The following is a 45704-nucleotide window of genomic DNA, read 5'->3' on the forward strand; positions in this document are numbered from 1 at the left end:
CGCGCTCCGGCTTCGAGGTCGGCCCGCACGACGGCCGCGACCTCGACGCCACCGTCCGCGCCGACCCCGCCTGCGTCCTCGGCCTTGCCGCCGGCGCGCTCACTCTCAGCGACGCCCACGCCCTCGGACTGGTCGAGATCGACGGCGACGAGTCCGTCGTCCGCACCGTCTTCGCCGCCTGACGGGCCCCGGACGGGCGCGGGTTTTCCTTGCCCCAACCCGGATCTGCCCCGAGTGACCAGCGCGCCCTCGGGAACGTGCCTTGAGCCCACGACATCCTCATCTCGGGCCATGACTGCGGTGCCGGGCCGAACGCGTGCCGGGCGGCCTGGACGGCCAGGGCGGTGACGGTGGCGTTGCCGCCGCCGATCACTGCAGCGGTGCAGATTTCAACGTCTCGAGGCCGGTGGGACCAACGTCCCTACCGGTGCTGTCTCCTCCACCAAGTTCCCCTTACCGCAGCACAAGGCAAACAGCCCACATCGGGACACATCGTGACCAAGCTCGTCGAACTCGCCCCGCCCATGGCACAACACCGACATGTCCTCAGACGTTCTCGTTGGACCTCCGCGTGGAGCGTGGCCTGCTGTGTAGAGCGAAGCCGAACTGCCAGCGCAGCATCGCCTCCGCAAGGTGCTCTCCTCGGTCACCTGGCAGGCCCGAGCCTGGCGAGGTTGAGTCGGAGCCGGGCGGCGTCAGACCCACGCAGCGCGGTGAAGAGCGGCAACGCCTCCTCCCAGACCTCCCGCGCCCGGTCGTGCTGCCCGGTCCGCTCGAAATGCGACCCCAGCTGGTCAAGGGCCCTTGCGTGACCGTAGGTGTTGCCGTGAGCCAGATGCAGCGCGATCGACCTCTCAAAAGCCGCCTCGGCCGCATCGGACAATCCGAGGTCCGAACAGGTCCGGCCGAGCTCGGCACGTGTCCACGCCTCGCCGTCGAGGTCGTCGATGGCGGTACGGATCTCAGCCGCACGCCGCAAGGCCGACAGTGAGTCGTCGAGCAGGCCGTCACGACGTTGCGCCGCACCAAGGTTGGTCAACGCCCAGGCCTCGGCATGACGGTCACCTACCTCCTGGGCGGCCGCCAGGCTTTCCGCGAAGAACTCGTACGCCTTGCCGAACCACCCGATGTAGACGTAAGACATCGCCACATTGCTCAGCACGATTCCCTCGAACCGCCGGTTCTTCAGAGCACGGAAGCCCTCGAGCGCCTCAAGGCCGTCATCGATGGCCTGGCCGTCGTTCTTCCAGAACCGCTGTGCGGCGCTGATCCCGAGGTGCATCAACGCGATTCCCTCCGCGCTACCGCATTCCCTTGCGGCAGTGAGACCGAGCGCGTGCGTCGAGTACTGCGCCGCGACGCGCTTGCTCAGATTGAAGAAGCCCTGCAGCGCGGCCGGCACCTGCCACACGAGATCGTGCATACCCAGCTCGTGCGCGTGCCGGAGGCAGACTTCGACGTTGGCGAGCTCGCGTGCACACCACTTCATAGCGTCTACGGTTGGCCTCGTTGGTGGCGGGGCGGGCTATGGCCCGCCTTGTGGCGCTTGCCGTGCCCTGGATCGTCACCGGGCGTCCTGTTGTTGCCATAGCGGGTCACAGAACGTCGCTCAGGCGGCACGCTGAGGAGCGTGAGCGTCGTCGCCCATCTGCTGCGGATCGCCGGGCCCGATCTGTATGCGCGCAGTCCGTTTCGGATCATGTGGCTGGAGACTCAGGCCGACATCGACCAGGCTGACTGGCGAAGGCTGGGGATACTGGCCGACATCGACCTGGCAGATTGGCCAAGGCTGGGGATATCGGCCGACATGCGCCCTCAGGGCAACGTGGTGGTGGGTTCGGATCTCTGGCTGCCGCCGCCGCGCGTGACGCGGCAACTCCTCGACCGAGCCATGTACGCGCTGAAGTCGTCCGACGAGCGTTTGGCCGAGGAGCTGTTCTGGTACTGGGACGAGGCTCATGGGTGTGGCTGTCCCTTTGTGGTCCACCTGTTGCACAACGAGGCGGTGCGCGCGCACGCCACCGTGCTGTACCTGGAGGGCCTGTGGCTGCTGCGGGGCGAGCGCCGTGAGGAGGTGTGGCGCCGTAAGGCGGCCCGTAAGGCGGCGTGGCGCGAGGCCGCAACGAAGTGGCGGGTGGCGCTTGCGCACGAGGGATTCTGGCACCACGTGCGGCGCCGTGCGGGCGACGCCGTCGATCTGGACGAACTGCGTGCCACCCTTCCGCGGGCGCTGCTCCAACCACAGGCCGAGCTGGCCGCACGGCGGAGGGACGTTGACCTGCTGGCGTTGCTCGACGAGTGGGACGTCGGCGAGGACATCCGGACCGAGGCCATACGGCGTGCGGCGACGCCGCGACTGGAGCGCGCCAGGGTGGCCTTGGCGGAAATCGTCCTGTACCGGGGTGCCGGGCCGTTACCGTCCGGCGACGAGGTCGGCGGCCTGGCGAAAACGCTGTGCTTCGTGGAGAAAGCCCTCCCGGACGAGCGTTCTCAGCGGACTGCGGAGATCCGGAGTCTGGTCAAGGACCTCTGCGCGTTGTGCGGGATCATGGTCGCAGCAACCGCGGACACGCGTGATCTGTGTTGGGCCTTGGAAGATGCCGCCCGATGGTTGAGGGCCGAGGAAGCCCGGCGTGGCGAGGTCTGGCGGGCAGCGCAGCGATCTCGTGTGACGCCGTGGTCGTATCGGCCTGACAGGACCGAGCGACTCGATCGAGTACAGCGGATGATCGCGGCCGGATCGTTCAGGAGTGCGACCCGCGAGCTGGAGGACTGGCGTGCCAACGCCACCACGAGCTCGGAACGCGAGGAGATCCGCAGACTGCTCGACGAAGTCGAGCGACGCAGAGCCCAGACCGAGGTCCAACCAGAGACCGGGCCCGCGCGCAGGCAAGCCTGGGCCGGATGGTGGAAGGCGGTGGCCGCGATCCTCATCGTACTGATGCTCGTGCTCCTGGTCGTGCTGCTGCTCTTACCTCGACGCGGTTCGGCCGGTGGCTACGAGTTGCCGGCGTCCGGGCGCAGGTGCCAGTCCATAATGGACTGGCGGAGCGGTGCGGCCGTCGGGAGTGACGCGCCGGGTGCCATCATGATGAACGGGGATCTGGACGCGTAATGGCTGATCTCGCGCGAAACGCTGCGGTGCTGAAGGCTTGTCAGGTGGACGAGCCTCATATCGGTGTGTCCGTCACGGTCTGTGCTAACTCGTTTCGGCAGCGATCAGCTTTCTGGCCGGCCAGACCTTGTGATGCTCAGCTCGGGCGCACCAGGTCACTGCAGGTCTTCCGGTTTGGACGGTCGACGAGGTGCTCAGCACCCTCGCCGCCACGGTGTCCCCGCTGCAGCTGGAACTCGTGGCACGGGTGGCCGCCCTGCCGGGCCTCCGCCCCGCCCTTGGACTGCGGATCGGCCGGGACACAGGGTCATCCCGTAGTGCCCGCCGACCTCGACGATCTCCGGATCGCACCGCCATCCCTGCGACGTGGTCGACCGACACGGTCTTCTCGTTGTCGATCAGCCCATAGGTCGGGACGCCGCCGATCCACCGCAACGTCGCGTCCAAACAGGACACGATCCTGGCAGAGTCTTGTCCCACACGGGAATCAACACCCGGAGCCGTGATCAGGCCAGCACGGACGAATGGCTCGTGGTTCTCGGCCGCCACAGCACGACGAGCCGGTTGCTCGTTTTCGACTCCGCCGATCTGGCATCGGGCCCGCGCTCCGTCATCCGGCTGCCGGTCAGTGTTCCGGTCGCAGCCCACACGATGTGGCAACCAGCCCCAATTCCTGCCCGCCGCCGGTACCGGCCCGGTTTGTCCACTGAGGACGGCGTGACGATCAAGCGCAGGCTGGAGAAGTCCGAAACGTCGCACTGGCAGCTGCGGTCGCGGCTGTGAGGTCCGCCTGCAAGCAGCTCGGCGAGCGCCATGTGCGGGGCGGTGATGGCCCGCCCGAGGGTGACTGGGAGTGCTCAGGACTGACCAAAGCGGCCTACGCCGCCCCAGGAATCCCCCTCCTGCGAGTCGCACGGTCAGCTCTTGCTGGGCTTGACCAACCCGTGTGAGTCGCTGTGCGGCGACCACAGGAGACGAACGCCATCTTCCAGCACATGGAGAACGAACCCGATCACGGCCACTATCAGGCCGGCTATGCGCCGCTGTGAATGAGTGCTGCCCACAGGTCGGGGCGGTCGGGATATTCGACGCGGAGGTCCTGGGTGACGGCGTGTAAGGCGAAGGCAGCACGGTCGGCTGTGGGCGTGGCTGGTAGCCGGTCGTAGAAGGCGGCTGCGGCGGTGGCGGCGATGTGGTCATTGAGCGGCCACAGGCTGGCGATGACGTGCCGGAACCCGGCAAGTTGGAAGGCGGACGCCAGGTGAAGGGCTTGGTCGGCAAACTGCCGACCGCTGCGCGCGGTGGAGCAGGCCGACAGATAGGCCAGTTCGGCGTGGGGCAATTGGAGACGGCTGATGTCCGGCACGCGCAGCGGGCCGTCGTGCAGGCTCAGTCCACTGTGGGAAGGGGCGGTGAGGTTGGCGCTGGCGTGGCATGCGAAATGAGCCCACGTGGCCTGAGATAACGCTGCGAGGACATGGCCGGTGGTGGCTGCATGGTCTACCAAGGGCGGGGTGTCGGAGTGATGAGCATGAAGAGTCGCGGCCTCGGCCGTGGTACCGGGTAGATCGGGCAGGCCGGGAGTCTGGGCAAGGGCAACGGTGAGCTGGCGGCGGGCGATGGCCGGCGGCTGCGCACGGGTGTGGGCCAGCGCCCGCAAGGTTGGGGTGTAGGAGGACACCACCCGGTCGAGGGCCCCGGGAACCCCAGGGTGACCGGCGGCGTGCAGCGGCAACAGGCCGAGCAGTCCCACGGGCATCCACCACACTCGCGGCAGTGTCTCGCCGGCCCCGGTCGTGGTTGGGAGGACGCCCAGGACGGGTTCGACGACGGCGTCCCACAGCCAGCCGAGGACGTTGGGGACGACGCGCTTGCGGCGCAGAACTCCGGAGATGGGGGAACCGTCATCGATGGCGTCCAGCAGTTCCCGGGTTTGAGAGTGCACGTCGTCGGCGGCGAGGCCGGGCAATCCGATGTGTACAGGCACGGCTTCGCTGGTAATGATGACGGCGTCGCCTCGGCGTGGGCCGGCATTGACGAGCACGACCGCCTCGCCTGCGGCGGGACGCAGGTCGGCGAAGCGCGGTGGCAGCTGAAATCGAGTGAAGGCGGGGTGCCGGCGAATCTGTGCGAGTAGCTCGTCGTGTTCGGCCCACAGCCGCTTGCGGTCGTCGATCTCCTTGATGGTGCCGCCGGTCGTGCTGTTGACGATGTCGGTGGACGCGGTGAGGCCATCGCGGACGCGGCGGAAACTGGTGGCCAGCTCAGGATGGGCTCGGTCGAGGTCGGTGAGGTCTGTTCGGGAGTCCATCTGGGCGGCGAGTGCGACACCACGGGCCAATTCGGCAGCCTCCACCGCAGTGACAGGATTGCCGAGCGCGCAGTGGACTGCTACCGCTTCCCCTGCCAGATCCCCGTGCACGGCGAGCCGGTGTTCCTGGTCCGCCAAGCCACTTTCCCAGGGTGCGACCAGCGGCACCATCGCCACCGCGGCGTCCAAGTGCGCCGCCGCGATGGTGTCCTCGTTCATCGCGTGCGCCAGCCGTCCCAGCGCGCTGGTGGCTTGCACCCGATACTGCGGTGAGGATCTTGTCTCCGCCGCAGTTTGCGCGGCCAGCGTAGCCAACGTCTCTCGGCCCACGCCCTGCCCGGATTGTTCGAACCGCAGGAGATAGGTGCCCACAAGATTGGACAGCCGCATCGCGCGGCGGGGGTGGTGCGTCGGCGTCTCGGTCACGGCCTGCTCGTTGTAGTCGATGGCGCGATCCAGGTCCGCCATCACCTTCGTCTGCGTGAACCGGGTCGTGTAGGCATTACCGAGGTTGGACAGGTATCCCGCGCGATCGAAATGGTCCGCCGGAGCCGCTGCCACGGCCTGTTCGCCGCATTCGATGACGCGGCCCAGGTCCGCCGGCGCACCCGTGCGCTCGAACCGTAAGAGGTAAACGATGCCGAGATTGGACAGTCCCATCGCGCGGTCAGGGTGGTCCGCCGGGGTCGCGTCCACGGCTCGTTCATTGCCGTCGATGGCGTGGTCCAGGTCCGTCAACACGCCCGTGCGCTGGAACCGGCGGAGGTAGGCGACGCTGAGATTGGTCAGGTAGCCCACGTGATTGTGGTGGTCTGCCGTGGCCACGGCCTGTTCGTCGCAGTCGATGGCGCGATCCAGGTCAGCCGAGACACCGGTGTGTTCGAAGCGCAGGAGATAACTGCTGCCGAGGTTCGCGAGCGGCACCGTGCGGTCGGGATGCTCGGTGGACGTGAGAGCCACGGCCTGTTCGCCGTAGTCGATGGCGCGGTCCAGGTCGGCCAACATACCGGTGTGTTCGAACCGGCCACGATATGCAAGGCTGAGGTTGGAAACGCTCATGCCGCGATCGGGATGGTCTGCCGGGGTCGCGGCCACAGCCTGTTCGCCGCGGTCGATCGCACGATCCACATCAGCCACCGCGCCCGCACGCCTGAACCGGGAATGGTAGGCGTAGCTAAGCGCGGACAAGGGAATCGCACGTTCGGGATGGCCGGTTGGGACAAGCTCCACGGCCTGTTCGCCGAGATCGATCCCACGATTAGCATCAGCCAGCGTATCCGTGCGTTCGAACCGCTGATGGTAGATCGTGCCGAGAGTGGTCAGTCGCATCGCGCGGTCGACTGGATCGGCGGCCGCGACGAGCACAGCTCGTTCGCCGTAGTCGATCGCACGAGCCACATCGTCCGCCGCGTCCGCGTGTTGGAAGCGGCGAAAGTAGGCGAGGGCGAGGTTGATCAGATTTCCGCCATGGCCGGGTTGGTCTGCATCGGTCGTCGTCACGGCTTGTTCGCCGTACTCGATTGCACGGTCCAGGTCCGCCTTCTCACTCGTGCGCTCGAACCGGAATCTGTAGGCGATGCAGAATCCGGCCAGTATCGAATGGTGTTCCGGATGGTGTGTGGGGACACGTTTCTCGGCCTGCTCGGCGAGTTCGATGGCACGGTTCAGATCCGCCAGAACGCCCACTCGTTCGAACCGCTGTTGGTAGACGAAACTGAGGGCGATCTGGCGCCCCGCGTGATGGGGATGTGTTGTCGGCGTCTCGGCCACTGCCCGTTCGCCGTAGTCGATGGCCCGGTCCAGGTCGGCGACCGCACCAACACGCTTGAACCGGGATCTGCAGGCGTCGCTGAGATCGGACAGGATCGACGAATGATCGGGGTGGCCCGAGGGAGTGGGTTCGAGAGCCTGCTCGGCGTGTTCGACGGCACGGTTCAGATCCGCCAACACGTTCGTGCGCTGAAACCGTCGTTGGTAGTTGGCGCCGAGCATGGACAGCATTCGGCCCCGGTCGGGGTGATCGGCGGGTATGGCGGAGGCGGCCCGTTCGCCGTAGTCGATGGCAAGGTCCAGGTGTGCCAGCGTCTGGGTGTGCCGATATCGCTCCTCGAAGGAGATGCCAAGGTTGGACAGCGTTCGGGCATGATCGGGATCGCCGACGGGAATGAGGTCCAAGGTTCGTTCGGCAAGATCGATGGCACGGTCCAGATCCGCCAGTACCCCCGTGCGCTGGAACCGTGTGCCATACCAAACGCCGAGCTGCGCCATTCTGCGGATCCAGCCGGGATGGGCTGTGGCCGTGGTGGCCACGACCTGTTCACCGAGGTCGATTACCTGGTCCAGGTCGGCCAGACTCCCGGTGCTTCCATAGCGTTGGTCATGGGCGACGCAAAGGTCCCACAGCACGTCGGCCCGGCCGGGATGAGTCGCGGGGGTGGTGGCCAGGGCGGTGCTCAACAGGATGACGGCAGTGTCGAGCAGCCGCAGATCGGATGTGCTTCTCGCCTCGTCGGCCAGGCCAAGAGCGAGGCCGACCTGCTTGCCGACATCGGCGGTCGGCCCGAGAAGTTGACGCAGCGGTTCGGGAATCGACGCCGGAGTGTTGGCAACGGGCGCGAGGAACACCACCGTATCAATGAAGGCGTGAACATTATCCGGTGTCGGTTGGGCGGTCCAGCGAAGGTGTGACAGCCATCCCAGCGCGTGGCGAGCCATCGCCAGACGCTGATCGTCCTCGGGGGTAGGGCGCTCGGGGTCGGACGGTTGGGCGGCCTGCCACAACCCGATGGCGTCCGTCGCGGCCGAATCCGCCACGATACCGTCAGCCTGGCCCAGACGCTGACAGTCCTCGACGCGTTGCCGTACTCGCCGCAGCAACTCATCGAATGACATGCCGAGTCTCCCCTGTGGTGATCCAGCCAACGGTTCCGCCGGATCTGATAATTACAGCATCGCTGTCAGCACGAGGTGTGTATGGACTTCGAACAGTTGCTACAGCGGGTCTACGGATACGTTGAGCGGTACGACGGCCCTGGTGACGCGGAGATCGTGCAGCTGCCTGACCTCACCTGGATGGACGTGCTCGTCCAGGCCGACGAATTACTCGAAACCCAGCTCGATACCGGTCACATCAGCGGACCGCTATACCGGCAACGGGTGGTCACCGAGATACCGGGCTGGTTGTGGGACACGATCGTCGAACCCGTTCTACGCGCCCTGCCGCCCGGCACGTCCCGTGTGTGGTGGCTGCCGACAGGGGCACAACTTCGGCCAACCCGTGTTGCCGGCCGTAGCCGGCACCTGCGTCCAGATGTTCTTGTCACCAAACGGCCACTGCCAACGTTGCTGGTGCCAGCTCAGTCACTGTCTGGTGCTGTGCGGCACGCGAACGCACGCTCATCACTCTGACGCGACCGGATCTGGCTTGACGTTGGGTCTCGTCCACCGTTGGTGGCGTGGCGGTCGTTTCGGCCGGGGTGTTGGTGGATGTTGGTCGAAGCGGAGGGCCCTGTGGTGGACGACAACGACGCTGCGGCGGTGGCCAGGGTTCGTGGCGTCTTCGAGGACGTCGTGGCCGGCGGTTTCCGTGCTGACATGGTCAAGGGAGCGTCCGACGAGGAGATCGATGCCTGGGCCGCGGCCCAGGGCGTGCGGATGGTTCCCGCCGCAGTACGGGAGATCCTGCGAATCATGGGCAAGCAGGGCGGTGCGTGGCTGCCAGGCACCACGTTCGGCGTCCGCATGGTGGATGCGGAGGTCAGGGAGCATGCCGGGTGGTGTGTGGACGAGGCCGACGAGCGCGGGATCCCGCACGGGATGCGGGACCCAGCAGACATGTTGGTGGTCACCGAGGGCGGCTCGTACGTCTACCTCGTGGTCGACGGCAGTGATCTGGACGAACCGGACCCGCCGATGTGGGTGTTGTACGAGTCGGGGAAGGTGACCAGGAGCAGTGACTCGGTGACCACCTGGTTCGCGAAAGTCGGCGAGCACGTCCTGGAGGCTCGGCACATGCTCGCCGACCGCCGGGCGCGTGGACACCCAGACCCACAGCGCGAGGCCACACATCGATGGTGACCAGCGCGACGCCGACTGCCATCGTGCCCTGACCGTGCGCTCATAGCGCCCGGCTCGTAGTCCGGCCCGGCACGACGTCCAGACGGCGACACACACTCAGGAACGCCTGTTGCGGCGCCGCAACGACCGTGGTGACCGTACCCGCTCACGGAAGCACGGCCTCGATCTGCTCGCACACGCCGCGTGGACCGTGCTGCAGCAGGCAGACGCCGGGCACGCGGTCGAGATGGCGCGCAACGCAACCAAGGTCGCGGACGAGCTGGTTTCCTGGTGTCTCGCCGACGACGCGATGGACGACCTCGTTCGGGTGGTGGACGCACGCAGGGGGTTGGTGCTCAAGGCAGCAGGCACCGGCCGCGCCATCACCCGCCACCTCGTCGACGCCGGGCACCACGACCTCGCGCGGAAGTGGGCGGAGGCGGGTGGCCAGGACGCCTCGCTCATCCCCGGCTCCGACGCGGCGGAGGACAGCTGGGGGCGGACTGCGGCGCGAGGTGGTACGGGTCCTGGACGAGGAACCACTCGCCCTCATCACCTCGCCATCGCTTGCGGAGATCAGGAAAGCGTTGCGGCAGCACGGTTCCGACGCATTGGTGTACCTGCTGCCGGGCAACGCGCGGTACGACGGTACGGTCGTGGTGGTGCCAGCAGACGCGGAACCGTACGCGATCCCGATGCGCCGGCTCGAGGTCGGCGAGGACTCCCTGGTCGCGCGGTACCAGAAGGCCTACGAGGCCTGGCACGAGGCGGAGTCGCGGACCGGGCCGGAGTTCCTGCGCTGGCGGGAGGAACTGCGAGAGATCTGCGCGTGGGCCTGGGAAGCCGCAGGCACGGAGCTGAAGGCCATCGCGGAGAAGATCGTGCTGGTACCGGTCGGAGCACTGGGCATGATCCCGTGGCATGCGGCCGGGCAGGACGGCAGTCACCTGGTCCAGGACGTCACGATCTCGTACACACCATCCGCGCGGATGTTCTGCGATGTGGTCGCACGCGACGAAGTCACCGCCGGCACGGCGGTGATCGTCGGCAATCCGGCCCGGGACCTGCTCGCCGGTGCCACCGAGGCTCTCGGCATCCGTGCCTCGTTCTACCCTGGCGGTCTCTTCCTCGGCAGTCACACGGCGATGCCGCGGAGGTGGCAGCCGGCGCAGGACGGTGCGGGCACGGCCGACGACGTGGTTCGGCTGCTCGCGGAACCGCTGCCGCTGCTGCACCTCGCCGGCCACGCCGTGGCGGACATGCGGGAACCGTTGCGGTCACAGGTGAACCTGGCCTCAGGGCCGCTGTCGGCGCGCACGCTGCTCGACATCAGCCCGATCGACGTCCTGCCGCTGGGACTGGTGAACCTCGCCTGTTGCACCACGAACGTGTCCGGTGTCGACTACGACGAGGCGCTCAGCCTCGCGACGACATTCCTCGCGATCGGCGCGCGGACTGTCGTCGGTGCGCTGTGGTGGGTGCTGTCCGGGCGCGCCACCGCGCACCTGATGTACATGTTCTACCACCGCCTCAACGAGGGGTTGCCGGCCGCGGAAGCGTTGCGCCAGACCCAGTTGTGGATGCTCGACCTCGGCCGCGTTCTCCCGGACACCATGCCGGAGGAGCTCAGGAGGATGGTTCCGGCGGACGGGTTCAGCGAGGAGCAGATCGAGTGCTGGGCCGGGTTCACGCCGCTGGTCCGATGAGCACCGTCCTCATCGGACAATCAGACGGTCGGTCCCGCCGAGGACACCAGGATGTAGACGACCTGCTGCATCTGCGTCCAGTCGGTGGCGTTCGAGGCGCCGTAGACGATGTAGTCCAGACCTGCTCGGCGCCAGTAACGCGCGAACGCGTGCCGTTGCACACCTTCTGCCGTGTACAGGAACTCCCACTCCACCACCTCGGCGCTGGACGACACGGTGGCCAGCTTGATCCGCTGGTACCCGGTCTTCACCCCGGACTCGTTGGCCGCGACGGCCTCGTAGAGCGGCCGAGCCTCGGAAGTGCTTGCGCCGTAGCGCACGACACTGCCCGGCGTAGCGGGATCGTCGGCCTGATGGTTGGTCGGCTGACTGCCCGCGGCGACCGTCCACGTCTGCGGGATCGAGACGAAAACCCCGTTCGGACCGGTCACCTTGCGGTAGCCCACCGGAGTGAAGGGAGAACTGGACACCGAAGTGGACGGACGAGTGGTCGTGTATCTCATCGGTGGCGTCGCGGTCGTGGTGAGGTGGTCATATCTATTCGACGTCGCAGGGACTGGCGCCCCGGCGACGTCCGGCTCGGCAGTGGATCGACTCTCGCCGCGCACGTAGCTCACGACCACCACGGCGGCGACGACCACGAACGACACGACCGCGGCCGCGACGATCGCCTTGCCCTCCATGGGTCTCCGCGCGACCTTCGGCGTCACGGACCCGCCGGTGAACTGCGTGGGCGCGTCCCCCGAGGGCTGTTCAGGCGGGGCCTCGTACATCCGTGCCGCCGGCGAACTGGGCGGTGCCGGTGTATCGGGCCCTGGCGCCGGTCCCCACAGCGGAACTCGCGACAGGCTCGCGTTCTCCCTTGTCACACCGGTGTTCTCGGCGTCGTCCATGCCGGTCCATCCTTCCCGAAGCCACATCCACCAGAAACAATCGCCACCACCTCGCGCGATGTTTCTCGCATGACGAGGAGAGCACGATGACCGGCGACCGTCCCGCAGCGGGAGATCTGACGGACCAGCGCGTCCCGGGCCGGGTGACGGTCGGCACCATCACCCGGATCGGCGTCGTCCGTCAGGAACCTCCCATGAGACGAAGCACGACTCTCGCCGCCTGGGGGTGCGCCGCGCTCACCGTCGCCGAGGTGGCGTTCAGCCCGGTGGTGGGCGGTGTGTCGTTGCTGGCCAAGGCCATTGTGGTCATCACAGTGGTCACGGCGGTGACGTTCGCTCTGCACCGCTGGGTGCCGAGACCCGGCGTGATCGACGTGCAGCCCTTCTGGGTCAAGGACGTGACCGGTACCGAACATCCATGTCGCGTCAGCGGTTCGTTGCCGCACGGCCTGCCTGCGGAGGGCACCGGTGTCGAGGTGTACGGCCGTGCGGACAAATCCGGATCGGTGCTGGTGCGAGAGCTGATCACCGATGACGGGCAAGCGTGCCGCCCCAGGTTGCCGCTACCGCACCGGATAGCGCGCGGTGCGCAGGTGCTCAACGTCGTTCTGTGGGCACTGGCCGCGCTGACCGTGGCGTGGCTGATGGTGTTCTCCCGTTGAACGTTGCTCCGGTCGAGTGACTGTTCGGCGGAAATACCCCCTGACGTAATGGTTTTTCAGCTGTGTTCGATGAGACCGGCATCGAACGCGTGACGTCCTCGATGGACATGAGGGAGCTGGTGGCGTGCCGAGGCCACTGATGAACAACAGATCCGACTCCGCCGCGCGGATCGGACGGACAACCGGATCGACCGCCAGAGCGGGGACGAAGGTGCTCGCCGAGCGTCGCTCGGCTCGTTATCTGCGCTCGCTGCAGGGACTCGACGCCTCCGGCAAGGTGGGCACGGTCGACGTCAGCGAGCTCGTCGACGCCGTGCACCGGGAGTTCGCCGACAAGTTCTGTGCGACGCCGCTTGGAATCGTCTCACGCTGCTACCTCGGCGCACCGTACGAAGTCCACACGCTCGCGATGGACGGCTCGATCATCTCGCACTACCGCACCGGGGAACCGCTGCCGCACGGCATGGATCGCGCGCGATCCCTCGCGGAGTCCGACCACTACCTCGCCATCGAGGTCTACCCGGACCGCCTGGTATGCGTCCGGCCCGACGGCTCGACCGTTCTCCTGGAGAATGACCAGTGAACACGACCAACGTATCCGTGACCGACCTCTCCAAGGTGGTCAGCACGCTGAACCAGGTGACACGGAACCAGCAGGCGCTCGGCGACCAGCAGGTCGTCCTGCACGACGCCATGTCGACCGTGCAACGCAACCAGGACAGCACCCAGCAGGAGCTCCTGGGCCTCAAGGCTCAGTTCGTCGAGTACGTCCGGCGGGACGAGCTGCGGCAGAACCTCCAGCTGGCCCAGGTTCAGATCCTGGAGGTGCGCGGGGAGCTCAACGACAAGTTCGGGAAGTTCGCCGAGGTGCGCGAGCTCGCCACCGGCACGTTGCAGGCACTCGACGCCGGCATCGTCTCGCAGGGCGCGATCCGCGACCTGTCCGAGGAGCTGATGCTGCGCACCCCCGGTTACTGGCTCACTCCCGCGCTCATCGCGATCGCCGCCTGGATCAGGGACGAACCGGAGCTCGCGACCAAGGCGATCGGCGAGGCGCTGCGCAGGGACAACGACAAGGCCTCGTTGTTCTTCGCCCTCGTGCTGCGCCGTCACCAGCGCGACCGGGCGACCGCCGCCTGGGTGCGGCAGTACGCGGCACGGCAGGACCCGGCGAAGCTGTCCCGGGAGTTCGTCGTCGTGCTGGACGCCGTGTCGACCGGCACGTTCGGACGCGAGGCGAAACCGATGCTGCTGGAGCAGATGTCCGAGTGGTACGGGCGACTGAGCCAGGAACAGGACACTGTGGACAGACAGGTCGACCGCTGGGCGAAGATGCTCGACACGATGCGCCGCCCGGTCGATCCGCGCTACCAGCTGCTGCCCGTGCTCAGCCCGACCTGGCCACAGCTCAAGGACATGCTCGAAGGCGCGACCGTGCACGGCGCGGCGGAGGAGATGCTGCGCGCCACGTTCGACGGCCCGGTGCCGCAGAGCCAAGATCTCCACGCTCGGGTGGACAACATCCTCGACGGGCTGGTGCGCGACTTCGACGCCGAGGAAGCCCCGTATCGCAAGAAGGAAGCCTGGCTGCAGGCCGTCGTGAACGCGAACGGCGACCACGACGTGGCGAACAAGGTGATGACCGCGGAAGACCCGCTGCACGAACAGACGGTCGACTTCCTCACGCTGCTCAGCAATGCCGCGCTGCACGGCGACCGGGCGGGCGCCTCCCCCGGCACCCAGCGGTTCACGCTGGCGCTGGCGCGCGACTGGCTGGTGCAGGGCGCGGGCAGGCTCGAAGCGGGCAACATCGCATCGATGCCGGCGCGCGTCGAACTGCGTGCCGAGGGCTGGACCGGATGGGTGGACGGCGCCACCGACGAGCAGCAGCTGGTCGGCTCGCTTTCCGAGCACATCGACCGGGAGACCGCGAAGGCCGTCAGCGAGGTGCGGATGAGCGGTGCCGCGCAGGCGGCCTCCGTCTTCGGCGGCCTGGCGCTGCTGGTCGCGTTCTTCTCGGCGGTCGGCGGAGCCGGCGGGTTCGCGTTGTTCCTTCTGTTCGTGGCGGCGGCGCTGGGCATGTGGGCCGCCTTCGACCTGCGAGCTCTCCCCGCTCGCCGGGCGGAGATCCGCCGCAAGGGTGACCAGCGCCGCGTCGCTGCCGTCGTACGGCTGCGCGGGGCCGTCGCCGAACTCGTGGACCTGCGCGGCGAGTGGCAGCGGGAGATCGCGAAGGCGCAGTCGCTGCGCACCTTCGCGGAAGGACTCACCGCGACCGCCTTCGTCGCCACCGCACCCGATCAGCTGCGAGGAGCCTGACCATGCCGGGTCCAGCCCACAGCCAGGACCAGACCACGAACCAGCCGGCGACCACTCCACGCCACGGTGTCGCCGAACGGGACATCGCGCTGGAGCTGCCCGAGTGGGACCTCCTGCCGCCCGCGGAGTTCCTCGACCGCCACCGGAGGCGGTGACCCGATGCGCCCCGCTCCCGGCCCGTACACGGACTGGCGCGCGTGGCTCGACGCGTTCGCCGAGGGAACCGACCTGCCCGCCGAGCACCTCGCGCCGATCGACGAGCAGATGGGCCCACACGTGCAGGAACGGTTGCTGCGGCACGTCTCCGATGCGTTCGCTCGACGGCAGCGCCGCTGGGCGGACGCGTTCCAGCGCGACCTCGGCACGCTCGCCGGAGATCCGGGGCGGGCGGTGCACGCCCTGGCGTCGGCGATGACGAGTGCCCGCACCGGCTCACGCCGTTGCACCGGCTCTGCGCGCTCCCCGCGATGCCGCCGGTGTTGCGCGACGAGCTCGCGTCCGCATTGGACGAGACGGTGCGGTCCTCGCAGCGCAGCCTTGAGGACTCGGTCCGGCACGCGCCGATAGAGCTGCAAGCGGTGGTGCGCGCGAACCGGCTGACGGCCGCGCTGACGCCGTCCCCTCCCCCGGCGCCGGGCAGGCAGAGCCCTGGCCGGCGAGTGATCATCTGAGCATCGGAGAACCACATGCCCAACGGAGCGGAGACCAAGGCCCGCGTCGAGTCGTACCTGCTCGCCCGGATCCCGTTCGTCTCCATCCGCACCGTCGAACGCGCCCGCGTGCTGGACGCACTCGGCGAACTGGCCCGCGAGAAGCAGCTCGACGTCCTCGTGCACACCCTCAGCCAGGGGTTGCGCGACCTGCGCACCAGGACCGTCATCAGCGAAGACAAGTCGTTGCTGGGCGCGCTCGACCTCGCCGGCGAGTGGTTCCAGTCGAGGTCGAACCTCACGATCGTCTTCACCGACGTGCAGCACCTCGCCGACGACAACGACGTGTCGCGGCGGTTCGCCGACCTGGCCACGCTCGCAGAGGAGCACGGCGGCTGCATCGTGATCATCACGTCCGACCCGGTCTGGAACACGCTGCAGCGCATGGGCATGTCGGTGCGGCTCGACCTCCCCGACTTCGACGAGATGCACCACGCGATCAAGGAGTTCCTCCGCCCGTACGCCACCGACATCCGCATCGAGTGGAGTCCGGCCGACTACGAGCAGGCGGCATCGATCCTCGCGGGCGTCACGAAGACCGAGGCGCTGAACATCCTCGCCACGTTCGTGGTGAAGAAGGAGATCACCAAAGCCGACCTGGTGGAGCTCAGCCGGGCCAAGGACTCGATCTTCAGCGAACTCTCCGGCATCGAACGCGTCATGCTGCGCCCAGGTGAGTACGAGGTCGGAGGCCTCACCGGGTTGCGGCAGTGGCTGGACCGCAAGCGCGACCTGCTCACCATGGACCTGCGCGACCGGGGCATCCGCGCTCCGCGCGGAGTGCTGCTGGTCGGCGTGCCGGGCTGCGGGAAGTCCCTGTCCGCCAAGACGATCGCGTCGGACTGGCAACTGCCCCTGTACCGGCTGGACATGGGGTCCGTGCTCGGCGCGTACGTCGCCAGTCGGAGAAACGCCTGCGCGAAGCGCTCGCGACCGCGGACACCGTGGCACCGTGCGTGCTGTGGATCGACGAGATCGAGAAGGGACTTGCCGGTTCCGGTACCGACTCGACCGGGGTGACCACGCGACTGGTCGGCCAGTTCCTCTACTGGCTGCAGGAATCGCGCGCGAGAGTGTTCGTCGTCGCCACGGCGAACGACGTTCGCTCACTGCCACAGGAACTGCTGCGCAGCGGCCGTTTCGACGACATGTTCTTCGTCGACCTGCCCGAGCCCGACGAACGGCGCGAGATCATCTCGATCTACCTGCGCAAGTACCTGCGGACGCCGGTCGAGCCTGACCTGGTTGACGAGTTGGTGAGGATCAGCGACGGGTTCGCCGGCTCCGACATCCAGTCGGCGGTGACCGAGATCTGCCACGAGGCGATCCGGATCGGCGACCACAACGTCAGCGAGGACTACTACCTGAGCTGCTTCCGCAACGTCATCCCACTGCTGCGGTCGGCGCCGGAGAAGGTCGAGGAGATCAGGCAGCTGCGGGACCGTGCCATCCCGGCGTCCGGCCGGAACCGTGCCACGGTCGACCATCCAGCTGCGGCCCGCCGGGTGGTGCTCGGCTGACACACCGTGGGTGCAGCCGTCGGCGCATCGCTCCACGCCCTTCGCACGCCACACCAAATCTGAGCGCGCGGGCCAAGACGTCTGGCACCACGTCCACGCGATCCCTGCTCGTGTTCACGCCTTGACCCGCTCTCACCGGAGTTGTTTGGATGACACCTCGGGGAGAGGAGCCGGCGATGCGGCCCATTCGTTCAGCGTGTCTTGCGATCCTTCTTCTTTCGGCGTCAGTCGCCTGCACGAGTGAGCCGGGAGCAGTGGGCACCACGACCAAGGTCACCTACCTCACGTCGTTCAGCACGTTCGGGCGCGACGCGTACGCCTATGTCGCGCAGGAGAAGGGTTTCTTCACCGGGGCCGGTCTCGACGTGACGATCAACCCCGGCAGCGGCACGGTGGACGTGCTCAAGCTGGTGGCCGCCGGACGGGCGCACTTCGGGGTCGCCGACGCCACCGGCACGATGATCACGCTGGCGAAGGAGAAAATGCCTGTGATCGCGGTCGCCGCGGTCCAGCAGCGCACCGTGGCGGCCATCATCGGGCTCGAAGGCGGCCGGATCGCGACGCCGGCGGACCTCATCGGCAAGAAGGTCGCCGACTCGCCCGGCTCGACGGTCAAGCTGATGTTCCCGTTGTACGCCAAGGCCGCAGGCATCGACCCCGGCAAGGTCGAGTTCGTGCCCTCAGCGCCGCCTGCGCTGCCGCAGTTGCTGGTCTCCGGGCAGGTGGACGCGATCGGCCAGTTCGTCGTCGGCAAGCCGCTGATCGAGGCGGCGGCGTCCGGACGCAAGGCGGTCGTCCTGCCCTACGGCGATCTCCTGCCGGACCTGTACGGCAACATGCTGGTCACGACGAGGGACCTGGCCGACCGGGACCCTGAACTGGTCCGGCGGTTCAGTGACGCGTTGCTCAAGGGGCTGCGGTACTCCATCGAGCATCCTGACGAGGCCGGCCAGATCCTCCGCAAGTACCAGCCCACGCAGAACTCCGACGTGGCTTCCGCCGAGATGCGACTGATGACCGGCTATTCCAGGCCGGACGGGTTCGGCGGCCCGCTCGGCGCGGTCGACGAGGGCCGGATCGGCACGATCATCCAGTTGCTCGAACAGGCACAGGCGATCCCGACAGGATCGCTGCGACCCGCCGATCTTGTGAACTTCGGGCTGGTGCCCAAGTCGTGACGCTCAGTGCGCCCCGGAGTCCTCTCCGGACACCAGCTCCAGGAACTCCCAACGGGCGTTCTGAGCCAGACCGGCCAACCACTTGCCGCAGTTCTGCAGCACCACCGGGCCGGATGTGATGTGCTGAGTGCCCGCGTTGAGATCGCGGTAGTACCGCTGCAGGTCGCCCCGGCGCATCGCGGCGGTGGCGGCCCACTGGTACACGGTCTGGCCGACGGACTGCACGGACCAGGTCGTGTTGTTGAGCATCAGCCGTGTCAGGGTTTCCTGCTCGGTGCTCAGTTTCTCGCCGCGGTCCAGCGTCGCCTCGTTGTCGGCCCAGACCTCCATGGCCCACGCGCGCGCCGCGCGGAACTTCGCCTCGGCCTGCGCGAACGCGGCATGGAAGTAGCCGGTGTCGACCGAGGCGTTGTGCGTACCCGTTTTGGTGGCTGCCAAGGCTTTCATCTCGTCGAGCATCCGCCGTCCGACGCCGAGCGCCCAGCCGGTGTGGCATATCCCGGACAGGTTCACCAAGCCGAGGCGGTAGTACGCGCCACCATGCAGGTTCTCTGTCGTGGTGGCGTCGTAAACGTGCGTCGCCGGAACGAACACGTCCTGGCACACGTAGTCGATGCTATGCGTCGCGCGGAGTCCCAGCACATCCCAGTTGTCGACCAGGGTCGCTTGTTCCTTGGGAAAAGTGAACACCAGCGGCCGGCCCGTCTCGGCGCAGAACGCGGCGGTGTGGATGTGGCTGGCCAGCGGGATTCCGGAGGCGAAGCTCCACTGCCCGCTGATCCGGTAGCCGCCGTCGACGCGCACCGCATCGCCCAGCCTCGTTCCCTGCCCGGCGATGGTGGCGTGCCGACCGGCGGGCACGTCCGGGTAAAGGTCCTCGACGGCCTCCCGGCCGAGGTAGGCGCCAGTGGAGCCGGTGACCATCTGCAGCGCCATGACCGACCAGCCCACGGACGCTTCGTGATACGACAGCCGCTCAATGGTCTGCACCACCTGCGACGGTGAGAACTCGTACCCGCCGAGCTCCTGGGGAATGCTGATCTTCACGACTTCCGTCGCGTCCAGTGCTCGCATCATCTCCTCGGTGGGCTGGCGCAACATCTCGCTCTTGTCCGCCTCACTACGCAGGATGGGCGCGACGTCCTCGATCCGGCGGGCAATGGTGTCGTATTCGGCACTGACATGCAGCTGTCCCATACGAAACCCCCCAAGATGCGACGCGACAACCCAGCATAGGGCGACGCGCAACCCGTTGTGATCGCCTCAGGAATCGCGCACTTTGAGCCAAGGAACCAAGTAGGTGCGTGCGAAGGCTCGCATTTCACGTTCGTTCTCTCGCCCACCGCAAGGTGATCCGTGCTCGCCTCAAGCTCTCGGACGAGCTCGTCCATGCCGTGAAACCAGTCGCGGCGGCAAGAGAGCTGGTCGTCGCCGGGTACCCGCTCTGGGCGACGTACTGGTTCGGCATCCTGACCCGACTGCTCACCACCAGGTTGAGCGCGGAGGATCTGGCCAAGTCGGATCCCGGTTTCGCCGGCGACCTGTTCGCCCTCTCCGACATCGCCTGCTCGGAGCTCGCCGAACCGGCTTGGCGCATGACGATCGAGGCCCTGTCGTCGATGCTGGCGCAGAGCGTGGGAAACCGCACCATCACACCTGATCACGCGCTGTTCCTGGTGTCGTTGCTGAAGGGGCGTGCGCGACGCGACCGCATGCCCGCCACAGCGGCCATGCTGCGCCTGTGGAGGCGATGCGCGGACCAACGGCTTCCCCACCCCGGACGCATCATTTCGGGAAGGGCACCCACGACTCGACCTGCGCGCAGGCGCCGAACCCGAAGTCTTTCGCCGGCGGGCCGACCGCGTCCGCCGCCTCCTTGACGATGGCCAACTGCATGGCCAGCACGAGGTCTTGACCCCGCCGCGCGTTGCGGTAAGAGGTCTCGAACTCCTGCAGCTCTCCGGCGTACTTGTCGAGCCTGCCCAGCCAGTCGTCCAACTTGTCCTTGCCCGACTCGGGCGCGGGCAGGCCTCGGACGTGGGTCGCCAGGTCCTTCACGAGCATGATGCGCTGCCGCAGCTTGTCCTCGTCGTCTTTGCCCACCGACTCGCCGAACGCCAGGTCGCCGGCGAACCGTTCGCCGATGACGCGGCACTTCTCATCCGCGCTCTCGATCAGCTCCTCCTTGGGCGAGGACGAGCACCCGCCGAGGGCGAGGAACGTGACGACGGCCGCGGCGATCATGCCGGTGCGGTGCTGTGCTGCCATGACGACATCGTGTCGCCGCACGGTGAACCGTCGGGGCGCGTGGCACCAACCTGTCATCACACCACCGGATCGTCGACCACGCCCGGCGGCCGCACGGCGGCGAGCAGTCTGCGCGTGTACTCGTGCCGCGGCCCACAGCAACACGAGGCCGGACTGTGCAGACCGCGCGATACTCGCCGCGTTGGTGCGCTGGGCAAGACAGGAACTGTCCGATCGGGGTCAGCGTGCATGCGGATGCGGTCATCGGCTGGGCGTCGGCCGCGCTGGACTGGCGGCTGTTCCTGCCGGAGTCGTGGGATCACGAGAAAGCCGCAGACAAGCGGGCCCAGGTGTTTCATCGAATGCGGTCGAGGATGCCAGCGACTGCCGCCTTGGCAGCCACGGCTGCACACAGAACGCGGAAAGCTCCCAGGGGGCCGGAACCCGAACTCCCCAGGAGCAGTCAGCCCTTCTTACGAGTGGATGGGCGCCACACCGCCAAGTCCTGGCTGCCGTTGCCGTCGTAGTCGGCCAGGACCGGCACGTCGCCCGCCTGTCCCCATTGGACGCTCACGATCACGCCGAACGTGCCGATGTAGTGCCATGTTCCGGTGGACGGGCGCCACACGGCCCGGCACCGGAACGTCGCCTGCCTGGCCCCACTGCTGGGTGAACTGGTTGCGCCACGAACCACTGGCCGGTGGACGGACGCCAGACCGCGACGTCGGTGATCTGGTCGCCGTTGTAGTCGCCGGGCACCGGGATGTCACCCTGCTGGCCCCACTGTGTCGTGCTGACGTTGCGCACGAACCACTGCCCCGTCGACGGGCGCCAGATGGTGGTGTCCGTGCGCTGGTCGTCGTTGTAGTCGCCGTCAGGGCCGCCGAACGTGTAGCGCGAGTTGAGCAACAGGTTCGGTGAACCCGCGCCCGCGTTGACCACGAGATCCTTTTGGACCCCGTGAACACCATCATGAACCAGACGGAGCTCGGCGCGGCGTTCCGGTTGCGTTGCAGGTACAGCGCGGCGACACCGACGGCGTGCGGTGCGGCCATCGACGTACCGCTGAGCACTCTGGTGGAGGTGTCGTTGGCGATCCCGAGCGACGTGATGTCATCGCCTGGGGCGAAGATGTCCAGGCAGCTGCCGAAATTGCTGCCCTGACCGCCCGGCCAGTCCGTCGGCCGCACGTCGTTGCGGTCGGTGGCTCCGACAGTGATCGCGTTCGGAGTCCGGGCAGGCGAGGTCGTGCACAGGCGTCACGGTTCGAGTTGCCTGCGGCGACCGTGTACGTGATGCCCGAGGCGATCGAGGCTTCGACGGCCGCGTCCAGTGACGGGCTGGCCGCGGATGCCGCACAGCACCTTACGGTCGTCCAGCTGCTTGCGTCCCGGATGGTCCGCACGACGTGGCACCACCGGCAACAGCGGCTCGATCCGCGCCCACAACTCGTCGGGCACGATCCAGGGAAGCTGCTCGCCCTCATCGGTCATATGTCGTGGCGTGCCCGGAGAATGCGGATCAGGTGGTCCTGGAGTCTGGCATGGCGGAATTGGTAGACCGCACCAGCCTGGCGCAACACGCCTCGCTGATACGCGTCGTCAAGGAAGGCAACGGCTGCCCAGGGCAGCCGCCCGGTCAGCGGCAACCATATGCGCGCGATTACTACCCACTGGCCCCACGCGGTCAAACTGAGACTGCCTCCGAACCAACCCCGAGTCCGACCACGAGCCCGAACACCAGTCCGTCCACGAATCTGGACCCGAGCCCGACCAGGAGACCGCCGCCTAGCCCTACCACCAAGCCGAACACGAGCAGCTGGACGACCACGGTCGTGCGGTTTGTGTTCAACAGGCCAATAGGGCTGACAGCAGATCTGATGTCGATCGGAGATTCAAGCGCCGCCATCAGCCCGAAACCGAGCCCGACCACGAGACCGAATACGAGCGAGGACACGAGCCCGCCGCCGGCGACCCCGCCCATGAGCTCCAACGCGAGCCCGCCGATGAGCTTGTCCATGAGCTCCAGTGCGAGTCCTCCACCGAGCCCGCCCGCGAGCGCGAGCATGAATCTGGGAACGAACCTCTCACGGATCGTCCCTGGCGCGTAGAGGATCTGCATTCGTACACGCGACGGCTCAAATGTCCGGTCCCCGAACTTGGTTATGCACCCGTGCGCGAGTCCGAAAGCCACCCCGACAACAAGCCCGTTCGCCAGTCCGAGTTTGAGCCCGTTCCCAGGCTCAAACCCGACCACGAGCCCTAACACAAGCCCATCCACAACCCCGAAGGCCAGCCCGGACGAGATCCAGGCCAGGAGTATGCGAGAAGCTCGGCGCGTGGTGTTGCCCAGTTGCCACCATGCGAGGTCGCGGGTGCCTAGTCTGTCCAGGTGTCTGGCGAGGTAGCTCAGCCACTGCTCGGCACGTTCGGGGTCCCAGCGGCGGTGACTTCCGGCGCGCCGACCGCCGGGTTTGTAGTGATAAGCGGCGGGGATGAAGTTGCCCAATAGATGATCTTCGAGGGCTTCGGCAGTGCGGAAACGGTTGGTATCAAGCATTACCGCAGGGTCGTGGTCCGGAGTGTCGCTGTAGACGATGCGGGCAAGGGCAACCATCAGCGGAGTGCTCAACACTGCGGAGAGATTGACACTGGACTCGCTCTGTGGGCGATCGCGAAGCTCGTCGAGGACGGGTTCCCACACTGTCGCGGAGGTGGTGCTGTCGCGGGCTTCCTTGCGGGTCGTGCGGGGCAGGTAGTTGACCAAGTCGGCCAAGGTGAGGTCGATCAACTCGATGCCTGCCGCAGAGGTCAGCACATCGGTCGCTGCCACGGCAGCGGCATACTCCGCAGGGCGGGTGGTCAACACCAGTGGCAGGGTGGTGGCGTTGAGCGCTTTCAGCGCCGCACGATGCAGCCCGTCGGCGATCTCGTCGAACCCGTCGAGTACAGGCAGGATCCGGTCAGCCTCGACCAACTCGGCCGCCAGCGAATGTCCGACAGGGCTGGTCGCGACCAGCCCTGGATAGTCACGCACCAACTGACGCGTCACCCACTCCCGCAGGGAGGTCTTAGTGGGATCCCACGATCCAAGGCTGAAGATCACCGGCACGGCGTCGGCGGGGCCACGAGTGTTCAGCAAATCCAGAACGAACCGTAGGGTCAAGATCGTTTTTCCCGATCCTGACCTGCCGAGCACCACCAGCCGCCCGGACGGTATCCGCCGGTATACCTCCACCAACCCATCCAGCTGTCCGCTCAGCGCAAGCGGTCTGGACGCGACTCCTGCCGGAACGCGAGAAATGTTGGCCCAGTGGTCTGTCAACGTCTCCGGTGCCGCGCGCCACCGCACGGGCAGTGGGAACGGATCCTGTACCTGCCGTTGTTCCTCCTCCCGCTGCCAACGGCTACCCACTGCCTGCGCAAGCTGATCAGCAGCCTCAGCCAACCTGTCCCGGAGAGCCAAACCCGAAGCGTCAGCGACGGGCAGGGTGATCGTCCCAGCTTGGACCACTGATCCGTACACGGTGCCGCTTATCTGGTTGTGTGTCGAGTGCCCACCCTGGGCCCGTCCGCGGGATCGCTGGCGACGCACTTCGATGACGACCGTTGCCACGATGAGCAGGATGACTACAAGCCAGACCCACGGCTGGTGCTCATCGGCTACGCCGCTGGTACCTGCCGCTGCGTCACCCACCAACACGAGCACTAAGATCACAAGTACCAGCACGACAACGGTGGCCGTGAGCAGCAACGGCGGCGTCACGCCCACGCTCCCTCAGCGCTGACCATTGTCTCCTGCACCCGTTTGGCAAGGTTCGTTGGGAGCATCAGGCGCCTCGATTCAGGCCGTCGACAACGCCCACCCCAGATGGCGCGACCGCGCTCGCGCGCTTCGACAACAGCTCCGGACTCACCGTGATCAGCTGGCCAGCATCGATGGGATGCCCAGGAGCGCACGTTCACCAACCAGGCCCTGCCCCACAACGTCGCGCCGAGGGCCAAGTCTCAGCCGAAAAGGTCACCATGGTTTGGTTCTCCGTGCCACGTATTGGGACTGCTGCGCCGCCAATCTTTGAGGCCGAACAGATCATCGTCGATCCGCCAAAAGCGTGAAGGACCTAGGAACGAGATCAGCTTCGACGACCGACCACCGCCAGATGAACGCCTTGCCGCCAGGGCACCTGTGACACACAGGCAGCACGCCTAACCTCAAGCTCGTGCCGAGCGTGCAAGAGCCTCGACGCCAACGTGGCACCAAGCGATCAACTCCGCGCCTGCCGGCGACCGCACGCTGCTCGACCATCCCGCTCATGCCGATGTGAGTGTTCCACGGTGGAGCCGAGGGCTTGGTTCTTGCCGAATGGCACAGGGAACATCGGATCGCATGGTGGGGGTGACCCGTAGTGCGGCTTCGGGGTTGCCCCTAGTGCGGCTTCCGGGATTCGCCGGATGTTTGGGTCTCGATCTTGTCCGTAGCGTTCGGTTCGATCCGACATGACTTGGGGGGATCTGTGATGCGGACATGGAAATCTCGGCTGGTGGCTGGTTCGGTGGCGCTGGTGCTCGGTGGCTGCTGCCTGACCGCCCTGCCGGTCGCCGCGCGGCCGGATGGCGGTCACGCCGGCGATCGTGCTGCGGTCCAGGCGATTGTGGACGGCTTCACGGCGCGTGGGGTGCCTGGTGCGATGGTCTTCGCCCACGACCGGCAGGGGCGCTGGACGGTCAACAGTGGTACGGGCGAGTTGGGCTCCGACCGGCCGATCCGCCCGTGGCATCGGGTGCGGGTGGCCAGCAACACCAAGATGTTCGTCGCCGCGGTGATGCTGCAACTGGTCGGTGAGGGCAAGGTGGTGTTGGACGCGCCAGTCGAGCGCTACCTGCCGGGGCTGGTGCGAGGCAACGGATATGACGGCGCCAGGATCACCGTGCGGCAGCTGCTGCAGCACACCAGCGGGATGGCCGACTACATCAACGACGTGCTGTCCGACCCGGACGCGAACAATCACCCGTGGCGGCCAGAGGAACTGGTGAAGATCGGGCTGAGCCACCCGCCGCTGTTCGCCCCCGGTACGGGGTGGGCGTACTCGAACACCGGGTACATCGTGCTCGGGATGCTGGTCGAAACCGTGACCGGCAACGATGTCGGCGCGGAGATCACTGGCAGGCTCATCCGGCCGCTCGGGCTGTGGCAGACCACGTACCCGCAGGCCGGTGACAAGCGGATTCGGGGACCGCACGCGCATGGCTACTACGCGTTCCCCGGCCAGCCGGTCGTGGACGTGACCGAGCTCGAGCCCAGCCTGCCGGGGGCCGCTGCGGCGCTGATCTCCACCGGCCCTGACCTGACGCGTTTCGCGCGAGCACTGCTGGCCGGCACAGTGCTGCGTCCGGACCTGCTCGCGCAGATGCGTACGACGGTGCCCGCGGAAGGGCCGGACTACGGTCTCGGGATCCGCGAATTCCCCCTTCCCTGCGGCGGCATGGCGTGGGGACATGCCGGCAACATGCCTGGGTTCGACTCCTTCACCGCCGCCACCGACGACGGCCGATCGGCGTTCGCGGTGGCCAACGGACGCCTGACCGACGGCAGCACGGCCAACCTGCGCTCCGCAGTCGAATCGGCGCTGTGCTGAGCGAACCCCTCCTGCCGCACAACGAGGGCCGTGAGCCGAACATCCTCCTCTGCCGCCGAGCGCGTGATCAAGCGCATCCGGCCCGTTCACGGCGCCTGAGGCAGGCGCCGCTTCCGGATGAGCTCTGCAGGTGATGCTGAAGTTCGCTGACACGAACTGACCGCCGAAGTCCGGTGTGGCTGACATTGGCGGAGACCTGGTGCCGACTTTCACGGAGCTAGCCACGCGCCAGAGAACCACGTGTCAAGCGTGCTGCGAAAGCTGAGCCTGCGCGACCGCACGCAGCTCGCGTTGCTCGTCAGAGATCGATCCGCGTGATGTACCGGCGGGGGCGAGAACTCGACGAAATCGGTGATCTTCCTGCTCCGGCACCACCATGATCTTGGTGGCAGGCTGTGCTGCGCAGTGGTTCCGCGCAGATCAACGCCGAGCGTCAGGTGAAGCGGAGCAGCACCGGACGCCCGGTGATCTCCAGCGTGTCGCCGCCGCGAATGTGGCGGCTGGTGCGGTCGAGATGCTCGACGGAGCTGGTGTGCTCCGGCGCTGTGATGGTCGCAGTGCCCTCATGCGTCCACCAGAGCTGGAACTCAGCGCCGTCGCGGTCGAACCGGCACTGCCACACGTTGTCCGCGAGCCCCGCGAACTGGCCGTGCCCGCACGAGTGCACGCGTGCGCCGCCGATCCAGCGTTGCAGCTCTTCGACGAACGTCGCTGCCTTGGTGGGCGGGCCTTCCTCCGCCTGGAGGACGACGGGAACCTTGCTGGCGCCCCAGGAGTAGAAGTACATCCTGGCGAACTGCATGTGCAGGCCTGCCAGGTAGAACCGCACCGCGTAGTCGGCGCTGAGCTCCGGGTCGAGCTGCTTCTGCAGAGGGATGTCCAGGTTCGGCCCGGTGGACCACAGCGGCTTCTCACCGATCTGTATCCGGTGGAACGACCGTTCGAGCTCGATGTCGAGCTCGGTGACCTTCTCCGGCGGGTCGGCCGACTTCTGCTGGTACAGCTTGACGGCGGCGGCGTCACAGGGCCCGTAACCACCCAGCTCGCCGAACCGCTCCATGGTGCGACGGGCCGCGGGATCCCACAGCTCCCCCATGGACGGACACACCACGACGGCGCCGGGGTCGATCTCCCTGATCGCCGCGGCCGCCCGGCGCACCATCTCCACCATGGTCTCCAACGGACCGCTGTAGAAGGCTGGGTGGTTGGCCATGTCCCACAGTTCGTAGGCGTGGATTCGACCCCGGTAGCGGGAGGCCAGCGCGCGGACGAACCGATCCCAGTCCCGCAGGTCGTCGGGAGGAGCGGCACGGGAACCGTCGCCGTAGACGGTCACCGGCCCGGCTGGGCTGGCCCAGTCCGGCGTACCGCCGAAGGTGAACAACACAGCGCGCCCGTTGCGCTCCGCACCGGAGACCAACCTCTCCAGAGTCGACCAGTCGTGCCTGTCGCGGCTCGGCTGGATGTTGTGCCACAGCGTGCCGGAGTCCCACAGCCGCACCGACCCGATGGGGAACGTAGGCATCTTCCCCGTGGTGCTGTTGATGGTGGTCCCGAAGTACTCCGGCGGAATGCGCCGAGGCTGCGCCGACCACATCATCGACGCGATTTCCGTGCCGTTCGTCCTGACCGGCTCGTCCGACGTGAGCGAAAACGCCACGCCGACGGCCACCGCCACCACCACCGCGATGCCGGCCACCGTCATCTTCCTTCCCCGCCCAGGCCGCGGCTCCGGTAACCGGGGAGGCTCTTCCTGATCGGGTTGCCACAGCCGGTGAAGTGCGGCCAGATCCGCTTTGTCCGCACCGCAGGCCAAAGCCATCCGCTCGACGACGCCGAAGCTTCCCGGAACGCTCTGTCCGGTGAAATAACGGTGCACAGTGGACCGACTGAGATGCGTTCTCCTGCTGATTTGCTCGTAACTGCAGCCACGACGCTGTTTGAGCTCAGTCAGCAGATCCGCCACAGTGTGGCCTTCCGTCAACGTTGCACCCCCGACGTCGAAGAACATCCCCAATCCCACTGTCCCACGAAACCCGTCCGTGCGTGTCCCAAATGTCCCAGAGGGTGACGTATCGCCAGGTCAAGCCCTGGTTCCTGTCCCAGCTGTGTCAACTTGGGCCGATCACCTTGTGACACGTCCGCAACCGCTGTGAGGCTTTGCCTGTCCAGTTCGACATGCAATGCAGGGGAGGGGAAATGTGATCATCTCTTGCCCGCGCTCCGGGCGCGCCGCAAGCCTCACAAAGACACCGGACACAGACACGGGGGGAACACCGTGAAGAACAGCGCACGCACAGTGCTGGCCACCATCGCGGCCGTCCTCACCTTTGGCGCCCTCACCGGCGCGGCCTCAGCCGACACCCGCGGGGGCACCCCTCACGGGTCGCACTGGTACATCGGGACCGGCAACGCCTACGGCGAGGTGGTCTGGCTCGACTACGACCAGAACAACTCGAACGACAAGGACGAACTGGTCCTTAAGGACGACATCTTCCCGTCCGGCTACTCCGTGCGCATGACGGTCGTCCACGACTCGTTCAAAAAGACCGTCCGCGCCTACTCAGGCAACAGCGTCTCCGTGCAAATCCCCGGCCTTCACAAGGGCGAGAAGGCCAAGTTCAAGGCCTGCGCCTGGGACAACGACGACGAGGTCACCTGCCGACCCTGGACCACCGTCACCGAATAAAGGGAAAGCTGCGGCGGCGGGACGTTGCGGGTGGAGTGGCAGGACGGCGCGCGGCCCCGGCACGGCTTGACCCGGTCAGCCCCCCGGCCAGGCGGCGTTGCCACATGAGTATCTTCCCCGCGGCAACACTTCCCCGCCGCCGCGCCCAGTCCAAGGGGCCGCGCACCAATCCGGTGCGCGGCCCCTGTCGGCCCTGAAGTCCTAGCCCAGGCACCAGGGAACAAGGTTACCGACATCGACGATGGATTGGCCCGCCAGGAATTTTTGTCCTTTGTGGACGAGGTCGTGCAAGATCCAACAAGTCTCCGAGGGCACTCCATGCCGCCGAGTGGGCCTGCAAACCTGGCAAGCGTAGGTCTCACAGGCTGCGAACATGACGTTCCCCCAACCAATCTGAGCGGTCGGTTCCGGCGTGTTCATCGCCCTGCGCCTCACCTGGGGCGACCACGCTGGTACGTCGTCGGGATTCTGTTGACCTTGACCCTGCTCGCTGTCCGCTGGGTCGAGGCTTATAGGCGCGTCCGCAGCCGTCTGCTCGCTGGACCGCAGGCGGCATCGAGGTCGGTTGTCTCCTGCTCACCTGCGGCGAGGCCGGCATGCCGAACCCACCAGAGGAGATGGCTCGCCTGCGCGTCGCCTAGAAGTCGCGCGGTCGCTCTTCTTTGACTCCGAGGTTGCCTTGACTGCGATGGTCACCGTCGCCACTTGCGGCGGTGCGATCATCTGACGCAACTGGTCAGATTGGCCAAGATCGGGGTCATCGAGCTAGCACAGACCAACGGGCAGTGGTTGGCCGCCATGCGCGCCCCTGTACGCCGAAAATGAGACCGGGCAGACGTGCCTGGCAGAAACCCGCACCCCAAACGGCTGTGCTGTGTACTCGTCGCCGACGCCAGATGGCCTCACCCGTGGGGCGCGCCCACGCGTCGCTCGTGCGCGGCTAACCGCAGCATAGGGACCCACAGCGCCCTGTCCAGCGCCCCGAGAAGGTAGTCCTCCGGCAGAGGCACGCGCGGTAATGCAAAGTAGGTGGGCTCCCAGTCTTTGGTGAAGTGGATGATTCCCCGCACCAGGGAGGGCATCTGCCGGTCGGCGGGCGGGTCGGGCAGTTCGGGCGGTGTCCACCGATGACCGGTCGTGCGCCACAGCTCGTCGGCTTGTGCGTGTAACTCGCGCCGGGCTGTCTCGCGGAACTTCCCGTACTCGGCTCGCTTCATGGGGTTCACCAGTACCAGCCGCTCTGGTGGTAGTACCCGCATCGACTCGCCCAGCTCCCACAACGTGCCTGGGCCCCGGCCGAGGACCAGGACCACCAGTCGCGCGTCGCGCACCAGAGTGCGCACCGGCTCCTGCCAGTCGTGGGGCAGGTACATCCGCAGGATGCCGATGTTCGGCGCTAGCTCGCCCGGCATGCCCACCGCGACCACGGGTCCGGCCCATCCCAGCGCGGCGGCAATCCGCTCTTCTTCACTGCGGCCCAATAGGAACCATGCCCGAACCAGCGCGCCGAGTCCTGGCGTGCGGTGCGGTTTTGCCAACCTCGGGTCGTCGCTGAAGTTGCGCAGGAACAACACGTACGAGCCCGCCGGCAGTGGCGTGAAAGTAGGCATGACGCCGGCGCTGTGCCGCACGGCGCGGTTAAGCATCTTGTTGCCGGTGAAGTTCCAAAAGACACCTAACAGGGCCAGTCCGGCGCGCAAGGACCACTGTCCCAGCGGGCTCAGGCTCTCGGGTGGGGGCAGGAAGCAGGCACTGATAGCGAACGCCCCGCCACAGCAGCGGAACATGCCCGCCGCGCGCATCCACCGGACCTGCTCGGGGGTGCCCCTCTGCACGAGCTCGCCGAACACCGGTTCCTGGTGGCCGTCGTCACCATGCTGGCGCTGGTAGTCGCTCAGTCGGGACAGCGCCAACTGCCCGTACCAGCGCCGCTCCTCGGCTCGGCGGAACAGGAGAGCACCGACGACCATGCAACCCATCACGCTGAACAACTGTTGGGACGCCGGCGCCAAATCCACCACCGATCCCATCTCCAGGTAACCGAGCAGCGTCAGGAGCGCTCCCAGCACACAGAAGAACGTGCCGTGGTACAGCGTGTACACGCCTGCAGCCTGGAGGTCTGAGGGCAGATGATGGTCTTCCCACTTCTTCACCGCGCACATCCCTCCGTAACCGCCGTTTCACATCAATCACGCTGACATCAATGACACACGCTGGCCCGGTTGCCGCCGTGCACAGCCCGGACGGATCACGCGTGCTGCTAGCCCCGAGCCTCAACGCCCGCCGGTAGGACCTGGTTGCTCCCGGCTTTGCGGCTTCCGGCGGCGGACGCGCAGGTAAATGCGAACGCATTGCCACCGCCAAGGTTCGCCAAGAAATGGCGCGACAATAGTCATAATGACCCCTTTTACATGCTTTTATCAGTACGCGCATCCCAGCTGTGTCGACGCGGAGGCGACACCCTGGCCTGCATGCGTCCATGCCACACCCTTTGACTTTCCCTTTTCGGGGCAGTCTCCTTGTTATGCCACTGGCACTCGACGAGGGTTGCAGCCTGGCGTTGCTTTTTCGTTGTTTCAGCGTTGCGCAGGCGCAAGACATGCGCTATAACGGCATGGAGATTCCACGCCAAGGGAACATATGCGAGTCGAGTTCGAATTTCTCGGTGACGTCCGAGCCAAGTTCAACGGTGTACCGATTGACCTCGGACCGGTCCGGCGACGTTGCGTTTTCGTCGCGCTCCTAGTGGACGCCGGCAACGGGGTGTCGATGGACCAGCTCGCCTACCGGGTGTGGGGTGACAGTGTCCCCACTGGAGCGTCCGGCACCCTGCGCGCGCACATCAGTCGCCTTAGGCATGCTTTCGCCAACACCAACATCCAGATAGCACGCACCTCGGCTGGCTACCTCCTGCGTGCCGATGCGGCCGAAATGGACTTGGACGTCTTTCGGGGTCTGGTTGCCGAAGCCAGGGCCCTGCAGGACGATCGTCATGCGGCCCGGCTGTTTGAACGCGCCTTGAGCCTCTGGCGGGGCGAGCCTTTCCACGGCCTGGACAGCACCTGGCTCCACGAATTCCGACTCGCCCTGGCAGCCGAGCACCTCGCTGCACGACTGGACCGCTACGACGTCGAGCTCAGGCTCGGCAGACATGCGGCCTCACTGGCCTCGCTACGGGCCGACATCAACGCTCATCCCCTGAATGAAAGGCTCGCCGGCCAGTACATGACCGCGCTGTGCCGCTGCGGTCGGCAGGCCGATGCGCTTCGACACTACGAGCTCATTCGAGTTCGCCTTGCCGAGGAGCTGGGGGTCGATCCGAACCCTGTGCTGCAAGGGCTTCATCGCCATGTCCTGTCCGGCGATCCGGACACTCATTCATCGCCCCGCACGTCCACAGCCGGGTTCGGCTGTCACCTTCCGCCCGCGGTGCCGGACTTCGTCGGACGATCAACCGAGATTTCTCACGTGGTCGCCGAGTTGACCGCCGATCGAGCAGCCACGCCCATCGTCTTGTTGTGCGGTCCAGGAGGCGTCGGAAAGAGCACCCTGGCGATCATCGTGGCGCACCGCATGCGGGCTGGATATCCGGACGGCCAGCTGTTCGTGCATCTGAGCCGGGACGTCAACATGTTCGACGTCGAAGGCACGTTGCTGTTGCAGTGCGGTGTGCAACCTGCGGCGCTGCCAGCAGAGCCCGCGGCCCGCAGAGCGCTGCTGCGCACGAATCTCACCGACCGCCGCGTCCTGGTGGTGCTCGACAACGCCCAAACCATCAGCCAGATCACGGACGTGCTCCCAGGGTCCTCAACCTGCGCGGTGGTCATCACCAGCCGATCGATGTTGCCCACCTTGCCGGTGTCGCGCCGTGTCTGTCTGGAACCACTCTCAGCCTCGGACGCCACGGAGCTGCTCGCGCGACTTGCCGGACGGCACCGCGCCGCAGCCGAGCCCCAGGCCGTGGACACCATCACCGCAGCCTGCGACCACTTGCCCCTGGCCATTCGCATCGCCGGAGCCCGCTTGGCGGCGATGCCGAGGACCTCGTTGACCTCCCTAGCCGATCGACTGCGCGACAGTGCTGTCCGTCTCGACGAGCTGGACATCGACGGCGTTTCCGTCCGCGGTGTGATCGAAGTGAGTCACGCCGGTCTGCAGGCTGCGGACCAACAGGCGCTTCAGTGGATCGCAACCGTGCTGGGCCACAGATTCACGCACTGGCAACTGGAGGCGCTCAGCGGTCGACGGGACACGAGGCGGCAGCTCGAACGCCTTGTCTCGGCCAGCATCGTGACCCCTTTCGGACTCGATCCCACCGGTGAGCAGCAATTCGGGCTTCACGATCTCATCGGCCTGTACGTCCGTGAGGTCGCGGGCGATCTGCCGCCCGACACACGGCGCCATGGCCTTCGTCGGTTGCTCGATGCCCTGCTGCAGATCGCAACAGCCGCTCACCAGCGCGTCCCCAATCGCACGCGCTTCGCGCTTCCATTCGAATACCGCCAGATTCAGGGCGCGCTTCCTGACAGCACCGTCGACCGGATTCTGAGCCGGCCACTGGTGTGGGAGTCCAGCTATCGCGAACTCGTCACCTCACTCGTGCCACAAGCGTGCGCCCAAGGCTGGCACACCGACGCATTGCAGCTCTGGGAACTGACCTCGGTACCAAGCACTCCCGACGGCGTAGCCATCACTGAAATTCTCAGGGATGCTGCACAAACCGCCGGCGACGAGGCCCTCATGTACCGGGCCGAGTACATCCGAGCCACGATCCTGATCTACAGCAGCCTTGACGAGGCGACGGCATCGTTCACGCGCTGCGTCAAGGGGTTCGAGCGCCTCGGCCATTGCCGTGAACTCGGGTATGGCCTCACCAGGCTTGCCTATTGCCGTGATCAACTAGGCCACTACGAGCTCGTGATGGCGCCGGCCACACGAGCGCTCGACATCGCACGGCGCATCGGCGACGGGCACCTCGAACACATCGCGCTCGCCGAAGTAGGTCAGGCTTTAGCGCGCGATGGCCAATTCGAGCAAGCACGCGACATGCTCGAGTACGGTCTCCGCGAGGCCAAACGCGTCGACGACGCGATCGGACTTCGCACTCTCCTCAGCCGAATGTCGGCGGTAGCTCTTACCTCCGGGGACCACGAGCGAGCCTGGTCACACGCGTCGGAGTGGCTTGCGGTGCAGTCAGAGTCCGAATCGCCGTTCAAGTTCGCGCTGGCGAAACTGGCGGCGGGCCGCGCTGCTCTTGGCGTCAACCGCACAGCCGCCGCAATGGCAGAAATCGCCGAGGCCGCTCGCATCCTCGCTGACCTCGGCAACCGTGCGGGGCAGGCACAGGCAGCCCACGAGCTCGGCCGCGCATACCTCCGCTGTGGTGATGACCTCACCGCAGCGGTGCTACTGGCGCGAGCTGCGGACGAACTGCACGACATCGGCGCAGTGACCGCCAGTGCCGAGGTTCGACAGCAGTTAACCAAGATCGACGTCGCACTGAAGCAGGAACCTGCGGATCGCTATGGAGTCTGAAGTAGACGAACATGCTGACGATCGAGTGCAGCGATCTCCTCAAGCGCAGCACCAGGAACGTCACGAAGCCGGGCACCACCGCGAGCGCCGCCGTGAAGACCCCGAACACCACGAGCGAGACGATCAACGCCCGCTTGCGGCCGAAGTTGTCGGCCAGCCAGCCGACGGTCACGCTGCTCACTCCGATGCCGAGCAGCGTCGCCGTGGCGAGCAGGCCGCTCTGCGTGGTCGTCAGCCCCAGCTCGGCGCGAATGGCAGGCAACGTGAACGACAGCAGCAAGATCTCCACCGCGTCGAACATGTAGGCCACGAACGAACCTACGAGCACCACCCACCTGGTGGAACCGCCACTCATGCGAACCAGTCCTTTCGGAAAACCGATCGGACCTTAGGTCGTTCGGAGGCCGGATCACCGGCTCCGCCCGGTTTTGCCGCAGTTCGCGGAGAGCTGTCCGTCAACTGCGGTCTCCGCTTGATGCCTATCCTGCGCAAGTGCACAACTATGGCATCAAGGTGGCCGCGCCGGACGACCTCGGTGGTGCGCGGGTCGTGATGCTCGACGCGCTCTACCGCGACTTCGGCACCGGGTACGTGCCCCAATGGCACGAGGACGTGATCGACCTCGAGGGTCACTACCTCACGCCGAAGCGCCACACCCTGCTGGTCGCGGTCGACCAGGAGGGTGTGGTCGCCGCGACCGCGGCGCTGGACTCACGTGGTCCGCGTCAGCCCGAGTGGCTCGTCGAGCGTTATCCCTCCGGGGAAACGGCCCAGCTGCGGCGCGTGTACGTGAGCCCGGAGCACCGCAGGCGCGGTCTCGCCCGTGCGATGGTGGCTGAGTTGCTGGAGTTCGCACGGGCTGACGGCGGCTATCGATCTATCTACCTGCACGCCTACCGCCACTCCCCCGGAGCGCTGGATCTGTGGCGCACACTGGGGAAAGTGGTGTGGGAGGACGAAGACGGCACGGTGCACTTCGAGATCATCTAGGCGATCATCTCAAGCCGGCCGGGCGAGATCTGCCGCCAGCGAGGTGAGCAGCGCGACCAGGTCGCCAGGCTCGGCCCTCGTCATGGCGGTGAGCTCGATCTCCGCGGCCCCGCGGCAGAACGGCCGGAACCGGACCGCAGGGTGCGTTGCGGCCGCCGCCGCGGGTACGACGGTGACGCCGAGTCCACACTCGACCATCGCTATCTGCGAGGTGACCGACCGCGCCCAGTGCGCGGCAACCGGGCTGAACTCCGCCGTCCGGCACATAGCGGCCATCGCGTCGTGGTAGTCCGGCGAGATGTGCCGGTGCAGCCACACCCAGGTCTCGCCCGCGAGGTCGGCCAGCTCCATCGGTTCGGCCGAGGACGCGGCGGGATGACCGGCCGGGAGCGCCGCGACAAACCGGTCGGCGTAGAGGCGGGTCGCGGTCGTGCCGCGGACCGGAGCGGTCTGCCGGACGATCGCCCAGTCGAGCGCACGATCGAGCAGGGCGGGCGCGGCCTCGTGCGTGTCGATCTCCTCTGCGAGCACCTCGACGTGCGGCGCGGCCTCGTGGAACCGTTCCAGCACAAGGGGAAGCGGCCACGAGAAAGCGGACGCGACCGCGCCTAGCCGCAGCCGTCCTCCCCGACCGGCGGCGGCGTGCCGGACCGCGGCCTCGGCGTCCTCCGCCTGCCGGATCAGGGCACGACACTCGCGCAGGAACACCGCGCCGGCCGGGCTGAGCGCGACTGATCGCTGAGTGCGGTGCAGCAGCTCGCAGCCGAGTTGCCGCTCCAGCTGCATGATCGCCTGCGACAGCGGCGGCTGGGACATCCGCAGCCGCTGCGCCGCACGTCCGAAGTGGAGTTCCTCGGCGACCGCCACGAAGTAACGGGCCTGCCGCAGCTCGATCATATGCACAGCCTCTTACTGATATAGCCGATCAGACCTTCACTGTATATCCGCTGGCTGCTGAAGTGGAGGCATGCCCACCTCAGCTCTCCTGGATCGCTACGCGGCGCTCGACTCCGCCGCGGTCAGCGACGCTCTCGACCGGCTCGGGCTCCCGCCCGGCGTCGGCGGCCTCCGGCCGGTGTGGGGACCGGCCTCCGTCGTGGGGTATGCCGTGACGGTCCAGCTCGAACCCCGCACCGACGGACCGGCGGGCGCCCACATCGCCACCACCGCGATCGAGACAGAGGACGACCAGAGCGTGATCGTCGTCGACAACCAGGGCCGGACCGACGTGTCCTGCTGGGGTGGCATCCTCAGCCTGGGCGCGTCGCAGCGCGGGGTGCGCGGCGTCGTCGCCGACGGTGTGTGCCGCGACGTGGGCGAGGCCCGCGAGCTGCAGTTCCCGGTCTTCTCCCGTGGCTCCGTTCCGGCCACGGCACGCGGCCGGGTGCAGCAACGTTCCACCGGGGAGCCGGTCACCGTCGCCGGGCTGACCGTGCACCAGGGCGACATCGTCCTGTCCGACGAGACCGGCCTGGTCGTCGTTCCTCGCGACCGCGCCGTCCAGGTCGCCGAACTGGCCGAGGCCGTCGTGGCCCGTGAACGCGCGATCGCCGACGAGATCCGCGCGGGTGCCCGCCTTTCCCAAGCCATGCACGACGCCCGCCTCGCCGGGGAGACCGTCCGATGAGCGTCTCCACCGCGTCGCTGTCCGACGCGCTCGACTCACTCGGCCTGCCCGGCTCGTTGCACGGGATCAGTGCACTGCGACCGGGGCAGCGCGTCGCGGGTCCGGTGTTCACCGTGACGTACGAGCCGGTCGACGGCACCGGCGGCACGGTCGGTGACTTCCTCGACGACGTTCCCGCCGGAGCGGTGATCCTGATCGACAACGCCGGCCGCACCGACTGCACGGTGTGGGGCGGGATCATGAGCCAGACCGCGCGCGAGCTCGGCATCGCGGGCACCGTCATCAACGGCACGTGCCGTGACGTCGCGGTCGCCGCTTCCGCGGGTTACCCGCTCTGGTCGGTCTCGAAGTTCATGCGCACCGGCAAGGACCGCGTCCGTGTCGCCGCCGTCCAGGCCCCTGTCGTGGTCGACGGCGTCACGATCGCCCCCGGCGACATCCTCGTCGCCGACGATGACGGTGCCGTCGCGGTGCCCGCCGCGCGCTGGGAGGAGGTGCGCGGCATCGCCCAGCGCATCGACGACGTCGAGGAGGCGATCGTCGAGGCCGTGCGCGGTGGCGCCACGCTTGCCGCCGCACGCGCGCAGCACGGCTATCACTCTCTGCAGACCAGGAAGGACCACTCGTGAACGACCTCGCCCGCGGCCACTCCACCGCCACGCTGTCCGAGGCCGCGGGGTTCGCCATCGCGTTGTCGCCCGAGCTGCGTCCACTGTGGACCGGCGCTCGCCTGTGCGGACCCGCGTTCACGGTCCAGGGAGCAGGCGGCGACAACCTGGCGCTGCACCACGCGGTTCTCCAGGCTCCGGCCGGCGCCGTGCTGGTGGCCGACCACGGCGGTGCCCCGTTCGGGCACTGGGGCGAGGTGCTCACCGTCGCCGCCCTGCACCGCGGCCTGACGGGCCTGCTGATCGACGGCGGTGTCCGTGACGCGGCCGAACTCCAGGAACTCGGCTTCCCGGTCTTCTCCCGCAACAACTCGATCCTCGGCACCCGCAAGGACTTCCAGGGCGTCTTCGACGGACCTGTCACGGTCGGCGGCGTCACCATCCGCCCAGGGGACCTCGTCGTCGGTGACATCGACGGTGTCGTGGCGCTCCCCCTGTCCGGCGTGCACGCCATTCTCGACCGCGCCGACGCCCGCGTGGCCAAGGAGAAGGAGCTCATCACGTTGATCCGGCAAGGCCACAACACCCTCGACCTCTACGGTCTGGGCGGCTGACCTCGTGGACAACCCGATCTTCGCGGTCGCCGCCCGCGCCGACGAGCTCCGCGCCAGGGGCGTGGACGTCGTCACGCTCGCGGCCGGTGAACCCCAGAGCGCGACCAGCCCGCGGGTGGTGGCCGCCGCCATCGACGCGATCAACGACCCCGCCACGCACCACTACGGCACGGCACAGGGTGAAGCGTCACTGCGCAATCTCGTCGCCGCGGTGGCCACCACCGACACCGGGCTTCCGTGGACCGGCGCCGACGTCCAGATCGCCCTCGGCGCGAAGCACGCGCTGTTCCTCGCCCTCCAGGCGGTCGTCGACCCCGGTGACGAGGTCCTGGTCGCCGCGCCAGGCTGGCCCGGCCACGCCGAGGTCGTCATCGCGGCGGGCGGCGTCCCGATCCCGGCGCCGACCGACGAGCGGTTCCGGCTCACCGCCGACACACTGGAACAGCACCGCACCGCGCGCACCGTTGCCGTGCTGCTGTCGAGCCCCGGTAACCCGACCGGCGCCGTGCACAGCGACGTCCAGCTCCGCGACATCGCCGCCTGGGCCGTCGAGCACGAAGTCTGGGTGATCAGCGACGACATCTACCGCAAGTTCGACTTCACCGGCACCTACCGCTCGATCCTGCGCCTGGCGCCCGCGCTGAGCGACTGGGCCGTCGTGGTCGGCGGAGTGTCCAAAGAGCACGCGATGACCGGGTGGCGGGTCGGCTGGCTCCTCGCACCGGAGGAGATCATCGCTTCGGCGCGCAAGCACGTCTCCCGGACCATCACTCACGTCCCGTTGATCAACCAGCGAGCCGCTCTCGCCGCGTTGCACGACGTCGACACGCCCGCCGCGGCCGCCCACGACTACCGCCGCCGCCGGGACTTCCTCGTCGAGGCCCTGAACGAGATCGACGGCATCGACTGTCCACTGCCCGACGGCGGTCTCTTCGCGTTCCCCAGCGTGGCCGGACTGCTCAGCGAGGACGGGTGGCGCACGAGCGCCGAGCTCGCCGGTTGGCTGCTCGACACCGCCCACGTCGCCGTCGTCCCCGGCGAGGCGTTCAACGCACCCGGCCGGCTCCGGCTGTGCTTCGCCGTCGACGACCACACCCTGCACACCGCGGTCAAACGACTCAAGGCCGCGCTGGAGGCCCGATGATCCGCAAGCTCGACCGCTTCACCCTGTCCCTCACTGTGGGCCGGACGCGGGTGACCGTGTCCGGCCTGCACCGGGACGGCCCGCGCACGCCGCTGGTGTTCCTGCACGGCTTCGGATCGACCAAAGAGGACTACGCCGACGTCGTGCACCAGGCCGGGCTGGACGACCATGCGGTGCTCGCCTACGACGCACCCGGCTGCGGTGCGAGCACGTGCGAGGACCTGGAAGCCATCTCCATTCCGTTCCTCGTGGACGTCGCCGCGCAGGTCCTGCGAGCACTCGAGATCGACCGGTACCACCTGCTCGGGCACTCGATGGGCGGCCTCACCGCGTTGCTGCTGGCCGACGAGAATCCGGGCAGCGTCGAGAGTCTCACCAGCATCGAGGGCAACCTCGCCCCCGAGGACTGCTTCCTCAGCCGGCAGGCGATCACCCACCCGAACGACGACCCCGAGGAGTTCCTGGCGGACTTCACCGACCGTGTCAGCGGATCGCGTTTCGCCGCCAGCGCGCTCTACTCGGCGAGCCTTCCGCACAAGGTCCGTGCGGCGGCGGTCGAGCCGATCTTCCGTTCCATGGTGAACCTCTCCGACCACGGCCGGCTGCTCGACCGGTTCCTCGCGCTCCCCGCACCGACCATGTTCATGTACGGGCAGCAGAACGACTCACTGTCCTACCTGGACAAACTGGCGGCCGAGGGCGTCGAGCTGGCCGAGATCAGCCGCTGCGCCCACTTCCCCATGTACTCCAACCCGACGGAGATGTGGGATCGCATCTCCCGGTTCGTCACTCGGCACTGAGCCGCTCCGCGCCGCCGCGACTTCCCGGTACGGCGGAACAACTTCGTGAGATCACCTGTCCGTGTTGTGCTGGAAGCCGGAGCGGGCGATCACACCAGGCCGCAGCCGCTCCTCCGGGCCGTAGTCCTCCTGGGGGTGGAAGAACAGCCGGGGAACGTCGGCCAGCACGTGCTGGGCGAAGCGGTCCAGCTCGGCCTCCCGTTCCTCGGGAGTCAGCCGCCGCGGCATGTAGCTCACGAACGGCTGCAGCACCTCGAAACCGCTGTACCGCAGCAGTCCGTTGTGGACGGGCCACAGAATGTCCAGGATGTCTCCGTCGATTCCGTCGGGAGCGTAGGTGTCCGCGGACGTCCCGGTCGTCACCGACACCATCGCGCGCTTGCCGCGGAACATGCCCGTGTCGTACTTGCGGCCGGGCACGTAGGCGAACCCGCGGGTGAACACCCGATCCGCCCAGCCCTTGAGGATCGCCGGCATCCCGAACCACCACATCGGGTACTGCAGGATCACCAGGTCCGCACGGCTCAGCTTCTCTTGTTCCGCCACGATGTCCGCGGCAAGGCCGCCTGATGAGTGGGCGTGCGTCTGCTCGCGGTCGACACGGAGGAACTCGGCGTCTTCGCGTTCACCGGAGAAGTCGTCGGCGTCCAGGACGGCCTTGAACTTCAGCGCGTGCAGGTCGCTGACCTCGACCTGATGTCCAGCCTGCCGCAGCACGTCGCACGCCCGCGCGGCGAGTGCCGCGTTGAACGACCGGGGTTCGGGATGAGCCAGCACGATGAGGACGTTCACGACGTCACTCCGCACTCTGTCGCGTCAGGAGCATGAACCCAGTCTGGTCCACGGTGTCGAAGCCCAGGAATCCGGTCCCGTTGTCGCGTTCGGCACGCATCAGCACCGGCAGGCCCGACGCCTCGGCGTCCCGCAGCGGGTGCTCGAAGCCGACGTGGAAGACGCCCTCGCCGCGGGTGTCGAGGAACCGGCGCTGCGGGCAGTCCAGGTCGGGCGGCTGGCACAGCTGGAGCTGGACGTTGCCGAGATCGGCGTACCGGTACCGCAGGGCGAGGAACGCCTCGTCGTTCGGCATGGACCGGCGCGTGAAGGCGGTCAGCGGCGGGTAGTCGTGCCACGGCCCGATACCGAGCGATTCGTAGTACTCCACGGCCTTTTCGAGTTCGTGCACGACGACACAGATGTGATGCAGCTGGTGAAACGGGGTCGTCACGACCGGTCTCCTCGGTGTTCTTCGAAACGCACCCCGACGCCGGGACGCGCTTGGGCGAGCAACGGAATGTCGTCACGCGCCACGACTGCGATGACCGGATACCCGCCGGTCGTCGGGTGATCGGCGAGGAACACGATGGGCTGGCCGGAGGACGGGACCTGGATGGCGCCGCGCACCATCCCCTCCGACGGAAGCTGCGCCTCGCCCGCGTGCCGCAGCGGTGGGCCTGTCAGCCGCACACCCACCCGGTTCGCGTCCGACGTGACCAGCCAACGGCTCACAACGAGCGTCGCGAACGCGTCGGTGTCGAAGAAGTCGTCCCGCGGGCCGCGCATCACCCTGACCACCGGTTCGACCGGCCGGGCCATCATGCACGCCGCCAGGTGCGTGGCGGCCGGGCTGTGCGAGGGAATGCCGACCGGCAGCCGGTCGCCTGTCCGCAACGGTGTCGGCCCGAGACCGGACAACGTGTCCGTGGCACGGCTGTCCATTGTAGAGGGAACATCGACTCCTCCTGCCACCGCCAGATAGACGCGCAGCCCGCAGCCGGGTGTGCCGATGCGCAACGTCTGACCGGCAAGCACGCGCCACGGCTCGCACAGCGGCATCGGCCAGCCGTCCAGCCGCAGCGGCGCGGGCGCCCCGGTGACCGCGACCGTCGTCGCCCGGTGGAAGCGCAGTTCGGCATCGCCCAGAAGCAGTTCCAGCCCGGCAGCGGTCTCGGCGTTGCCCACGAGCCGGTTGGCGAGCCGGTGGCTGCGCGCGTCGGCTGCTCCAGAGGGGGACACGCCCAGGTGCGCGTAGCCGGTCCGGCCGAGGTCCTGGACCGTCGCGAACGGGCCGGGCCGCACCACCTCGATCACGGGTTCACCGCACGGAAGCGGATCGTGTCGCCGACGTTCACCAGGTTCGGCGGCATGGACTTGGAGTTCCACAGCGGAGCGCTCACCGCCCTGCCGAGGACGCTCCACCCGCCGGGCGTACCTCCGGGATACACGATGGAGTACTCGTTCGCGATCGCCACGCTGCCCGCGGGCACGACCGTGCGGGGGCTGGCCCGGCGTGGCACCCGCAGCTCCCGCGGAACACCGGCGAAGAACGCGAGGCCGGGGCTGAAGCCGAAATAGTCCACTGTGTACTCGGTGGCGCTGTGGCGTCGCACCAGCTCATCGCTGGTCAACCCGGTGCGGGCGCACACGTCGCCGAGGTCGGCGCCGTCGTAGACCACGTCCACGACAACGGTTCTACCGGTGGTCTCCACCGTCCGGGACAACGGTGCCAGGTCGACGGAGGCCGCGAGCTCACGCAGAACCGGCCGGTCACCGACGGCGAGCACCGTCCGTACGCCGGGGACGACCTCGGTGAGGTCGTACGGGCCCGCTCGCAGCCAGGCCGCGAGCGCCTGGACGTTCTCACCGGCCGCCGCCTCGATCAGCAGGCCGTTCTCCCCTGCCCACCGCACGCTTCTGGTCACTCCAGCGCTCCCATCACCGACACCCCGGCCGCTTCGAGCGCCGCCCTGGTCGCACGGGCGAACTCGGCCGCTCCGGGTGAATCCGAGTGCACGCACAACGAATCCACTCGCATGGGCAGCACAGTGCCGTCCTGTGCCTCCACAGTGGACTCGACGGCCAGCCGGACCGCCTGCGCCACCGCGTCGTCGTGGCCGGCGATGACCGCGCCGGGCTCGCCGCGTGGCACGAGCAGACCGGAGCCGGTGTACCTCCGGTCGATGAACCCCTCGGCGAGCACGCGCAACCCCGTCTCCTCCGCGTGCCGTGCCAGGCGAGTACCGGGCTGGCACAACAGGGGCAGAGAGGAGTCGAACAAACGGACGGCCTCCACCACCGCCGCGGCGTACTCCTCGCGGGCCACCGCCGAGTGGTACAGGGCGCCGTGCGGCTTCACGTAGTTCACCGCCACGCCTTCGGCGCCGGCGATGGCGGCGAGCGCCCCGAGCTGGTAGAGCACGTCGTTGACCAGGCTTTCCCGTGGCAGCTCGACGTGCCGCCGGCCGAAGCCGCGCAGGTCCTGAAAACCGGGATGAGCACCGATCCGCACACCGTGCGCGGCCGCGGTGGCGCACGTGCGGCGCAGCACGTCCGGGTCGCCGCCGTGGAACCCACAGGCGACGTTGGCGTCGGTCACGACCTTGAGCAGCTCTTCGTCATCGCCGTAGTTCCACAGGCCGTAGCCCTCGCCGACGTCGGCGTTCAACGAGATCCGGGTCATGTCCGCTCCCCTGTCAGATGACGAGGCCGGCCGGCGTGCTCACCGACGACCGCAACCGCTCGTAGCGCAACGGCGTGATGTCGAGCGAATGCGCCCGGCCGTCGGCGATCTCCTCCGCGACGACCTGAGCGATCGCGGGTGCCTGGAGCACGCCGCGTCCGCACATGCCGCACGCGTTCACCCATCCCGGTGCGTCCGGGTGCTCTCCCACGAAGGGCAGCAGGTCGGGCGTGATTTCGTAAGTGCCCGCCCAGCAGGCCTTCCGGTCGAGCTGAGCCTCGGCCAGCCACGGGAACCGTTCGCACGTCGTGGCGAGCACCTGTTCCATCCAGTCCCAGTCGACCGAGACGTTGTAGCCGTCCTGTTCGCCGGGCTTGGCGAGCAGGAACAGCACCCGGTCGCCCTCGCTGCGCAACGCGACACCGGTACCGGTGTCGATGGTCATCGGGAACCTGCGCCGGCCGGGCAACTCCGTGGTGCTGTAGACGTTGCGGCGGCTGTGGTGGACCGGGACGTCGAGCCCGGCGAGTGCCGCGACCTCACTCGCCCAGCCGCCGGCCGCGTTCACCACGTGCCGCGCCTCGAACTCACCCCGCGGGATCGTCACCCTCCACCGGCCACCGACGCGGTTCACCGCGGTCACCGGCGCGCGGACGTACACCTCGGTGCCGAGTTCCTTGGCCGCTTTCAGGTACGTGATCGTGACGGTGTGCGGGTCGACGACGCCGTCCGCAGAGCCCCACACCGCGCCGCCGAGGCCGTCCGGCACGAACGGCGTGATCTTCTGGGCATCGTCGAGGTCCAGCACCTCCACCGGCACGCCGTGGTCGCGCTGCAACCGCACGGACACGAGGTGGTCCGCCCACCGGTCCTGCGGAATGAGCAGCAGGTACCCGGTCGCGCGGTACCCGGCGTCGACGCCCAAGTCCCGTTCGAAGTCGCGGTAGGCCTGGATGCTGCGCCACGCCAGCTCGATGTTGAGACTGTCCGCCCACTGCGCCCGTACCGACGCGAACGACCGCCCGGTGCTGCCCTCCGCCGGTGCCGCCTCCGCCTCCACGACAGTCACCCGCAGGCCCCGTCGAGCGAGCTGGTAGGCGCAGCTCGCGCCGATGACGCCCGCTCCGATGACGACGACGTCCGTCTGCTGCGTCATGGTCAGCTCCCGTTCGCGACGAGCGTGGCCAGGGACGGGAACTGGTCCGGGCGGTAGGTGTCGACCTGGGGGCTCCGCTGCTGCGCCAGCACGCCTCCGTCCACGACGAGCCGCGCGCCCGAGACGTACGCGGCGTCCTCTGAGGCCAGGAACACGGCGGGACCGGCGAGGTCCTCGGCCTTGCCACCCCGTCCCAGCGGCACCGTCTCGTCGCGGCGGCGCAGCGACTCCTCCGATTCACCCGCGAACGTCGCGATCAGGCCCGGTACCAGGGTGTTCACCCGGATTCCGTACGGCGCGAGCTCGAGAGCGAGTGCTCTGGTCAGTGCCTCGACCCCGCCCTTGGAGGCGTCGTAGGCGACGAACCCGCGATGCGCGCGGGTGCCGCCACCGCTGGACACGTTGATCACGCAGCCGCGTCCCTTGCGCGCCATCACCGGGGCGAGCCGGCGAGTGCACAGGTACTGGCTCTTGAGGTTCGTGGTGAGGAAGTGGTCCCACCAGGCTTCGTCGCTGTCGAGGAAGTGGGTCACGATCCCGGTCTCGGCGGCGTTGTTGACCAGGACGTCGACCGTGCCGAACGCCTCCAGCACGGTGCCGGTGAGCCGATCCACGTCCGCGGCGAGCCCTACGTCGCAGCCCACCCCGACCGCGTAGCCGCCGGTCTCGCGGATGGCCGCCGCGGCCAGCTCCGCGTTGCCCGCGTCGATGTCCGCGACCACGACCCGCGCG

The 45704-nt window shown here is 67.6% G+C and carries 40 protein-coding genes and 7 pseudogenes; 24 read left to right on the forward strand and 23 right to left on the reverse strand.

Features of this window, described 5'->3' with window-relative positions:
• A pseudogene (locus FXN61_RS15675) lies at positions 1-182 on the forward strand (winged helix-turn-helix transcriptional regulator); the annotation flags it as partial.
• 464 nt (positions 183-646) lie between these two features.
• On the opposite strand, the gene FXN61_RS15680 reads toward FXN61_RS15675, so the two are convergent.
• Entirely contained in the window at positions 647-1489 is an 843-nt protein-coding gene (locus FXN61_RS15680) for a tetratricopeptide repeat protein (protein WP_167974580.1), read from the reverse strand.
• A gap of 141 nt (positions 1490-1630) precedes the next feature.
• On the opposite strand from FXN61_RS15680, the gene FXN61_RS15685 reads away from it, so the two are divergent.
• Positions 1631-3115 carry an ATP-binding protein gene (locus tag FXN61_RS15685; protein WP_167974582.1) on the forward strand — a complete coding sequence of 495 codons (1485 nt, stop codon included), beginning with the start codon at positions 1631-1633 and terminating at the stop codon, positions 3113-3115.
• Positions 3116-3377: 262 nt separating this feature from the next.
• On the opposite strand, the pseudogene FXN61_RS52170 reads toward FXN61_RS15685, so the two are convergent.
• Positions 3378-3621: pseudogene (locus FXN61_RS52170) on the reverse strand (IS21 family transposase); the annotation flags it as partial.
• Between FXN61_RS52170 and FXN61_RS15690 the strand changes: the two are divergent.
• The gene (locus tag FXN61_RS15690) at positions 3587-3898 is read left to right on the forward strand and encodes a hypothetical protein (RefSeq protein ID WP_167974584.1); all 312 of its coding nucleotides are present in this window, start codon (positions 3587-3589) and stop codon (positions 3896-3898) included. The pseudogene FXN61_RS52170 and the gene FXN61_RS15690 sit on opposite strands and share 35 nt — an antisense overlap.
• A 250-nt stretch (positions 3899-4148) precedes the next feature.
• Here the strand turns inward: FXN61_RS15690 and FXN61_RS15695 are convergent, their stop codons facing one another.
• Complete coding sequence (locus FXN61_RS15695) at positions 4149-8318, reverse strand: CHAT domain-containing protein (RefSeq protein ID WP_167974586.1); 4170 nt, start codon at positions 8316-8318, stop codon at positions 4149-4151.
• An 81-nt stretch (positions 8319-8399) separates the two neighbouring features.
• Here FXN61_RS15695 and FXN61_RS15700 point away from each other — a divergent pair, with 81 nt between their 5' ends.
• Positions 8400-8834, forward strand: coding sequence for a hypothetical protein (locus FXN61_RS15700; protein WP_167974588.1), 435 nt, complete (start codon positions 8400-8402; stop codon positions 8832-8834).
• Positions 8835-8912: 78 nt separating this feature from the next.
• On the forward strand, positions 8913-9503 hold the full coding sequence (locus tag FXN61_RS15705) for an SMI1/KNR4 family protein (protein ID WP_167974590.1): 591 nt from the start codon (positions 8913-8915) through the stop codon (positions 9501-9503).
• 145 nt (positions 9504-9648) lie between these two features.
• Here the strand turns inward: FXN61_RS15705 and FXN61_RS15710 are convergent, their stop codons facing one another.
• Positions 9649-9897, reverse strand: a complete 249-nt coding sequence (locus FXN61_RS15710; protein ID WP_167974592.1) for a hypothetical protein — start codon at positions 9895-9897, stop codon at positions 9649-9651.
• Between the two features lie 100 nt (positions 9898-9997).
• On the opposite strand from FXN61_RS15710, the gene FXN61_RS15715 reads away from it, so the two are divergent.
• Positions 9998-11188 (forward strand): CHAT domain-containing protein, encoded by a 1191-nt coding sequence (locus FXN61_RS15715; RefSeq protein ID WP_167974594.1) that lies wholly within the window; start codon positions 9998-10000, stop codon positions 11186-11188.
• Between the two features lie 20 nt (positions 11189-11208).
• Here the strand turns inward: FXN61_RS15715 and FXN61_RS15720 are convergent, their stop codons facing one another.
• Positions 11209-12081 carry a hypothetical protein gene (locus tag FXN61_RS15720; RefSeq protein ID WP_167974596.1) on the reverse strand — a complete coding sequence of 291 codons (873 nt, stop codon included), beginning with the start codon at positions 12079-12081 and terminating at the stop codon, positions 11209-11211.
• Positions 12082-12167: 86 nt separating this feature from the next.
• On the opposite strand from FXN61_RS15720, the gene FXN61_RS15725 reads away from it, so the two are divergent.
• From FXN61_RS15725 to FXN61_RS15755, 7 genes and pseudogenes are all read left to right on the forward strand, one after another.
• On the forward strand, positions 12168-12743 hold the full coding sequence (locus FXN61_RS15725) for a hypothetical protein (protein ID WP_167974598.1): 576 nt from the start codon (positions 12168-12170) through the stop codon (positions 12741-12743).
• A gap of 139 nt (positions 12744-12882) precedes the next feature.
• Positions 12883-13326, forward strand: a complete 444-nt coding sequence (locus tag FXN61_RS15730; RefSeq protein WP_188135101.1) for a hypothetical protein — start codon at positions 12883-12885, stop codon at positions 13324-13326.
• Positions 13327-13343: 17 nt separating this feature from the next.
• Positions 13344-15062, forward strand: a complete 1719-nt coding sequence (locus tag FXN61_RS15735; RefSeq protein ID WP_167974601.1) for a hypothetical protein — start codon at positions 13344-13346, stop codon at positions 15060-15062.
• A gap of 2 nt (positions 15063-15064) precedes the next feature.
• Positions 15065-15217 carry a hypothetical protein gene (locus tag FXN61_RS15740; RefSeq protein WP_167974603.1) on the forward strand — a complete coding sequence of 51 codons (153 nt, stop codon included), beginning with the start codon at positions 15065-15067 and terminating at the stop codon, positions 15215-15217.
• A 4-nt stretch (positions 15218-15221) separates the two neighbouring features.
• Positions 15222-15629, forward strand: coding sequence for a hypothetical protein (locus tag FXN61_RS15745; protein WP_167974605.1), 408 nt, complete (start codon positions 15222-15224; stop codon positions 15627-15629).
• Between the two features lie 119 nt (positions 15630-15748).
• A pseudogene (locus FXN61_RS57105) lies at positions 15749-17292 on the forward strand (AAA family ATPase).
• 254 nt (positions 17293-17546) lie between these two features.
• On the forward strand, positions 17547-18470 hold the full coding sequence (locus FXN61_RS15755; protein WP_312877765.1) for an ABC transporter substrate-binding protein: 924 nt from the start codon (positions 17547-17549) through the stop codon (positions 18468-18470).
• Between the two features lie 3 nt (positions 18471-18473).
• On the opposite strand, the gene FXN61_RS15760 is transcribed toward FXN61_RS15755, so the two are convergent.
• Complete coding sequence (locus FXN61_RS15760; RefSeq protein WP_167974609.1) at positions 18474-19667, reverse strand: acyl-CoA dehydrogenase family protein; 1194 nt, start codon at positions 19665-19667, stop codon at positions 18474-18476.
• A 107-nt stretch (positions 19668-19774) separates the two neighbouring features.
• Here FXN61_RS15760 and FXN61_RS15765 point away from each other — a divergent pair, with 107 nt between their 5' ends.
• Complete coding sequence (locus FXN61_RS15765) at positions 19775-20350, forward strand: hypothetical protein (RefSeq protein WP_167974611.1); 576 nt, start codon at positions 19775-19777, stop codon at positions 20348-20350.
• Here the strand turns inward: FXN61_RS15765 and FXN61_RS15770 are convergent.
• Positions 20256-20738, reverse strand: a complete 483-nt coding sequence (locus FXN61_RS15770; RefSeq protein ID WP_167974613.1) for a hypothetical protein — start codon at positions 20736-20738, stop codon at positions 20256-20258. The two genes, FXN61_RS15765 and FXN61_RS15770, sit on opposite strands and share 95 nt — an antisense overlap.
• Before the next feature lie 183 nt (positions 20739-20921).
• On the opposite strand from FXN61_RS15770, the pseudogene FXN61_RS55365 reads away from it, so the two are divergent.
• Positions 20922-21091, forward strand: a pseudogene (locus FXN61_RS55365) (transposase); the annotation flags it as partial.
• A gap of 202 nt (positions 21092-21293) precedes the next feature.
• Here the strand turns inward: FXN61_RS55365 and FXN61_RS55370 are convergent.
• The 4 genes and pseudogenes from FXN61_RS55370 to FXN61_RS15785 form a co-directional block, all read right to left on the reverse strand.
• Positions 21294-21659, reverse strand: coding sequence for a hypothetical protein (locus tag FXN61_RS55370; protein WP_312877769.1), 366 nt, complete (start codon positions 21657-21659; stop codon positions 21294-21296).
• Positions 21660-21757: 98 nt separating this feature from the next.
• A pseudogene (locus tag FXN61_RS55375) lies at positions 21758-21907 on the reverse strand (hypothetical protein); the annotation flags it as partial.
• A gap of 69 nt (positions 21908-21976) precedes the next feature.
• On the reverse strand, positions 21977-22210 hold the full coding sequence (locus FXN61_RS50715) for a transposase (protein WP_223165459.1): 234 nt from the start codon (positions 22208-22210) through the stop codon (positions 21977-21979).
• A gap of 193 nt (positions 22211-22403) precedes the next feature.
• Positions 22404-24482: an NACHT domain-containing protein gene (locus FXN61_RS15785; protein WP_223165457.1), complete on the reverse strand. Its 2079-nt coding sequence runs from the start codon at positions 24480-24482 to the stop codon at positions 22404-22406.
• Positions 24483-25257: 775 nt separating this feature from the next.
• Between FXN61_RS15785 and FXN61_RS15790 the strand changes: the two genes are divergently transcribed.
• The gene (locus FXN61_RS15790) at positions 25258-26352 is read left to right on the forward strand and encodes a serine hydrolase domain-containing protein (RefSeq protein WP_167974615.1); all 1095 of its coding nucleotides are present in this window, start codon (positions 25258-25260) and stop codon (positions 26350-26352) included.
• A 433-nt stretch (positions 26353-26785) separates the two neighbouring features.
• On the opposite strand, the gene FXN61_RS15795 is transcribed toward FXN61_RS15790, so the two are convergent.
• Together FXN61_RS15795 and FXN61_RS56355 are read right to left on the reverse strand one after the other, a co-directional pair.
• The gene (locus tag FXN61_RS15795; protein WP_246291602.1) at positions 26786-28057 is read right to left on the reverse strand and encodes a glycoside hydrolase family protein; all 1272 of its coding nucleotides are present in this window, start codon (positions 28055-28057) and stop codon (positions 26786-26788) included.
• A gap of 84 nt (positions 28058-28141) precedes the next feature.
• Positions 28142-28363: pseudogene (locus FXN61_RS56355) on the reverse strand (helix-turn-helix domain-containing protein); the annotation flags it as partial.
• A gap of 267 nt (positions 28364-28630) precedes the next feature.
• On the opposite strand from FXN61_RS56355, the gene FXN61_RS15800 reads away from it, so the two are divergent.
• Positions 28631-29041 carry a hypothetical protein gene (locus FXN61_RS15800; RefSeq protein ID WP_167974619.1) on the forward strand — a complete coding sequence of 137 codons (411 nt, stop codon included), beginning with the start codon at positions 28631-28633 and terminating at the stop codon, positions 29039-29041.
• Between the two features lie 902 nt (positions 29042-29943).
• Here FXN61_RS15800 and FXN61_RS15810 read toward each other — a convergent pair.
• On the reverse strand, positions 29944-31194 hold the full coding sequence (locus FXN61_RS15810) for a hypothetical protein (protein WP_167974621.1): 1251 nt from the start codon (positions 31192-31194) through the stop codon (positions 29944-29946).
• A 487-nt stretch (positions 31195-31681) separates the two neighbouring features.
• Between FXN61_RS15810 and FXN61_RS15815 the strand changes: the two genes are divergently transcribed.
• Positions 31682-34576, forward strand: a complete 2895-nt coding sequence (locus FXN61_RS15815) for an AfsR/SARP family transcriptional regulator (protein WP_167974623.1) — start codon at positions 31682-31684, stop codon at positions 34574-34576.
• Between the two features lie 100 nt (positions 34577-34676).
• Here the strand turns inward: FXN61_RS15815 and FXN61_RS56360 are convergent.
• Positions 34677-34931 (reverse strand): annotated as a pseudogene (locus FXN61_RS56360) (MFS transporter); the annotation flags it as partial.
• Positions 34932-35068: 137 nt separating this feature from the next.
• On the opposite strand from FXN61_RS56360, the gene FXN61_RS15825 reads away from it, so the two are divergent.
• The gene (locus FXN61_RS15825) at positions 35069-35566 is read left to right on the forward strand and encodes a GNAT family N-acetyltransferase (protein ID WP_167974625.1); all 498 of its coding nucleotides are present in this window, start codon (positions 35069-35071) and stop codon (positions 35564-35566) included.
• Positions 35567-35575: 9 nt separating this feature from the next.
• Here FXN61_RS15825 and FXN61_RS15830 read toward each other — a convergent pair whose 3' ends face one another.
• Positions 35576-36463 (reverse strand): LysR substrate-binding domain-containing protein, encoded by an 888-nt coding sequence (locus FXN61_RS15830; protein WP_167974627.1) that lies wholly within the window; start codon positions 36461-36463, stop codon positions 35576-35578.
• Between the two features lie 70 nt (positions 36464-36533).
• On the opposite strand from FXN61_RS15830, the gene FXN61_RS15835 reads away from it, so the two are divergent.
• Genes FXN61_RS15835 through FXN61_RS15855 form a run of 5 tightly spaced genes read left to right on the forward strand, consistent with a single transcriptional unit; the run spans position 36534 to position 40359 of the window.
• Positions 36534-37193, forward strand: a complete 660-nt coding sequence (locus FXN61_RS15835) for an RraA family protein (RefSeq protein ID WP_167974629.1) — start codon at positions 36534-36536, stop codon at positions 37191-37193.
• A complete protein-coding gene (locus FXN61_RS15840) occupies positions 37190-37822 on the forward strand; it encodes an RraA family protein (protein WP_167974631.1) in 633 nt (210 codons plus the stop codon). The genes FXN61_RS15835 and FXN61_RS15840 overlap by 4 nt, the downstream gene beginning before the upstream one ends.
• Positions 37819-38415: an RraA family protein gene (locus tag FXN61_RS15845; RefSeq protein ID WP_167974633.1), complete on the forward strand. Its 597-nt coding sequence runs from the start codon at positions 37819-37821 to the stop codon at positions 38413-38415. The genes FXN61_RS15840 and FXN61_RS15845 overlap by 4 nt, the downstream gene beginning before the upstream one ends.
• A gap of 4 nt (positions 38416-38419) precedes the next feature.
• Positions 38420-39559 (forward strand): aminotransferase class I/II-fold pyridoxal phosphate-dependent enzyme, encoded by a 1140-nt coding sequence (locus FXN61_RS15850; RefSeq protein ID WP_167974635.1) that lies wholly within the window; start codon positions 38420-38422, stop codon positions 39557-39559.
• Complete coding sequence (locus FXN61_RS15855; protein WP_167974637.1) at positions 39556-40359, forward strand: alpha/beta fold hydrolase; 804 nt, start codon at positions 39556-39558, stop codon at positions 40357-40359. Before FXN61_RS15850 ends, FXN61_RS15855 begins: the two co-directional genes overlap by 4 nt.
• Positions 40360-40410: 51 nt before the next feature.
• On the opposite strand, the gene FXN61_RS15860 is transcribed toward FXN61_RS15855, so the two are convergent.
• From FXN61_RS15860 to FXN61_RS15890, 7 genes are all read right to left on the reverse strand, one after another.
• Positions 40411-41151 carry an NAD(P)H-dependent oxidoreductase gene (locus tag FXN61_RS15860; protein WP_167974640.1) on the reverse strand — a complete coding sequence of 247 codons (741 nt, stop codon included), beginning with the start codon at positions 41149-41151 and terminating at the stop codon, positions 40411-40413.
• Positions 41152-41155: 4 nt separating this feature from the next.
• Entirely contained in the window at positions 41156-41584 is a 429-nt protein-coding gene (locus FXN61_RS15865) for a VOC family protein (RefSeq protein WP_167974642.1), read from the reverse strand.
• On the reverse strand, positions 41581-42447 hold the full coding sequence (locus FXN61_RS15870; protein WP_312877768.1) for a 5-oxoprolinase subunit C family protein: 867 nt from the start codon (positions 42445-42447) through the stop codon (positions 41581-41583). The genes FXN61_RS15865 and FXN61_RS15870 overlap by 4 nt, the downstream gene beginning before the upstream one ends.
• Positions 42444-43058, reverse strand: coding sequence for a 5-oxoprolinase subunit B family protein (locus FXN61_RS15875; protein WP_167974644.1), 615 nt, complete (start codon positions 43056-43058; stop codon positions 42444-42446). The genes FXN61_RS15870 and FXN61_RS15875 overlap by 4 nt, the downstream gene beginning before the upstream one ends.
• Positions 43055-43816, reverse strand: coding sequence for a LamB/YcsF family protein (locus FXN61_RS15880; RefSeq protein ID WP_167974646.1), 762 nt, complete (start codon positions 43814-43816; stop codon positions 43055-43057). Before FXN61_RS15880 ends, FXN61_RS15875 begins: the two co-directional genes overlap by 4 nt.
• Positions 43817-43829: 13 nt before the next feature.
• The gene (locus FXN61_RS15885; protein ID WP_167974648.1) at positions 43830-44972 is read right to left on the reverse strand and encodes an NAD(P)/FAD-dependent oxidoreductase; all 1143 of its coding nucleotides are present in this window, start codon (positions 44970-44972) and stop codon (positions 43830-43832) included.
• Between the two features lie 2 nt (positions 44973-44974).
• A partial coding sequence (locus FXN61_RS15890; RefSeq protein ID WP_167974650.1) for an SDR family NAD(P)-dependent oxidoreductase occupies positions 44975-45704 on the reverse strand: 730 nt, incomplete at its 5' end.

Source organism: Lentzea indica, assembly GCF_012184385.1.
GTDB lineage: Bacteria > Actinomycetota > Actinomycetes > Mycobacteriales > Pseudonocardiaceae > Lentzea > Lentzea indica.

What these genes read in the sequence shown, in the direction of transcription:
- FXN61_RS15695 (WP_167974586.1), bottom strand. Translation starts at nt 8,318, where the DNA reads ATGTCATTCGATGAGTTGCTGCGGCGAGTACGGCAACGCGTCGAGGAC.
- FXN61_RS15880 (WP_167974646.1), bottom strand. Translation starts at nt 43,816, where the DNA reads ATGACCCGGATCTCGTTGAACGCCGACGTCGGCGAGGGCTACGGCCTG.
- FXN61_RS15815 (WP_167974623.1), top strand. Translation starts at nt 31,682, where the DNA reads ATGCGAGTCGAGTTCGAATTTCTCGGTGACGTCCGAGCCAAGTTCAAC.
- FXN61_RS15700 (WP_167974588.1), top strand. Translation starts at nt 8,400, where the DNA reads ATGGACTTCGAACAGTTGCTACAGCGGGTCTACGGATACGTTGAGCGG.
- FXN61_RS50715 (WP_223165459.1), bottom strand. Translation starts at nt 22,210, where the DNA reads ATGACCGATGAGGGCGAGCAGCTTCCCTGGATCGTGCCCGACGAGTTG.
- FXN61_RS15840 (WP_167974631.1), top strand. Translation starts at nt 37,190, where the DNA reads ATGAGCGTCTCCACCGCGTCGCTGTCCGACGCGCTCGACTCACTCGGC.
- FXN61_RS15720 (WP_167974596.1), bottom strand. Translation starts at nt 12,081, where the DNA reads ATGGACGACGCCGAGAACACCGGTGTGACAAGGGAGAACGCGAGCCTG.
- FXN61_RS15680 (WP_167974580.1), bottom strand. Translation starts at nt 1,489, where the DNA reads ATGAAGTGGTGTGCACGCGAGCTCGCCAACGTCGAAGTCTGCCTCCGG.
- FXN61_RS15760 (WP_167974609.1), bottom strand. Translation starts at nt 19,667, where the DNA reads ATGGGACAGCTGCATGTCAGTGCCGAATACGACACCATTGCCCGCCGG.
- FXN61_RS15740 (WP_167974603.1), top strand. Translation starts at nt 15,065, where the DNA reads ATGCCGGGTCCAGCCCACAGCCAGGACCAGACCACGAACCAGCCGGCG.
- FXN61_RS15770 (WP_167974613.1), bottom strand. Translation starts at nt 20,738, where the DNA reads ATGGCAGCACAGCACCGCACCGGCATGATCGCCGCGGCCGTCGTCACG.
- FXN61_RS15745 (WP_167974605.1), top strand. Translation starts at nt 15,222, where the DNA reads ATGCGCCCCGCTCCCGGCCCGTACACGGACTGGCGCGCGTGGCTCGAC.
- FXN61_RS15835 (WP_167974629.1), top strand. Translation starts at nt 36,534, where the DNA reads ATGCCCACCTCAGCTCTCCTGGATCGCTACGCGGCGCTCGACTCCGCC.
- FXN61_RS15705 (WP_167974590.1), top strand. Translation starts at nt 8,913, where the DNA reads ATGTTGGTCGAAGCGGAGGGCCCTGTGGTGGACGACAACGACGCTGCG.
- FXN61_RS15730 (WP_188135101.1), top strand. Translation starts at nt 12,883, where the DNA reads ATGAACAACAGATCCGACTCCGCCGCGCGGATCGGACGGACAACCGGA.
- FXN61_RS15885 (WP_167974648.1), bottom strand. Translation starts at nt 44,972, where the DNA reads ATGACGCAGCAGACGGACGTCGTCGTCATCGGAGCGGGCGTCATCGGC.
- FXN61_RS15830 (WP_167974627.1), bottom strand. Translation starts at nt 36,463, where the DNA reads ATGATCGAGCTGCGGCAGGCCCGTTACTTCGTGGCGGTCGCCGAGGAA.
- FXN61_RS15725 (WP_167974598.1), top strand. Translation starts at nt 12,168, where the DNA reads ATGACCGGCGACCGTCCCGCAGCGGGAGATCTGACGGACCAGCGCGTC.
- FXN61_RS15795 (WP_246291602.1), bottom strand. Translation starts at nt 28,057, where the DNA reads ATGACGGTGGCCGGCATCGCGGTGGTGGTGGCGGTGGCCGTCGGCGTG.
- FXN61_RS15855 (WP_167974637.1), top strand. Translation starts at nt 39,556, where the DNA reads ATGATCCGCAAGCTCGACCGCTTCACCCTGTCCCTCACTGTGGGCCGG.